Source organism: Kitasatospora sp. NPDC058048, from assembly GCF_042885555.1.
GTDB classification, from domain to species: Bacteria; Actinomycetota; Actinomycetes; order Streptomycetales; family Streptomycetaceae; genus Kitasatospora; species Kitasatospora lactacystinica.
Genome location: NZ_JBHVRT010000007.1, coordinates 169490 through 227160 on the forward strand (window position 1 = coordinate 169490; position 57671 = coordinate 227160).

The 57671-nt window shown below is 74.3% G+C and carries 27 protein-coding genes (2 of these 27 running past the window's edge); 10 read left to right on the forward strand and 17 right to left on the reverse strand.

What is annotated here, in order from left to right; genetic code table 11:
• The 7 genes from ACFVVA_RS10065 to ACFVVA_RS10095 all read left to right on the forward strand — a co-directional run.
• Positions 1-9011 carry the 3' portion of an SDR family NAD(P)-dependent oxidoreductase gene (locus ACFVVA_RS10065; protein WP_387687854.1) on the forward strand. The gene continues 2809 nt to the left of window position 1, outside the view, so only the last 9011 of its 11820 coding nucleotides appear in the window; the start codon falls outside the window, past its left edge; its stop codon occupies positions 9009-9011.
• A 109-nt stretch (positions 9012-9120) separates the two neighbouring features.
• On the forward strand, positions 9121-19314 hold the full coding sequence (locus ACFVVA_RS10070) for a type I polyketide synthase (RefSeq protein ID WP_387687856.1): 10194 nt from the start codon (positions 9121-9123) through the stop codon (positions 19312-19314).
• Positions 19315-19345: 31 nt separating this feature from the next.
• The gene (locus ACFVVA_RS10075) at positions 19346-25699 is read left to right on the forward strand and encodes a type I polyketide synthase (RefSeq protein WP_387687675.1); all 6354 of its coding nucleotides are present in this window, start codon (positions 19346-19348) and stop codon (positions 25697-25699) included.
• A 17-nt stretch (positions 25700-25716) separates the two neighbouring features.
• Complete coding sequence (locus tag ACFVVA_RS10080) at positions 25717-26586, forward strand: 3-hydroxyacyl-CoA dehydrogenase family protein (RefSeq protein ID WP_380542649.1); 870 nt, start codon at positions 25717-25719, stop codon at positions 26584-26586.
• Between the two features lie 35 nt (positions 26587-26621).
• Complete coding sequence (locus ACFVVA_RS10085; protein ID WP_359897831.1) at positions 26622-26903, forward strand: acyl carrier protein; 282 nt, start codon at positions 26622-26624, stop codon at positions 26901-26903.
• Entirely contained in the window at positions 26896-28011 is a 1116-nt protein-coding gene (locus tag ACFVVA_RS10090; protein ID WP_387687678.1) for an acyl-CoA dehydrogenase family protein, read from the forward strand. Before ACFVVA_RS10085 ends, ACFVVA_RS10090 begins: the two co-directional genes overlap by 8 nt.
• Positions 28012-28047: 36 nt before the next feature.
• Positions 28048-29148, forward strand: coding sequence for an HAD-IIIC family phosphatase (locus ACFVVA_RS10095; protein ID WP_387687681.1), 1101 nt, complete (start codon positions 28048-28050; stop codon positions 29146-29148).
• Between the two features lie 62 nt (positions 29149-29210).
• Here ACFVVA_RS10095 and ACFVVA_RS10100 read toward each other — a convergent pair whose 3' ends face one another.
• Both ACFVVA_RS10100 and ACFVVA_RS10105 read right to left on the reverse strand, forming a co-directional pair.
• Positions 29211-29873 carry a class I SAM-dependent methyltransferase gene (locus ACFVVA_RS10100; RefSeq protein ID WP_387687683.1) on the reverse strand — a complete coding sequence of 221 codons (663 nt, stop codon included), beginning with the start codon at positions 29871-29873 and terminating at the stop codon, positions 29211-29213.
• Positions 29874-29982: 109 nt separating this feature from the next.
• Entirely contained in the window at positions 29983-31866 is a 1884-nt protein-coding gene (locus tag ACFVVA_RS10105) for a BTAD domain-containing putative transcriptional regulator (RefSeq protein WP_387687685.1), read from the reverse strand.
• A gap of 706 nt (positions 31867-32572) precedes the next feature.
• Here ACFVVA_RS10105 and ACFVVA_RS10110 point away from each other — a divergent pair.
• From ACFVVA_RS10110 to ACFVVA_RS10120, 3 genes are all read left to right on the forward strand, one after another.
• On the forward strand, positions 32573-33334 hold the full coding sequence (locus ACFVVA_RS10110; protein ID WP_387687687.1) for a thioesterase II family protein: 762 nt from the start codon (positions 32573-32575) through the stop codon (positions 33332-33334).
• Between the two features lie 33 nt (positions 33335-33367).
• A complete protein-coding gene (locus ACFVVA_RS10115; protein WP_387687690.1) occupies positions 33368-33715 on the forward strand; it encodes a helix-turn-helix transcriptional regulator in 348 nt (115 codons plus the stop codon).
• Positions 33716-33987: 272 nt separating this feature from the next.
• Complete coding sequence (locus ACFVVA_RS10120; RefSeq protein WP_387687693.1) at positions 33988-34113, forward strand: hypothetical protein; 126 nt, start codon at positions 33988-33990, stop codon at positions 34111-34113.
• Between the two features lie 195 nt (positions 34114-34308).
• On the opposite strand, the gene ACFVVA_RS10125 is transcribed toward ACFVVA_RS10120, so the two are convergent.
• The 15 genes from ACFVVA_RS10125 to ACFVVA_RS10195 form a co-directional block, all read right to left on the reverse strand.
• On the reverse strand, positions 34309-34737 hold the full coding sequence (locus ACFVVA_RS10125; protein ID WP_387687696.1) for a VOC family protein: 429 nt from the start codon (positions 34735-34737) through the stop codon (positions 34309-34311).
• Positions 34738-35064: 327 nt separating this feature from the next.
• Complete coding sequence (locus ACFVVA_RS10130) at positions 35065-36249, reverse strand: macrolide family glycosyltransferase (protein WP_387687699.1); 1185 nt, start codon at positions 36247-36249, stop codon at positions 35065-35067.
• A gap of 93 nt (positions 36250-36342) precedes the next feature.
• Positions 36343-37635 carry a hypothetical protein gene (locus tag ACFVVA_RS10135; RefSeq protein ID WP_387687702.1) on the reverse strand — a complete coding sequence of 431 codons (1293 nt, stop codon included), beginning with the start codon at positions 37633-37635 and terminating at the stop codon, positions 36343-36345.
• Positions 37636-38343: 708 nt separating this feature from the next.
• Complete coding sequence (locus ACFVVA_RS10140) at positions 38344-39759, reverse strand: DUF6519 domain-containing protein (RefSeq protein ID WP_387687704.1); 1416 nt, start codon at positions 39757-39759, stop codon at positions 38344-38346.
• Positions 39760-39788: 29 nt separating this feature from the next.
• A complete protein-coding gene (locus ACFVVA_RS10145) occupies positions 39789-42008 on the reverse strand; it encodes a hypothetical protein (RefSeq protein WP_387687706.1) in 2220 nt (739 codons plus the stop codon).
• 64 nt (positions 42009-42072) lie between these two features.
• Positions 42073-45852 carry a putative baseplate assembly protein gene (locus ACFVVA_RS10150; RefSeq protein ID WP_387687708.1) on the reverse strand — a complete coding sequence of 1260 codons (3780 nt, stop codon included), beginning with the start codon at positions 45850-45852 and terminating at the stop codon, positions 42073-42075.
• Positions 45849-49058 (reverse strand): putative baseplate assembly protein, encoded by a 3210-nt coding sequence (locus ACFVVA_RS10155; protein ID WP_387687710.1) that lies wholly within the window; start codon positions 49056-49058, stop codon positions 45849-45851. The genes ACFVVA_RS10150 and ACFVVA_RS10155 overlap by 4 nt, the downstream gene beginning before the upstream one ends.
• On the reverse strand, positions 49055-49483 hold the full coding sequence (locus tag ACFVVA_RS10160; protein WP_387687713.1) for a GPW/gp25 family protein: 429 nt from the start codon (positions 49481-49483) through the stop codon (positions 49055-49057). The genes ACFVVA_RS10155 and ACFVVA_RS10160 overlap by 4 nt, the downstream gene beginning before the upstream one ends.
• On the reverse strand, positions 49480-49812 hold the full coding sequence (locus tag ACFVVA_RS10165; RefSeq protein WP_387687716.1) for a hypothetical protein: 333 nt from the start codon (positions 49810-49812) through the stop codon (positions 49480-49482). Before ACFVVA_RS10165 ends, ACFVVA_RS10160 begins: the two co-directional genes overlap by 4 nt.
• 13 nt (positions 49813-49825) lie before the next feature.
• Entirely contained in the window at positions 49826-50335 is a 510-nt protein-coding gene (locus tag ACFVVA_RS10170; RefSeq protein ID WP_360341224.1) for a phage baseplate assembly protein V, read from the reverse strand.
• A 22-nt stretch (positions 50336-50357) separates the two neighbouring features.
• Positions 50358-51515, reverse strand: coding sequence for a hypothetical protein (locus ACFVVA_RS10175; RefSeq protein ID WP_387687720.1), 1158 nt, complete (start codon positions 51513-51515; stop codon positions 50358-50360).
• Complete coding sequence (locus ACFVVA_RS10180) at positions 51508-51867, reverse strand: hypothetical protein (protein WP_387687722.1); 360 nt, start codon at positions 51865-51867, stop codon at positions 51508-51510. Before ACFVVA_RS10180 ends, ACFVVA_RS10175 begins: the two co-directional genes overlap by 8 nt.
• Positions 51867-52499 (reverse strand): hypothetical protein, encoded by a 633-nt coding sequence (locus ACFVVA_RS10185; RefSeq protein ID WP_387687858.1) that lies wholly within the window; start codon positions 52497-52499, stop codon positions 51867-51869. The genes ACFVVA_RS10180 and ACFVVA_RS10185 overlap by 1 nt, the downstream gene beginning before the upstream one ends.
• A 5-nt stretch (positions 52500-52504) precedes the next feature.
• Positions 52505-53089, reverse strand: coding sequence for a hypothetical protein (locus tag ACFVVA_RS10190; RefSeq protein WP_387687724.1), 585 nt, complete (start codon positions 53087-53089; stop codon positions 52505-52507).
• A gap of 20 nt (positions 53090-53109) precedes the next feature.
• Positions 53110-57671 carry the 3' portion of a DUF4157 domain-containing protein gene (locus ACFVVA_RS10195; protein WP_387687726.1) on the reverse strand. The gene runs 1672 nt beyond the window's last position, so the window shows 4562 of its 6234 coding nt (coding positions 1673-6234); the start codon falls outside the window, past its right edge; the stop codon is at positions 53110-53112.

Here is a 57671-nt window from a genome sequence, read left to right on the forward strand (position 1 = left end):
TGGGCGCCGTCGTGGTCCTCGCCGACAGCGACGGCCTGCTCCTCACCGGCCGCCTGTCGGCCCGCACCCACCCGTGGCTCGCCGACCACGCCGTCGGCGGCCGGGCACTGCTCCCGGGCACCGCCTTCCTGGAACTCGCCCTCCAGGCCGGAGCCCGCGTCGGCTGCCCCCGGGTCGAGGAGTTCACCCTCGAGGCGCCCCTGGTGCTGCCCGAACACGGCGGCACCGTGCTGCGCCTCACCGTGGGCGCCCCCGACTCCCTGGGCCGCCGCCCGCTCAGCCTGCACTCCCGGCCGGACGCACCCGCCGACGGCGACCTCGACGGCGCCCTCGACGACGAGTGGACCAGGCACGCCGAAGGCGTCCTGGCCCAGGACGGCGCGGAAGGCGCCGAGGCCGACGGGCCGATGCCCTGGCCGCCGCCCGGCGCCGAATCCCTCGCCCTCGACGGACTGTACGACCGCTTCGCGGCCGGCGGATTCGCCTACGGTCCCGCCTTCCAGGGCCTGCGCGCGGCCTGGCGGCGCGGCGACGAGCTGTTCGCGGAGGCCGTCGTGCCCGCTGGGCCCGCACCCGACGCCGCCCGCTTCGGCCTGCACCCGGCCCTGCTGGACGCGGCCCTGCACGCCACCGGCGTGCCCGGCACCCCCGGTGCGGACGCCCACCCCGAGGGACGGCTGCCGTTCTCCTGGAACGGCGTGACCCTGCACGCCGCCGGCGCCGACGCGATCCGCGTCCGGCTCGCCCCGGCCGGACCCGACACGGTGACGCTCGCCGTCGCCGACGCGACCGGCGCCCCCGTGGCGACCGTGGACGCGCTGGTCCTGCGGCCCGCGGGCACCGCCGGCCCCGGCACCGACCGCACCCCCCACGGCCGCCGCCACCAGGACCTCTACGCGACGGAGTGGGTCACCGCACCCCCGCGCGGCAGCGGCGCACCCGTCCACCGCACCGCGGACCTGGCCACGCTGGTGGCCGCCGTCGACGCCGGAGCCCCGGTGCCCGAGACGGTCCTGCTCGCCTGCGCGGAGCCCGTGGAGCCCGTGGAGCCCGCGGACGCGGCCGGACCGGCCGCGGCGGTCCGCGCGGCCGTCCACCAGGCCCTCGCCGACGTCCGGACCTGGCTCGCCGACGACCGCTTCGCCGGCTCGCGCCTGGTGTTCGCCACCCGGGGCGCGGTCAGCACCGGGGAGGGGGAGGACCTCCGCAACCCCGCGCACAGCGCGCTCTGGGGCCTGGTCCGCTCGGCCGGGTCCGAACACCCCGGGCGCTTCGCCCTGCTCGACCTCGACGCCGACGACGAGCACGGCACCTCCGCGGGCGTCGCCGCGGCCCTCGCCTCGGGAGAACCGCAGTCCGCGGTCCGCGGCGACGACGTCCGCACACCCCGCCTGGTCCGAGTCCTCAGGAACGACCCGGACCTCCCGGACGACGCGGCAAGGCCCCTCCCGGCCTTCGACCCGGACGGCACGGTCCTCATCACCGGCGGCACCGGCCTGCTCGGCTCCCACGTCGCCCGCCGCCTGGTCACCGGGCACGGGGTCCGGCACCTGCTGCTGCTCTCCCGCAGCGGCCCGGCCGCCGCCGGAGCCGAAAAACTGCGGGCCGAACTCGCCGCGCTGGGAGCCGAGACCGCCGTCGTCGCCTGCGACGCCGCCGACCGGACCGCCCTGGCCGCCGTACTCGCGGACCTGCCGGCCGCGCACCCGCTGACCGCCGTGGTCCACACCGCGGGCACCCTCGACGACGGCGTCGTCACCGCACTCACCCCCGAACGGGTGGACGCCGTGCTGCGCCCCAAGGTCGACGCCGCCCTCCACCTGCACGAACTGACCCGCGACCTCGACCTCACGCACTTCGTGCTCTTCTCCTCGGCCGCGGGCACCTTCGGCGGCCCCGGACAGGCCAACTACGCCGCCGCCAACGCCTTCCTCGACGCCCTGGCCACCCGGCGCCGGGCGGCAGGGCTGGCCGGCCAGTCCCTGGCCTGGACCCTGTGGGAGCAGCCCAGCGCCCTCACCGGACACCTCGACGAGGACGACGTACGACGCCTCGCCCGGTCCGGGATGCCGCCGCTCTCCACCGAGCGAGGACTCGCGCTCCTCGACACCGCCCTCACCGTGGACCGGGCCGCCCTGGTCCCGATGCGCCTCGACGCCGCGGCCCTGCGGTCCGCGGCGGCGGACGGCACCCTGCCGCCGCTGCTGCGCGGCCTGGTGCGCACACCGCCGCGCCGTGCGGCCACGGCCGCGGAGGCGACGGCCGACGACAACGCCCTGCGCCTGCGCCTCGCGGCGCTCGACGGCACCGGACGGACCCGGCTGCTCGTCGAACTCGTCCGCACCCACGCGGCAGCGGTCCTCGGCCACGCCTCCCCGGACACCCTCGACCCCGGACGGGCCTTCCGCGAACTGGGATTCGATTCACTGGCCTCGGTGAACCTGCGCAACCGCCTGAACGCCGCCACCGGCCTGCGGCTCCCCGCCAGCCTGGTGTTCGACCACCCGACCCCGGCGGCGCTCGCGGACTTCCTGCGCGCCGGACTCACGGACCCGGAGACGGCCACCGCCGTCCTGCCCGCCCTACCCGCGGGGCCGGCCGACCGGAACCGGGACGCGGACGACGACCGGATCGCGATCGTCGCCGCGGCCTGCCGCCTCCCCGGCGGCGTCCGCTCACCCGAGGACCTGTGGCGGATGCTGTCCGAGGGCCGCGACGGCGTCTCCGGGTTCCCCACCGACCGCGGCTGGGACGTCGAAGCCCTCTACGACCCCGATCCCGACCGCATCGGCACCTCCATCACCCGCGACGGCGGCTTCCTGTACGACGCCGCCGAGTTCGACGCGGAGTTCTTCGGCATCTCGCCGCGCGAGGCACTGGCCATGGACCCGCAGCAGCGGCTGCTGCTGGAGACCACCTGGGAACTCTTCGAACGCGCGGCCATCGACCCGGCCGCCCTGCGCGGCGCCCCCGTCGGCACGTACGTCGGCCTGATGCAGCAGGACTACGCCGCCCGGCTGCTGCCCTATATCCCCGAGGACGTCGAAGGATTCCTCGGCACCGGCAACTCGGGAAGCATCGTCTCCGGACGCCTGGCCTACTTCTTCGGCCTGGAAGGCCCCGCGGTCACCGTCGACACGGCGTGCTCGTCCTCGCTGGTGGCCCTGCACCTCGCGGTACGGGCGCTGCGGTCGGGCGAGTGCTCGCTGGCCCTGGCCGGCGGCGTCAACGTGATGTGCAGCCCCGAACTGTTCGTCGAGTTCAGCCGACAGGGCGGACTCGCCCCGGACGGCCGCTGCAAGTCCTTCGCCGCGGCGGCCGACGGGACCGCCTTCGGCGAGGGCGTCGGCATGCTGCTGGTGGAGAGGCTGTCGGACGCGCGGCGCAACGGGCACCCGGTGCTGGCGGTGATCCGTGGTTCGGCGGTGAATCAGGACGGTGCGAGCAATGGTCTGACGGCGCCGAACGGTCCGTCGCAGCAGAGGGTGATCCGGGCGGCGCTCGCGGACGCGGGCCTGCCGGCGTCCGCAGTTGATGTGGTGGAGGCGCACGGTACGGGGACGCGGCTGGGCGACCCGATCGAGGCGCAGGCACTGCTGGCGACGTACGGGCAGGACCGTCCGGCGGACCGTCCGGTGTGGATCGGCTCGCTGAAGTCCAACATCGGACACGCCTCGGCTGCCGCCGGTGTGGCGGGGGTCATCAAGTCGGTGCTCGCCCTGCGGCACGGCGTGATGCCCAGGACGCTGCACGTGGACGGCCCCACGCCCGAGGTGGACTGGTCGGCGGGAGCCGGGCGACTGCTGACGGAGGCCCGTGCGTGGGACGACACGGGCCGCCCGCGGCGGGCCGGCGTGTCCTCCTTCGGCGTCAGCGGCACCAACGCCCACGTCGTCCTCGAACAGGCCCCGGACGACCCGACGGCTTCCGCGGACACGCTCGTCGACCAGCCCGGGACACCGGAGACCGCACCCGCCGCCGTCCCCCTGCTCCTCTCGGCGCGCACTCCGGAGGCGCTGCGCGCCCAGGCCGCCGCGCTGTCGGCCCGGATCGGCGACGGTTCGGGCGTCCGCGCCGCGGACGTGGCCTTCTCCCTGGCCACGGGCCGCAGCGCGCTGGCACACCGTGCGGTGCTGGTGGGCACGGAGGAGAACCTCGCCGAGCACCTGACCGCGCTGTCGCAGGGTGCTGCGGTGTCCGGCGGCGGGTTGGTTTCCGGTCGTTCGGTGCTGGTGTTCCCGGGTCAGGGTTCGCAGTGGGTGGGGATGGCTGCGGAGCTGTTGGCCGGATCGGCTGTGTTCGCGGGGCGGATGGCGGAGTGCGAGCGGGCTCTGGCGCCTTACGTGGATTGGTCGTTGGGGGAGGCGCTGGGTTCGGAGGCGCTGCTGGCGCGGGTTGATGTGGTGCAGCCGGTGCTGTGGGCGGTGATGGTGTCGCTGGCGGAGGTGTGGCGTTCGTTCGGGGTGGTTCCGGACGCGGTGGTGGGCCACTCGCAGGGCGAGATCGCCGCGGCGGTGGTGGCGGGTGGTCTGAGCATCGATGACGGGGCGCGGGTGGTGGCGTTGCGTTCCCGTGCGGTGGGTGCGCTGGCGGGGCGTGGCGGGATGGCGTCGGTTCCCCTGCCGGTGGAGGCGGTGCGGGAGCGGATCACGGGCCGGTTGTCGGTGGCGGCGGTGAACGGTCCGTCGTCGACGGTGGTGTCGGGTGACGCGGACGCGGTGGCCGCACTGGTGGAAGAGCTTGTGGGGGAGGGGGTGCGGGCGCGTCTGATCGAGGTCGATTATGCGTCGCACTCCGCGCACGTGGAGGAGGTCCGCGAGCAGCTGCTCTCCGACCTGGACGGCATTGCACCCCTGTCCGGCACGGTGCCGTTCTTCTCGACGGTGACGGGTGGCTGGCTGGACACGGAGGTCCTGGACGCCGAGTACTGGTACCGGAATCTGCGGGAGACGGTGGAGTTCGGGCAGGCCACGGCGGCGTTGCTGGGGGAGGGTTTCCGGTTCTTCGTCGAGTCCAGTCCGCATGCGGTGCTGGGTGTGGCGGTGGGGGAGTCGGCGGAGGCCGCGGGTGTGGATGCGGTGGTGCTGGGGACCTTGCGTCGCGGGGAGGGTGGCCCGGCGCAGGTGCTGCGTGCGGTGGGTCGTGCGTGGGAGTGCGGGCTGGGGGTGGACTTCTCGGGTGCGTTCCCGGGGGCGCGGCGGGTGGACCTGCCGACGTACGCCTTCCAGCGCAGCCGCTACTGGCTCGACGTCCCGACCACGAGCTGGGACGTCGCCTCGGCGGGTCTCGCCACGACCGGGCACCCGCTGCTCGGTGCGGTGACGCAGGTCGCGGACTCCGACGAGCTGCTGCTCAGCGGCCGGATCTCGCTGCGTACCCACCCCTGGCTCGCCGATCACGCGGTGTCGGGCGTCGTCCTCCTCCCCGGCACGGCCTTTCTCGAACTCGCGCTGCGCGCCGGGGCCGAGGCGGACTGCCCGGTGGTCGAGGAACTCACCCTCGGATCGGCCCTCGTGCTCCCGGACGAGGGTGCCGTTCACCTGCAGCTCCGGGTCGCCGCGCCCGACGGCGACGGTCGGCGGAGGCTCAGCGTGTTCGCCCGCACGACCCGGGACGCCGACGCGCCCTGGACGGAGCACGCCAGCGGCACCCTGGTGCCCGGGCCCGCCGGGGATCCGGTCGGAGCTTCGGCCGGTCTGCTGAGCTGGCCGCCGTCCGGTGCCGAACCCGTGGACACCGGCGACCTCTACGAGCGCTTCGCCGAGGCCGGCTACCACTACGGCCCCGCCTTCCGCGGCATCCGTGCCGCGTGGCTCCGCGACGGCGAGGTGTTCGCCGAGGTGGTGCTGCCGGAGCCGCAGCACGCCGACGCCGCCGGGTGCGTGCTGCACCCCGCGCTGCTGGACGCGGCCCTCCAGATCGCCGCACTGCTGCCCGACCAGGACGGCGGGGCCCGGTTGCCCTTCAGCTGGAACGGTGTGACCGGCGGGATCACCGGGGCCACCACGCTGCGGGTGCGGCTCGTCGCCGGCGCGCCGGACTCCGTGACCCTGCACGCCCACGACCTGTCAGGACGGCAGGTGCTCGGCGTGGAGGGCCTGCTGCTGCGGCCCCCGGCCGCGGGCGGGCCGCTCTCCGCGAACGCCCACGCCGACCTGCTGTACCGCCTCGACTGGACCCCGGCCGCCGACCCGGCCGACAGTGCCGTGCCCACCTGGGCCGCCCTCGGCGGTGCCGTCCCCGGCGCGGCGACGTTGCCGGACCTCGACGCCCTGGGAGCCGCGCTCGAAGCGGGCGCCGCCCTCCCCGAGGTGATCGTGGCGGCCGTCGCCACCGCCGGCCTGCCCGACCCCGCCGACCGGGTCCGCGTCACCGCGCACCGGGGCCTGGCCCTGGTACAGCAGTGGCTGGCCGACGAGCGGTTCGCCGAGGCCAGGCTGGCCCTGCTCACCAGGGACGCGGTCCGTACCGGACCGCTCGACCGTCCCGTCGATCCCGCCCAGGCCGCCCTGTGGGGCCTGGTACGCAGCGCGCGGGCCGAGCACCCCGGGCGCTTCGTCCTCGTCGACGCGGCCGGGACCGGCGAGCCGGCGGACGCCCTGCCCACGGCGCTCGCCACCGGGGAACCCGAGCTGGCGTTGCGGACCGGCCCGCCGCTGCTGCCGCGGCTGGTCCGCGGCGGACGGCCGGACGGCACGCTGTCCCTGCCGGACGGCGCGGCCTGGCGGCTCACCACCGACGGCCGGGGCTCCGTGGAGGACATCGCGGCGGAGCCCGCGCCTGCGGCCCTCGCCCCGCTGGGCAAGGGCGAGGTGCGGATCGCGGTGCGCGCCGCCGGGCTGAACTTCCACGACGTCATCGCCGCGCTCGGCCTGGACCCCGACCCCGAACAGCAGGGCCTGGGCAGCGAGGGCGCCGGAACCGTCATCGAGGTCGGCCCGGGTGTCGACGACCTGGTGCCCGGGGACCGGGTGATGGGGATCTTCGGGGGCGCGTTCGGCCCGACCGCCGTCGCCGACCGCCGCACCGTCGCCCGGATACCCGCGGGCTGGTCCTTCGCCCGCGCCGCATCCGTGCCGGTGGTGTTCCTCACCGCCTACTACGGTCTGTTCGATCTCGGCGGACTGCGGCGCGGCGAATCGGTCCTGGTCCACGCCGCGGCCGGCGGTGTCGGCATGGCGGCGGTACAGCTCGCCCGGCACGCCGGTGCGCGGGTGTTCGCGACCGCCTCCCCCGCCAAGTGGGACGTCCTGAAGGCCGGCGGACTGGACACCGAGCACATCGCCTCGACCCGTACCACCGACTTCGCCGAGAAGTTCCTGACGGCCACCGGCGGGCGGGGCGTCGACGTCGTACTCGACAGCCTGGCGCGGGAGTTCGTCGATGCCGGTCTGCGGCTGCTGCCGAACGGCGGCCGCTTCGTGGAGATGGGCAAGACCGACGTCCGCGACCCCGGGACGGTCGCCCGGCAGCACCCCGGGGTGCGCTACCGGGCGTTCGATCTGATGGAGGCCGGTCCGGAGCGGATCGGCGAGATGCTCGCCGACGTCCTGGACCTGTTCGAGCAGGGGGTGCTGCGTCCCCTGCCCGTCACCGGCTGGGACGTCCGGCAGGCCCCGGCCGCCCTGCGCTCGCTCAGCCAGGCCCGGGGCGTCGGCAAGAACGTCCTGCTGCTGCCCGCTGCGCCGGACCCCGAAGGGACCGTCCTGGTCACCGGGGCCACCGGCACCCTGGGACGGCTCCTTGCCCGGCACCTGGTCGTCGCGCACGGAACCCGGCACCTGCTGCTGGCGGGCCGCCGGGGCGGATCCGCCGACGGAATGCCGGAGCTGGTGCGGGAACTGACCGGGCTCGGAGCCTCGGTGACCGTCGCCGCCTGCGACGTCGCCGACCGCGCCGCGCTCACCGCCCTGCTCGGGTCGGTGCCTGCCGCGCACCCGCTGACCGCCGTCGTCCACGCGGCCGGTGTCCTGGACGACGCCACGATCGCCGGGCTGACGCCGGACCGGCTCGACCGCGTCCTACGGCCCAAGGCGGACGCGGCGCTGGCCCTGCACGAACTCACCCGGGATCTCGACCTCGCGGCGCTGGTCCTGTTCTCCTCGGGCGCCGCCCAGTTCGGCGCGGCCGGGCAGGCGAACTACGCCGCAGCCAACGCGGTCCTCGACGCCCTCGCCGCCGAACGCCGGGCCGAGGGGCTGCCCGGCCTGTCCATCGGCTGGGGCCTGTGGGAGGAGCGCAGCGGGATGACCGCCGCGGTCACCGCGGGTCGGGGCGCCGGGGCGGGCGCGCTGACCTCGGCGGAGGGCCTCGCCCTGTTCGACGCGGCGCTGGACTCCCCGTACGCCTACCGGCTCGCGGCCAGGATCGCCCCGTCCGTGCTGCGGGCGGACGACCGGCTGCCCGCCGTGCTCCGCGGCCTGGCCCGCCCCGCCCGTACGGCCGCCGCCTCCGCCGCGGCACCGGCCCGCTCGATGGCGCAGCAGCTCGCCGAGCTGCCCGAGGCCGAGCTGCACCGGACCCTGCTCGACCTGGTGCGCGGCAACGCGGCGGCGGTGCTCGGCCACAGTTCGCCGAACCTGATCCGCCCGGCCCGCCCGTTCAAGGAGGTCGGCTTCGACTCCCTCACCGGGGTCGAACTGCGCAACCGGCTGGTGTCCTCGACCGGGCTGCGGCTGCCGGCCGCGCTGGTCTTCGACCACCCCACCCCGGAGGCACTGGCACGCCACCTCGCCGAGCGGGTCACCGCCGCCCGCCCGACCGGCGACGCGGCGGTCCGGGCCGGGCTCGACACCCTGGAGACCCTGCTCGACGCCCTGCCGCCGGACGGCGTCAGCGACGAACTCGCCGCCCGGATAAGGGAAGTGCTGTCCCGCCCGCTGCCCGGCGGGACACCGGCCGCCGCCGCCCGCCCCACGGGCGACGTGGACGACCTGGCCCCCGAGCTGATCGAGGCGGCCAGCGACGACGAGATGTTCGACTACATCGACCGGCAGCTGGGATCCGCATGACCAGGGCACCGTTCCGCGCACCCTGCGCACCCTGCGCGTCCCGCGCAGTCCGAGACGAGACCCGAGCGGCCCGAGACGAAAGCAGCGGTGTCCAGTGAGCGACCAGAGGATGCGTGACTACCTCAACCGGGTGACCATCGACCTTCGGGACACCCGGCAGCGGCTCCGGGAGGCCGAGGCCCGCACGAGCGAGCCGATCGCGATCGTGGCGATGAGCTGCCGCTTCCCCGGCGGTGTCCGCACCCCCGAGGACCTGTGGGAACTGCTCGCCGAAGGCCGCGACACCGTCGCGCCCGTCCCCGGCGACCGGGGCTGGGAGACCGCCTGGCCGTCCGGCGGCACCGTCCCCGGGCGGGGGGCGTTCCTGGACGGCGCGGCGGACTTCGACCCGGAGTTCTTCGGCATCTCGCCCCGCGAGGCGGTCGCGATGGACCCGCAGCAGCGGCTGCTGCTGATGGCGTCCTGGGAGGCCGTCGAGCAGGCCGGCATCGACCCGCTCTCCCTGCGGGGCAGCCGCACCGGGGTGTACGCCGCGGCCATCGACCAGGGGTACGCGACGCTGGGCTCCGGCGCCGCCGAAGCCGTCCAGGGGTTCCTGATGACGGGGAACTCGATGAGCGTGATGTCCGGGCGGGTGTCCTACGCGCTCGGCCTCGAAGGCCCCGCCGTCACCGTGGACACCGCCTGTTCGGCCTCGCTGGTGGCGCTGCACCTCGCGGCGCGCGCCCTGCGGGCCGGGGAGTGCTCGCTCGCCCTCGCCGGCGGGGTCAGCGTGATGGCGCTGCCGGCGGTGTTCGTCGAGTTCAGCCGGCAGGGCGCGATGTCCGCCGACGGCCGCTGCAAGCCGTTCGCGGCGGCCGCGGACGGCACCGGCTGGGGCGAGGGCGTGGGGATGCTGCTGCTGGAGCGGCTGTCGGACGCGCGCCGCAACGGCCACCCGGTGCTGGCCGTGCTGCGCGGTTCGGCGATCAACCAGGACGGTGCCAGCAACGGCCTGACCGCCCCCAACGGCCCCTCCCAGCAGCGGGTGATCCGGGCGGCGCTCGCGGATGCGGGGCTGACGGCGTCCGAGGTGGACGCGGTGGAGGCGCACGGCACCGGCACCACCCTCGGCGACCCGATCGAGGCCGACGCGCTGCTGGCCACCTACGGCCAGGACCGGCCCGCCGGGCGTCCGCTGTGGCTGGGGTCGCTGAAGTCCAACATCGGGCACACCCAGGCCGCCGCCGGGGTCGCCGGGGTCATCAAGACGGTGCTCGCGCTGCGGCACGGCGTCCTGCCCCGCACCCTGCACGTGGACGCGCCCACCCCGCACGCCGACTGGTCCTCGGGCGCCGTCGAACTCCTCACCGAGGCCCGCGAGTGGCCCGCCGTCGACCGGCCGCGCCGGGCCGGGGTGTCCTCGTTCGGCATGAGCGGCACCAATGCGCACGTCGTCCTCGAACAGGCACCGGAGCCGGAACCGGCCGACGGACCGGAAGCGGCGACCGACGGCCCGGACACCGCAGCCGGGGCGGGTACGCCCGGGGCCGTGCTGCCCTGGGTGCTGTCCGGCCGCACCGCGTCCGCGCTCGGGGACCAGGCGGCCCGGCTGCGCGCCCGGCTCGCCACGGACGCGCCCGCACGGGCGGCCGACATCGGGTTCTCGCTGGCGACCACCCGGTCCGCCTTCGAACACCGGGCCGTGGTGATCGGCGACGGGCGCCCCGCACTGCTGGACGGCCTCGCCGCCCTGTCCGGGCCGGGCACGGACCTCTCCACCGCCCCGGCCACGCCCGCCGACGTCGTCGCGGGCACCGGCCGGGTCGTCGAGGGCCGGACGGCCCTGGTGTTCCCCGGCCAGGGCTCCCAGTGGGCCGGCATGGCACTGGACCTGCTCGCCACCAGCCCCGCCTTCCGGGACCGCCTCGCCGCCTGCGACGCCGCCCTCTCCGCCCATGTCGACTGGCGGCTCCCCGCCGTCCTGGAGGGCGCGCCCGGGGCACCCTCCCTGGAACGGGTGGACGTGGTGCAGCCGGTGCTGTGGGCGGTGATGGTGTCACTGGCCGCGCACTGGGAGTCCTGGGGCGTCCGGCCCGACGCCGTGGTCGGGCACAGCCAGGGCGAGATCGCCGCCGCCGTGGTGGCGGGAGCGCTGAGCCTGGAGGACGGGGCGAAGGTCGTCGCCCTGCGCAGCCGGGCCATCCGGGCGCTGGCCGGACTCGGCGGCATGGTCGCGGTGTCCCTGCCCGAGGACCGGGTCCGCGCCGAGATCGCCCCCTGGGCCGAGAAGCTGTCGGTGGCCGCCGTCAACGGGCCCGCCGCCGTGGTGGTCTCGGGCGAGACCCGGGCCCTGGCCGAACTGATCGCCCACTGCGACGCACAGGGCGTACGGGCCCGGTCCGTACCCGTGGACTACGCCTCGCACTCGGCCCAGGTCGAAGGGATCAGGTCCGAGGTGCTGGCCGCGCTGGCCGGCGTACGCCCGCTCCCGGCCCGGATCCCGCTGTTCTCCACCGTCACCGGCGACCGGCTCGACACCACGGTCATGGACGCCGACTACTGGTACCGCAACCTCCGCGGGACCGTCCGCTTCGATGCCGCCGTCCGCTCCCTGGTCGAACAGGGCCACGAGGTCTTCGTCGAGGTGTCGCCGCACCCGGTGCTGACCATGGCCCTCCAGGACACCGCCGAGGCCACCGGCGCCGAGGAGCCGCCCGTGGTCGTCGGCACCCTGCGCCGCGACGACGGCGGACTGCGCCGGGCCCTGCGCTCGGCCGCCGAACTGTGGGTGGCCGGCGCGGCCGTCGACTGGTCCGCGGTGTACGCCGGCACCGGCGCCCGCCCGACCGCCCTGCCCGGATACCCCTTCCAGCTGCGGCACTACTGGCTGGAGCCGGAGGCGGCGCCCGGCACCGGACCGGCCGCCGCCGACCCGCACGACACGGCCTTCTGGCACATGGTCGACCACGACGCCCCGGCCGAGATCGCCGCCCACCTCGCCGTCGACGAGGACGCCCTCGCCCCCGTCCTGCCCGCCCTGCGAGGCTGGCGCAAACAGCGGCGCGACGAGAGCGTCATCGACTCCTGGCGCTACCGCATCGGCTGGCAGCCCCTGCCCGACCCGCCGGCCGCCACCCCCGCCGCCGGCACCTGGCTCGTCGTCCTGCCCGCCGGACACGACGACGACGCACGGGTACGCGGCCCGCTCCTCGCCCTCACCGAAGCGGGCGCCACCGTCGTCACGGCCGAACTCACCGCCGACGCCGTCCGCCGCACGGACCTCGCGGACACGCTCGCCACCGCCCTCGGCGACCGCGTCCCGACGGGCGTGCTGTCGCTGCTGGCCGCCGACGACCGGCCCCACCCCGACCACCCGGCCCTGCCCACCGGGACGGCACTCACCGTCGCCCTGGTGCAGGCCCTGGGCGACCTCGCCCTCACCGCACCCCTGTGGTGCGCCACCGCCGGGGCCGTGTCCACGGGCCCGGACGACCCGGTCACCGACCCCCGCCAGGCACTGGTCTGGGGCACCGGACTGGTGGCCGCGCTGGAACTGTCCGCCCGCTGGGGCGGACTCATCGACCTGCCGCCGGACCTCGACGCCCGCGCCAGGACCCGCCTCGCCGCCGTCCTGACGGCCCCCGGCACCGGCCCGGACGGCCCCGGCCGCGAGGACCAGCTCGCCCTGCGCCCCACCGGCCTGCTGGCCCGCCGCCTCCGGCGCGCCCCCCGGAACGACAGCCGCACGAAGCACTGGAAGCCCCGCGGCACCGTCCTGCTGACCGGCGGCACCGGAGCCGTCGGCCCGCACCTCGTCCGCTGGCTGGCCCGCAGCGGCGCCACCCACCTCGTCCTGCCCGGCCGCCGCGGCCCCCAGGCACCCGGCGCGGCCGAACTCGCCGCGGAACTGGCCGCCCTCGGCGTACGACTGACCCTGCCCGTCTGCGACCTGGCGGACCGTCAGGCCGTGGCGGAACTGCTCACCGGCCTGGACACGGCGGGCGACCCGGTCACCGCGGTCGTCCACGCGGCCGCGTTCGTCGCGCTCGCCCCCCTGGACGGCACACCGATGTCCGCGTTCGAACAGATCGTCGCCGCCAAGGCCGCCGGCGCCGAACACCTCGACGCCCTGCTCGACCGCGAACTCGACGCCTTCGTCCTGTTCTCCTCGATCGCCGGAGTCTGGGGCAGCGGCGACCACGGCGCCTACGCCGCGGCCAACGCCTACCTCGACGCCCTGGCCCAGCACCGCCGGGCCCGCGGCCTCACCGCCACCACCGTCGACTGGGGCATCTGGCAGGCCGAGAACCCCTTCCAGGACCGCATCGCCGGAGCGGACGCCGACCTGTTCAACCTGGAGCAGCACGGCCTGCCCCGGATCGCCCCCGACCTCGCGGTCCACGCCCTGCAACAGGCACTCGACGACGACGAGACCGTACTCGCCGTCGCCGACGTCGACTGGGAGCAGTTCGCCGCCGTCTTCACCTCCACCCGCCGCAGCCCGCTGCTCACCGGCATCCCCGAAGCCCGCCGCGCCCTGGAAGCCGCGACCGGCGACACGGAGGCACCCGCCGCCGCGCTGCTGCGCCAACGGCTCGCCGCCCTCGCCGAATCCGAACAGCACCGCCTGCTGCTCGACCTGGTCCGCACCCACGCGGCAGCCGTCCTCGGCCATCCCTCGGTGGACGCGATCCGGCCCGGCAGGGCCTTCCAGGACATGGGCTTCGCCTCCCTCACCGCGGTCGAACTCCGCAACCGGCTCAACACCGCCACCGGACTGCGGCTGCCGTCCACGCTGATCTTCGACCACCCGTCGTCCACCGCGCTCGCCCGGGAGATCCGCGCCGAACTGCTCGGCCGGCAGGCCACCGACCCGGACCCGGCCGCCCCGGACGCCGCCGCGCACCCGCCCGCGCCCGACGACGAGCCGATCGCGATCGTGTCCATGGCCTGCCGCTTCCCCGGCGGCATCGGCACCCCCGAAGACCTGTGGCGCCTGCTCGCCGACGGCGGCGACGCCGTCTCGGACTTCCCCACCGACCGCGGCTGGGACATCGAAGCCCTCTACGACCCCGACCCCGACCGCCCCGGCACCTCGACCACCCGGCGGGGCGGCTTCCTGCACGACGCCGCCGACTTCGACGCGGAGTTCTTCGGCATCTCGCCGCGCGAAGCCCTGGCCATGGACCCCCAGCAGCGGCTGCTCCTGGAAACCACCTGGGAGGCGATCGAACGCGCCGCCATCGACCCGGCCGCCCTGCGCGGCAGCCGCACCGGAGTGTTCACCGGCGTCAACTACGCCGACTACGCGGCCGTCGTCGCCCAGTCGGAGGAAGGAGAGGGCCACCTGCTCACCGGCAGCGCACCCAGCGTCGTATCCGGCCGGGTCGCCTACACCCTGGGCCTCGAAGGCCCCGCCGTGACCATCGACACGGCCTGCTCCTCCTCACTCGTCGCCATGCACTACGCCGGCCGGGCCCTGCGCGGCGGCGACTGCTCCCTCGCCCTGGTCGGCGGCGTCGCCCTGATGGCGACCCCCGGCGCCCTGATCAGCTTCTCCCGGCAACGGGGACTCGCCGAGGACGGCCGCTGCAAGGCCTTCTCGGACGACGCGGACGGCATGGGCATGGGCGAAGGCGTCGGTGTCCTGCTGCTGGAGCGGCTGTCGGACGCCCGCCGCAACGGACACCCGGTACTGGCGGTGGTACGCGGCTCCGCCGTCAACCAGGACGGCGCCAGCAACGGACTCTCCGCCCCCAACGGTCCGTCGCAGCAGCGGGTGATCCGGGCGGCGCTCGCGGACGCGGGCCTGTCGGCCTCCGAGGTGGACGTGGTGGAGGCGCACGGCACCGGCACCACCCTCGGCGACCCCATCGAGGCGCAGGCCCTGCTGGCCACCTACGGCCAGGACCGGCCCGCCGACCGGCCCCTGCTGGTCGGCTCCCTCAAGTCCAACCTCGGCCACGCCCAGGCGGCATCGGGTGTGGCGGGGGTCATCAAGACGGTGCTGTCCATGCAGCACGGGCAGGTGCCCCGCACCCTGCACGTCAGCAGGCCCTCCGGCCACGTCGACTGGACGCGCGGAGCGCTGGCCCTCGCGACCGAGCAGCAGCCCTGGCCGTCCCACGGCCGCCCCTTCCGGGCCGGAGTGTCCTCCTTCGGCCTGAGCGGCACCAACGTCCACACCATCCTCGAACACACCCCCCTGGAGGACGACGGCCCGCCGGCCGAGCGCACCCCCCTGCCGGCGGTGCCCTGGCTGCTGTCGGCGAAGAGCCCGCAGGCACTGCGCCTCCAGGCCGACCGGCTGCGCCGCCACCTGGACGGCAACCCCGGGGTCGACCCGCGCGACACCGGATCCGCCCTGCACGCGCGCACCGCCTTCGAGTACCGGAAGGCACTGGTCGGGGACCGGGACCAACTCCACACCCTGCTGGGCCGGATGGCCGACGACGACTCGGGAGCGTGGGACGGCGGTCGCCCGGTCGACGGTCGTTCGGTGCTGGTGTTCCCGGGTCAGGGTTCGCAGTGGGTGGGGATGGCCGCGGAGCTGTTGGCCGGATCGGCTGTGTTCGCGGGGCGGATAGCGGAGTGCGGGCGGGCTCTGGCGCCTTATGTGGATTGGTCGTTGGGGGAGGCGCTGGGTTCGGAGGCGCTGTTGGCGCGGGTGGACGTGGTGCAGCCGGTGCTGTGGGCGGTGATGGTGTCGCTGGCGGAGGTGTGGCGTTCGTTCGGGGTGGTTCCGGACGCGGTGGTGGGCCACTCTCAGGGCGAGATCGCGGCGGCGGTGGTGGCGGGTGGTCTGAGTCTGGAGGACGGGGCGCGGGTGGTGGCGTTGCGTTCCCGTGCGGTGGGTGCGTTGGCGGGCCGTGGCGGGATGGCGTCGGTTCCCCTGCCGGTGGAGGCGGTGCGGGAGCGGATCACGGGCCGGTTGTCGGTGGCGGCGGTGAACGGTCCGTCGTCGACGGTGGTGTCGGGTGACGCGGACGCGGTGGCCGCGCTGGTGGAAGAGCTCGTGGGGGAGGGGGTGCGGGCGCGTCTGATCGAGGTCGACTATGCGTCGCACTCCGCGCACGTGGAGGAGGTCCGTGAGCGCCTGCTCTCCGATCTGGACGGGATCGCCCCGGTCTCGGGTTCTGTGCCGTTCTTCTCGACGGTGACGGGTGGCTGGCTGGACACGGAGGTCCTGGACGCCGAGTACTGGTACCGCAACCTGCGGGAGACGGTGGAGTTCGGGCGGGCCACGGCGGCGTTGTTGGGGGAGGGTTTCCGGTTCTTCGTCGAGTCCAGTCCGCATGCGGTGCTGGGTGTGGCGGTGGGGGAGTCGGTGGAGGCCGCGGGTGTGGAGGCCGTGGTGCTGGGGACCTTGCGTCGCGGGGAGGGCGGTCCGGCGCAGGTGTTGCGTGCGGTGGGTCGTGCGTGGGAGTGCGGGCTGGGAGTGGACTTCTCGGGTGCGTTCCCGGGAGCGCGGCGGGTCGAGCTGCCGACGTACGCCTTCCAGCGCAGCCGCTACTGGCCCGAGCCGGCGCCCACCGCGGCGGCCGATGTGGGCGCGGCCGGGCTCGATCCGGCCGGCCACCCCGTCCTCGGAGCGGCCATCGAACTGGCCGACACGGGTGAACTGCTGCTCACGGGCCGGATCTCGCTGCGTACCCACCCCTGGCTCGCCGACCATGCGGTGGCCGGTACGGTCCTGCTGCCCGGCGCGGCCTTCGCGGAACTCGCGGTACGCGCCGCGGACGAGGCCGGCTGCCACACGGTGGAGGAACTGACGCTCCAGTCACCGCTGTTGATACCCGCCGACACCGCCGTCCGCCTGCAGGTTCGGGTCGGCGCCACGGACGCGCACGGCAGCCGCTCACTGGACCTGTTCTCCTGCCGCGAGGACGCGGCGACCCCGCACTGGACCGCGCACGCGACCGGCAGGCTCACCGCCGACGCCACGACCCGCGAGCCGTCGTCCTCGGCCGTACCGGACGACGCCGGCTCCTGGCCCCCGCCCGGCGCCGTCCCGATCTCCGTCGACGGCCTGTACGAGCGGTTCCGTGCCTCCGGTTACGGCTACGGACCCGCCTTCCGCGGGCTCACCGCTGCCTGGCGCCGGGGTGACGAGATCTTCACCGAGGTACGTCTGCCCGAGGACCAGCACCGGTCCGCCTCCGCCTTCGGCGTGCACCCCGCCCTCCTGGACGCCGCCCTCCAGGGGCTGTTCCTGCGGGCTCGGCCGGACACCGAATCGGGCGCCGACCGGCCGTCCGCCGGATTGCCGTTCTCCTGGAGCGGAGTCGGGCTGCACGCCTCCGGAGCCACCGCGCTCAGGGTACGGCTCGGCTTCCGGCCGGACGGATCGGTATCGATCGACGCGACCGACCCGAACGGCCTCCCGGTCGCGTCGGTCGAGGCGCTCGCCGTCCGCCCGATCGACCTCGACACCCTCCGCCCGGGCGGCGGCCCGGAATCCCTCTACCGGGTGCGGTGGTCGGCGGTGCCCGCCACCGCACCCGCCGACCCCCTCGGACACTGGGCTGTCCTCGGCGGCCGGGAACTCTTCCCGGACAGCCATCCGGACCTGGCCGCGCTCGGTGCCGCGCTGGACGGGGGAGCGCCGTCGCCCGCCGCCGTGCTGGCCTGGTGCGACCACACCCCGGACCTTTCGTCCCCGCCCGACGCCGCATCCGTGCACACCGCACTGGACGACGCCCTGCGGCTCGTCCAGGACTGGCTGGCCGACCCGCGGTGGGACGACGGCACCCGGCTCGTGCTCGTCACCCGGGGTGCGGTCTCCACGGCAGCCGGCGAGGAGGTCACCGACCTCACCGGCGCCGCGGTCCGCGGCCTCGTCCGCTCCGCCCAGTCCGAGCACCCGGACCGCTTCCTGCTGATCGACACCGACGACCCGGCCGCCGTGGCCGGCCTGCTGCCCCGGGCACTGGCCGGAACGGAACCCCAACTGGCGATACGCGGCGGAGAGCTCCTCGCCGCCCGCCTCACCAGGGCCACCGTCGCCACGGACCCGAACCCGGGCCCGGACGCGCTCTCGGGCTCGGACCCGGACACACCGTCCGGTATCGCCGCGGCCGGGGGAACCGTCCTCGTCACCGGGGCCGGCGGCGCGCTCGGCGGCCTGGTGGCACAGCACCTCGTGACCGCGCACGGCGTACGGAACCTGCTGCTCGTCGGCAGGCGCGGCACGGACGCCCCGGGCCTGGCCGACCTCGCCGCCGACCTGCGCGGCCTCGGCGCCCGGGTGGACGTGGAGGCCTGTGACGTCGCCGACCGGGACGCGCTCGCCGCGCTGCTCGCCGGCATCCCCGCCGACCGCCCGCTGAGCGCGGTCGTCCACGCGGCCGGCGTCCTGGACGACGGGACGATCGAGTCGCTGACCCCGGGGCGGATGCGCTATGTCCTGCGCCCCAAGGTCGACGCGGCCCTCAACCTGCACAACCTCACCCGTGACCTCGCGCTGTCGGCCTTCGTCCTGTTCTCCTCCGCGTCCGCCACGGTCGGCAACGCCGGGCAGGGCAACTACGCGGCCGCCAACGCCTTCCTCGACGCGCTCGCCCAGCACCGCCGTGCCCTGAAACTGCCCGCCCAGTCGCTCGCCTGGGGCCTGTGGGCGCGCCGCAGCACCATGACCGGCACGCTCACCGCCGCCGACCTGCGGCGGATGTCCCGGGGAGGCACCGCGGCCATCGGCAGCGAAGAGGGCCTGGCCCTGTTCGACGCGGCGCTCACCCTGGACGAACCGCTGCTCGTCCCGGTCAAGATCGACCTCGGCCGGCTCCGGACGGCAGCCCGGACCGGACCCGTCCCGGCCCTGCTCGCCGCCCTGGTCCCCGGTACCGCACGCCGCCCCGCCTCCGGGGCGGACGCCGCCGAAGCGGACTCGCTGCGCCGCCGGCTGGCCGGCCTCACCCCGGAGGAACGCGTCGCCACCCTGCTCGACCTGGTACGGAGCCGGGTCGCCGACATCCTCGGCCACGGCGGACCCGAGGCCGTCGACCCGGACCAGGCGTTCAAGGACCTCGGCTTCGACTCGCTCACCTCCGTCGAACTCCGCAACCGGCTCGGCGCCGCCACCGGCCGCCGGCTGCCCGCCACCCTGGTCTTCGACCACCCCACCCCGGCCGCCGTCGCCGCCCACCTCACCGGGCGCCTGGTACCCGACGGGCCGGGCGACCCCGCCGGCACCGGGAAGGCCGCCGGGGCGCACCGCGCCGACCGGCCGGAGACACCGGACACGCCGGCTCCCGCCGCCGACATCAACGCCATGGCCGTCGACGAACTCGTCCGGATGGCCCTGGGCGGCGAACGTGACTGACCGACAGCCGCAGAAGGAGACGCCCAACCCCATGCCCACCGACACGGACCAGGTGGTCGCCGCCCTGCGCGCCTCGCTGGTGGACAACCAGCGCCTGCGGCAGGAGAACCGACGGCTCCGCGACGACTCCGCCGAGCCCATCGCCATCGTGGCGATGAGCTGCCGCTACCCCGGCGGCGTACGCACCCCGGAAGACCTGTGGGAGCTGCTGGTCAAGGAACGCGACGCGGTCTCGCCGTTCCCCACCGACCGCGGCTGGGACGTCGAGGGCGGCTTCGACGCCGACCCCGACGCCCCCGGCACCTTCTACGTCAGGGAAGGCGGCTTCCTCCACGACGCGACCGGCTTCGACCCCGGCTTCTTCGGCATCTCGCCGCGCGAGGCCCTGGCCATGGACCCGCAGCAGCGGCTGCTGCTGGAAGCGTCCTGGGAAGCGGTGGAACGCGCGGGCATCGACCCGGCGACCCTGCGCGGCAGCCGCACCGGCGTCTACACCGGAGTGATCTACAGCGAATACGGGTCCCGGCTCGGCCGGGTGCCCGACGAAGTGGAAGGCTTCCTCGGCACCGGCACCATCCCCAGCGTCGCCTCCGGCCGGATCGCCTACACCCTGGGCCTGGAAGGCCCGGCGGTCACCCTGGACACCGCCTGCTCGTCCTCCCTGGTCGCCGTCCACCTCGCCTGCCAGGGGCTGCGCTCCGGCGACACCACCCTCGCCCTGGCCGGTGGGGTGACCGTGATGTCCACCCCCGGCCTGTACGTCGGATTCAGCCGCCAGCGCGGCCTGGCACCCGACGGACGCAGCAAGTCCTTCTCGTCCGCGGCGGACGGAGCCGGGTTCGGGGAGGGCCTGGGCCTGCTCCTGCTGGAACGGCTCTCGGACGCCCGGCGCGCGGGGCACCCCGTCCTGGCCGTCATCCGCGGCTCGGCCGTCAACCAGGACGGCGCCAGCAACGGGCTGACCGCCCCGAACGGGCCCGCGCAGCAGCGCGTCATCAACGGGGCGCTCGCCCGTGCCGGACTCGACCCGTCCGAGGTCGACATGGTGGAGGCGCACGGCACCGGCACCGTCCTCGGCGACCCCATCGAGGCGCAGGCGCTCATGGCCACGTACGGGCAGGACCGGCCCGCCGGGCGGCCGTTGCGGCTGGGCTCGCTGAAGTCCAACCTGTCCCACACCCAGGCCGCCGCGGGCGTCGGCGGGGTGATCAAGTCGGTGCTCGCGATGCGGCACGGCGTGATGCCGCGCACCCTGCACGTCGACCGTCCCTCGCCCCAGATCGACTGGACCGAGGGGGCCGTCTCCCTGCTCACCGAGGCCGCCCCCTGGCCGGAGACGGGACGTCCGCGCCGGGCCGGGGTGTCCTCCTTCGGCGCCAGCGGCACCAACGCCCACGTCATCCTCGAACAGGCCCCGGCCGACCCGGCAGCCTCCGACGGGCCCGCCACGCCGGAACCGGTGCCCGCCGCCGTCCCCTGGATCCTGTCGGCGCGTACTCCGGATGCGCTGCGCGCCCAGGCGACGGCGCTGTACGAGCGGGTGGTGGCGGAACCGGGCCTGAGCGTGACGGACGTCGGCCACTCGCTGGCGGCGGGGCGTTCGCGGTTCGCGGAGCGCGCGGTGGTGGTGGGGGCGGACCGGGGCGAACTGCTGGCCGGTGTCGCCGCCCTGTCGCGGGGCGTGCGTGCGGCGGGCGTGACCGTCGGCAGCGGGCTGCCCCCGGGCCGTTCGGTGCTGGTGTTCCCGGGTCAGGGTTCGCAGTGGGTGGGGATGGCCGCGGAGCTGCTGGCCGAATCGGCTGTGTTCGCGGAACGGATGGCCGAGTGCGAGCGGGCTCTGGCGCCTTACGTGGACTGGTCGTTGGCGGAGGCGCTGGGTTCGGAGGCCCTGCTGGCGCGGGTGGACGTGGTGCAGCCGGTGCTCTGGTCGGTGATGGTGTCGCTGGCGGAGGTGTGGCGCGCGTTCGGCGTCGTTCCGGACGCGGTGGTGGGCCACTCCCAGGGCGAGATCGCCGCCGCGGTGGTGGCGGGTGGTCTGAGCCTGGAGGACGGGGCGCGGGTGGTCGCGTTGCGTTCCCGTGCCGTGGGTGCTCTGGCGGGCCGTGGCGGGATGGCGTCGGTGCCCCTGCCGGTGGACGTGGCACGGGAGCGCATCGCCCCGTGGGCGGGCCGGCTCTCGGTGGCGGCGGTGAACGGCCCGTCGTCGGTGGCGGTGTCGGGCGACGCCGACGCGGTCACGGCCCTGGTGGAGGAACTCCTGGAGGAAGGGGTGTGGGCGACTCGCATCGAAACCGACTTCGCGTCGCACTCCTCGCACGTGGAGGAGATCCGCGAGCGCCTGCTCTCCGACCTGGACGGGATCACCCCCCTCGCGGGTGCGGTGCCGTACTACTCCAGCGCGACCGGCGGCCTGCTGGACACGAAGTCCCTGGGCGCCGAGTACTGGTACCGCAACATCCGGCAGACCGTCGAGTTCGAGCGGGCGACCCGCTCGCTCCTCGCGGCCGGGCACCGCGTCTTCATCGAGTCCGGCCCCCAGCCCGCCCTGATGTACGCGATCGAGGACACGGCCGCCGACGCGGGCGCCCCGGAGACGCTGGTGCTCGACACCCTGCGGCGCGGGGCCGGAGGGCTCCGCCGACTCCAGCTCGCGCTCGCCGAGGCACACGTCCGGGGCCTGCGCGTCGACTGGGAGCGACTCTTCGCGGGAACCGGTGCCCAGCGGGTGGACCTGCCCACCTACGCCTTCCAACGACGCCGCTACTGGCTGGACGCCCTGCCGGCCGACCGGGACCAGGCGGCCACCGGCCAGTCCGCCGCGGACCACCCGCTGCTCGGCGCCGCGGTCGAACTGCCCGACGACGCGGGCACCCTCTTCACCGGCCGGCTCTCCTCGGCCACCCAACCCTGGCTCGCCGACCACGCCGTGGCCGGAGCCGTGATCCTGCCCGGCGCGGCCCTCGTGGAGCTGGCCGCGCACGTGGGCCGCCGCTTCGGCTGCGCCCTCGTGGAGGAGCTGACCCTCGCCGCCCCGCTGCTGCTGCCCGACGATCAGGCCGTGCAACTGCGCGTACGGGTGGGCGCCGAAGACGGCACGGGACGGCGCCCGGTGGAGTTCCACTCCCGGCCCGAGGCCGCCCCCGGCTCCGCCGACCGGCCCTGGACCCGGCACGCGACCGGCGCGGTCGGACCCCGGGACCCCTCGGCCGACCGGGACGACACGACCGAACCGGCCGGCACCTGGCCCCCGCCCGACGCGGTCCCCCTCGACGTGGACGAACTGTACGGGCTGCTCGAAACCCGGGGCGTCGCCTACGGCCCGGCGTTCCGGGGCCTGCGCGCCGCATGGCGCACCGCGGAGGCGATCCACGCCGAAGTGGCCCTGCCCGACGGCCTCCCCGCCGGCGGAGCGGGCGGCTTCGGCGTGCACCCGGCCCTCCTGGACGCGGCCCTCCAGACGACCGGTCTGCGCGAAGGCGCCGCGACCGCGGAGCCCGCCGACGGCGTCCCCCTGCCGTTCTCCTGGCAGCGCGTCGCGATCGAAACCTCCGACGCGCCGGTCCTGCGCGTCCGGCTGCGCCCCGACGGCCCGGACGCCGTCACCGCGCGGATCACCGATCCCTCGGGGCGCACGGTGGCGACGGTCGGCTCGCTCACCCTGCGCACGGCGTCCACCGCCGCACTGCGGGCGTCCTCCGGCTCCGTCTTCCACGTCGGCTGGACGCCGGTCACGGCCGGGCCCGGCCCGCGCCCGGTCACCCGCTGGGGCCTCCTCGGCCCGCGGGACGAGCGGCTGCTGCCGGCCGCCTTCCCCACCGAACCCCCGTCCGCGACACCCGACGCGATGCTGCTGACCTGCCCCCCGTCCGCCGACACCGTGACCGCGGACGCCCCCGCCCGGGACGCGGACCCCGCGGCGGTGCACGCGGTCGCGTCCGGGGTCCTGGACCGCGTCCAGGCCCACCTGGCCGACGACACCACGGCCCGGACACCCCTGGTGGTGCTCACCCGGGGTGCGACCGGCCCGTTCGGCGCGCAGTCGCAGTCGCAGTCGCAGTCGCAGTCGCAGTCGCAGCCGCAGCCGGCGGACCTCGGCGCGGCGGCCGTGTGGGGCATGCTCAGGGCCGCTCAGCTCGAACACCCCGACCGGTTCGTGCTGCTGGACGTCGAAGGGCCGGAGCCGGACGGTCTCGGCGACGCGCTCGCCGACCTGCTCGCCACGGGCGAACCACAGGCGGCCCTGCGCGGCGGCATCCTGTACGCGCCCCGACTGGTACGGCCGCCGGCCGGCACCGCCACCACGGCCACCGCCCCCGCCACCGCCCCCGCGACCGGCTCCCGGCCGGTCGGCGCGTTCGGGCCGGCCGAGGGGACGGTCCTGCTGAGCGGCGGCGGAGCTCTCGCGGCCGTCCTGGCGCGCCATCTGGTCGCCGCGCACGGGGTACGCCACCTCCTCGTGCTGAGCCGCCGCGGCGCCGGCGCCCCCGGCATGCCGGAGCTGACGGCGGAGCTGGCCGAGGCCGGAGCCGAACTGACCGCCCTCGGCTGTGATGTGTCGGACCGTCAGGCTCTGGCCGCCGCCCTGGCAGGCATCCCCGAACGCCATCCGCTGTGCGCCGTGGTCCACACCGCCGGAGTGCTCGACGACGGTCTGCTGGACGGGCTGACGGGGGAGCGGATGACCGCCGTCCTGCGGCCCAAGCTCGACTCCGCCCACCACCTCGACCGGCTGACGCGCGGAGCGGACCTCGCCGCGTTCGTCGTCTTCTCCTCCGCCGCGGGCGTGCTGGGCAGCCCCGGCCAGGCGTCCTACTCGGCCGCCAACGCCGCGCTCGACGCCCTCGCCGCGGAACGCCGACGGCTCGGGCTCCCCGGCCTGTCCCTCGCCTGGGGGCCCTGGGAGCGGGTGAGCGGAATGACGGCGGAGCTCGGCGGCGCCGAACGGCAGCGCATCGACCGGCGCGGCGCCCGCGGACTCTCCGACCAGGAGGCCATGGCCCTGCTGGACACCGTGAGCGCCCCGGACGCCGCCCCGCCGGGAGACGGGAGCCCCGTCGTCCTGGCCCACCTCGACCTCACCGTGCGCGGCGACGGCCCGGTGCACCCGATGCTGCGCTCCCTGGTCCGGCGCAGCCCGACCGCGACGACCGGGGCGAAGGGGACGCCGACCGCCGCCGCAGCGCTGCGGCACCGGCTCGACGCCGCCGCCGACGAACAGGGACGCGAGCTGGTCCTGCGCGAACTCGTCCTCGCCGAGGCCGCCGAAGTCCTCGGCCACACCGACTCCGGGGCGCTGTCCGCGACGGTGCCCTTCCTCTCCGTCGGATTCGACTCGTTGACCGCGGTCGAACTCCGCAACCGGCTGGCCGCCGCCACCGGACTGCGGCTACGGCCCTCCGCCGTCTTCGACAGCGGCACCCCCGCCGCGCTCGCGGCGCGCCTCGCGGCCGAGGCCCGGGCGGAGGACACCCCCCGGCCCGGAACGGCACCCGCAGCCGGAACCGGAGCAGCCGCGCCCGACGCCGACACCGCCGACACCGACCCGGTCAGCGTGCTGTTCCGCCAGGCCTGCGCACTCGGCCGGATCGACGAGGGCATCGCCCTGCTCAAGAACGCCTCCGCCCTGCGCCCGGCCTTCCACAGCGGCAGTGACCTCGCGGCCACCGGCACCGGCCCGCGGCTGCTGCGCCTGAACGAGCGCGCCGACGCCCCCGTACTCGTCTGCTTCGGCTCCATCGTCGCGCTCGGCGGCGCCCATCAGTACGCCCGCTTCGCCGCCCGCTTCCGGGACCGCTACGCCGTCGCCGCCCTCGACGCCCCCGGATTCGTCCCCGAGGAGGAACTGCCCGCCGACATGTCGGCCCTGCTGGACTTCCAGGCGACGACACTGCTCCGGGAACTGCCCGGACGGACGCTCGTGCTGGCCGGCTCCTCCTCCGGCGGCACGCTCGCCCACGGCGTGGCCGCCGCGCTGGAACAGCGCGGCGAGGGCCCGGCGGCCGTGGTGCTCCTGGACACCTACCTCTCCGACAACCAGGGCATCACCCAGTTCAACGACGTCCTGCTGGGCGGCATGTTCGCCCGCGAGGACCGGGCGGCCCCGATGGACGGGGCCCGGCTGACCGCGATGGGCGGCTACTTCCGTCTGCTCGACGACTGGAAGCCCCCGGCGGTCCGCGCCCCGCTGCTGCTGGTCCGCGCCTCCACCCCGCTCGGCCGCCCGTCCGCCGAAGCCGGCGACTGGCGCTCGACCTGGGCCGGCGCCGACACCGTCGTCGACGTCCCCGGAGACCACTTCTCGATCATGGAACAGCATGTCGCGACCACCGGCGACGCCGTCGCCGACTGGCTCGACAGCACCCTCCGCACCCCCGGTGCCCGGTGAAAACGAAGGAGAACCCGTTGACCACAGCCCCGTACGACGATTCCCCCCCGCGACAGGCCCTCACCGTGCTGGGAGCCGGGGTGATGGGCGTCGGAATCACCGTCCTCGCCCTCGGACACGGCCTGCCGGTCCACCTGGTCGACATCGACCGGGAACGGCTCGACCGGGCCGCGGACCTGATCGACGGCGAACTCCGGCTGGCCGAACTGATGGGTGCCCTGCCCGACGGGACGCCCCTCGGCGCCCTGGCCACCGGCACCTCGCTCAAGGCCGCCGCCGGAGCCACCGCCGTCGTCGAGGCGGTCACCGAGAACGCCGCGATCAAGGCCGCCGTCCTGTCCGAGGTCTCCGGACTGGTCCGGCCCGGAACCCTGCTGATCACCAACACCTCCTCCATCCCCGTCGACGAACTGGCCGGGGCCCTGGAACGGCCGGAGGAACTGGTCGGCACCCACTTCATGAACCCGCCCTACCTGATCGGAACCACCGAAGTGGTCCGCGGCGCCAGGACCGGGGACGCCGCGATGGCCGCCGTGGCGGCCCTGCTCACGGCGCTGCGGCGGCGGGCGGTGGTCGTCCGGGACGCACCCGGCTTCGTGACCAGCCGCATCCTGCACCCGATGATCAACGACGCGGCCCGGGTCGTGGGCGAGGGCACGGCGAGCGCCGAGGACGTCGACGCCCTGATGCAGGGCTGCCTGGGACACCCCACCGGCCCGCTGCGCACCGCGGACCTGATCGGCATCGACAACCTCGTCGACTCCCTCACCGTGCTCCACGAACGGACCGGCGACGACGGCTGCCGCCCCACCGAACTGCTGCTCCGGCTGGTCCGCGAGGGCCGGCTGGGCCGCAAGTCCGGGCGCGGCTTCTACGACTACACCTGATCACCCCGACCGATCACCCCGAAGAGGAGACGGCCATGACCGCAGCGAACACGCCCAACACCCACGACCTGGAGAAGGAACTGCTGGGATTCCTGGAAGGACGCACCGGAACCGCCTGGGACGCCGACACCGACCTGTTCGGCGCCGGCGGCCTGTCGTCCCTCTTCGCCATGCAGGTGGTGGTGCACCTGGAGAAGACCTACGCCATCGCCGTCCGCGGCGCGGACCTGCGGCTGGACAACTTCCGCACCGTACGGCGGATGGCGGAGCTGGTGGACCGCCTCCGGGTGCCCGCCGCCGGGGGCCAGCATGGGTGAGGACCTGAGCAGCGCGATGACCTCCGTCACCCTGCGGGTCGGCGACCTGGCGGGGGAGTGGGACCGGACCGGCCTCATCCCGCCGGACCTGCTCCGCGAACTGGGCGCCGAGGGCCGACTGTGCGCCGAAGTCCCGGAGCAGTACGGCGGCTGGGGGCTCGGCAGCATGCACAGCGGCGCGTACACCGCCCACGTGGGAGGCCTGTGCAGCTCGCTGCGCAGCGTGATGACCTCCCAGGGCATGGCGGCCTGGACCATCCAGCGCCTGGGCACCGCCGAGCAGGCGGCCGCCCACCTTCCCCGGCTGACCGGCGGCGCACTGGCGGCGGTCGGCTTCAGCGAGCCCGGCGCCGGCAGCGACCTCGCGGCGATGACGACGACCGTCCGCCGCGACGGTGACGCGGTCGTCGTCGACGGACACAAGAAGTGGGTGACCGCCGCCCACTACGCCGACCTGCTGGTCATCGTCGGCCGCTACGAGGACGGCGCGGCGGCCGTGGTGGTGCCCGCCGACACGCCCGGCGTCCGGATCGAGCGGATCGACGACCCGCTCGGCTGCCGCGCGGCCGGACACGCCGACGTCCACCTCGACGGGGTGCGGCTGCCGGCCGACAGCGTCCTGGGCGGTCACGGACTGCCGCCCGCCCTGCTGGTGACGACCGCGCTGGCCTACGGACGGATGTCCGTCGCCTGGGGGTGCGTGGGCATCCTGCGGGCCTGTCTGGCGGCGGCCACCGCGCACGCCGCCGGACGGGAGCAGTTCGGCAGACCGCTCGCGGAGCACCAGCTCGTCGCCGGACACCTCGCCGACCTCTACACGGCCGAGCAGGTGGCCGCGCGGGTCTGCGAGCACGCCAGCCGCTGCTGGGACGAAGGGTCGCCGGACCAGGTGGTGGCGACCGTACTGGCCAAGCACGTCGCCGCGACCCAGGCCGCCCGGGGCGCGGCGACGGCCGTCCAGGTACTGGCCTCGGCCGGGTCCCGGGACGGGCACGCGGTGGCCCGGGCGTACCGGGACGCCAAGCTGATGGAGATCATCGAGGGCAGCAACGAGCTGTGCCGGCTGATGCTGGCACAGCACGCGCTCTCCGCTCCGGGGGCACCGTGATGCGGGCCCGCAGCCGACGAGACGAGGAAGGACGACATGGCTGATACCGTCAAGTGCCTGGTCTGGGACCTGGACGACACCCTCTGGCAGGGCACCCTGCTGGAGGACGGCGAGGTGCACCTGCCGGACGAGGTGCGCAAGGTGGTGATCGAGCTCGACTCCCGCGGCATCCTCCAGTCCGTCGCCAGCCGCAACGACCACGAGCACGCCTGGGCCCGGTTGGAGGCGTTCGGCCTGGCCGAGTACTTCGTCCTGCCGGAGATCGGGTGGGGCGCCAAGTCCGAGTCGGTGCGCCGGATCGCCGACCGGCTGAACTTCGCGCTCACGGCCATCGCCTTCGTCGACGACCGGCCCGCCGAACGCGCCGAAGTGGCCTTCCACCTGCCCGACGTGCGGTGCTACCCGGCCGAGCAGGTCCTCGCTCTCCCCGAACTCGCCGAGTTCACCCCCGCGACCAGCACCGTCGACTCCCGGCGGCGGCGCCAGATGTACCAGGCGGGCTTCCTCCGCGAGGCCGAGCGGGCGGCCGCGCCCGGCCCCGACGAGGAGTTCCTGCGCTCCCTGGACCTGCGGATGCGCATCGGCCGGGCCACCGGCGAGGAGCTGTCCCGGGTCGAGGAACTCACCCTGCGCACCAGCCAGATGAACGCGACCGGGGTCCACTACCCGGACGCGGTGCTGCGCGGCCTGATCACCGACCCCCGGCACGAGGTCCTGGTGGTCACCCTCACCGACCGGTTCGGCCCGCACGGCGCGGTCGGCGTCCTGCTGCTGGAGCGGCACCCGGGCCTGTGGCACCTCAAGCTGCTCGCCACCTCCTGCCGGGTCGTCGCCTACGGCGCCGGTGCGACCCTGCTGAACTGGCTGGCCGACGCCGCCGCCCGGTCCGGAGTCCATCTGGTCGCGGACTTCCGGGCGACCGAACGCAACCGGATGATGGAGATCGCCTACCGGTTCGCGGGCTTCGAGGGCCTGGACGAAGCCCCGTGCCCGTGCGCCGCCGTCCTCGCGCCGGCTCCGGAGGACACCGGACTCCAGCGCCTGCACCTGGTTCCCGGCCCGCGCGTGGTGTCCACCGTCATGAGCGTGGACGCACCCGACCTGAAGGTGCCGGAAGGGGGCCCGGGAACGTCGTGACCGCCGCGGGGCCCGGCGCTCCCGGGCCGGAGCCCGGTGCGCCGGGCCCCGGCCCGCGGTCCTCAGCGCTTGCGGACGAGTGTGATCCCGTCGGCCATCACCAGCAGCGACAGCTCCACCCGGGGGTCCTCGAGCAGCAGCTGGTTCAGAGCCCGGACCCCGGCGGTCTCCGGGTCCACGGCGGCCGGATCGGCGACCCGGCCGAAGAAGAGGGTGTTGTCGACCACGATCAGACCGCCGGCGCGCAGCAGCGCCAGCGAACTCTCGTAGTAGCGGACGTAGTTGCTCTTGTCCGCGTCGATGAACACCAGGTCGAAGCTCTCCGGCCCGCGCTCCGCCAGCAGCGCGTCCAGGGTCGCGGTGGCATCGCCGATCCGCAGGTCGATCCGCGAGTCGACCCCGTCCCGCTTCCAGAAGTCGGCGCCGATGGCCGGCCACCGGTCGTCGATGTCGCAGGACACCAGCACCCCGTCGGCCGGGAGGGCGCGGGCCATGCACAGGGTGCTGTAGCCGGTGAAGGTGCCGATCTCCAGCACCGCCCGCGCCCCCGTCAACCCGACCAACAGGGCCAGCAGTTGGCCCTCCTCCGCCATCACCTGCATGGCGGTCCCGCCCGGCAGGTCCGCGGTGGCCTCCCGCAGCTCCCTGAGCAGATCGTCGTCACGGAGGGAGACCTCCCGGACGTAGGCGAGCAGGTCGTGGGTGGCTTCTGTCTGGTGGGCCATGGCGCGGAGGTCCTCTCGGAGGAGATCGGATTGAAGGAGATCGGGTCGAAAAGTATCGGGGGAAGGGGGACTGGGCCGCCGGGTGCCCGTCGCCGGGCCGTCGGGACGGTCACCCGGCGCGCATGTACGGGTGACCGTGCTGCCGTACGGCGACCGCCTGCGCCCGCTCGCGGGCGTACGCCCGCAGCAGCGCGTCCAGCCGGTAGCGGCCCCCCGCCGGCGCACCCAGCAGATTCGCCTCGACCAGGGCGTCCAGGGCCTCCTCGGCCTGCGCCTCGGAGCAGCCGAACATCACCGCGACCCTACTGCTGGAGACCGAAGACGCTCCGGCAGTCCCCAGCGCGGTGAACACCTCGGCCGGGTCGACCGCGGCCGGAGCCGTCCGCCGGAGCCCGGCGTGCTCGGCGTCGAGGCAGGGCCGGACACCGAGGTCGCCCGCGCACAGTTCGTCCAGCAGCTGCGGGGCCTCCGTGAGCCGTTGGGCGAAGCGGCCGATGCTCCAGTGCGGGCGCTCCAGCAGCCGGGTCCCCGCGATCCGGATCGCCAGCGGCAGGCCCGCGCAGACCGTCAGCACCGAACGGGCCGACCGCGGTTCGGCACCCACCCTGGCCGGGCCGACGATGCTGCCCAGCAGCTCCAGCGACCCGGCCTCGTCCAGCGGGCCGAGCAGAATGGGGCACGCCCCCTCCAGATCGGCCAGCCGCCGTCGGCTGGTCACCAGCAGCCTGCTGCCCCCGCTACCCGGTATCAGTGGCCGCACCTGCGCGGTGCTGGAGGCGTTGTCGAGTACCACCAGCAGACGGCGGCCCGCGGTGAGCGAGCGGTAGAGGCTCTCCCGTTCCGGCTCCTCCTCGGGTATCTCGTCCCGGGGCACACCGAGGTCCGCCAGGAACCGCGGCAGCACCGCCCGGGCGGTCAGCGGCCGCGCGGCTCCGCCGAGATCCGCGTAGAGCTGGCCGTGCACCGAGGAACCGCGCACGGCGTGCGCCGCTTGCAGGGCCAGCGCGCTCTTGCCGACACCGCCCCGGCCGGTCACCACCGCCGTCGCCACCATGCCCGCGGGCATCGTGCCGGTCGTGAGGAAGTGCTGCAGCCGCGCCAGCGCACCGGAGCGGGCCGACAGCGGCAGCGGCACCGAGGGCAGCTGCGCCGGGCTCGGCCAGCAGGACCATTCCCGGGCAGCGGCCGGCGCCGGCGCGACGGCCGCCTCCGGGGCCTTTTCGGGCTGCTCCAGCGGGTCGGGCGCGCGGGGCCGGTCGTGGGCCGAGAGGATGTGCCGGTGGACCTCGCGCAGATCGGTGCTCGGCTCGGCGCCGAGCTGCTCGACGAGCAGTGCCCGGGTGCGCTGGTAGAGGTCCAGGGCCTCCGACTGCCGTCCCGAGCGGCCCAGCGCCAGCATCAGCTTGCCCACCAGGGCCTCCCGTAAGGGGTGCTTCCGCACCAGCCGTACCAGCTCCGGCACGACCTCGGCGTGCCGCAGCAGCGCCAGCTCCGCGTCGAACCGCAGCTCCAGGGTCTGCAGGCGAAGCTCCTGGAGGTAGCGGCCCTCCACATCGCGCAGCGTCTGCGACGGGATGTCAGCCAGCGGCTCCTCGCGCCACAGGGCGAGCGCCTCGGCCAGCTCGGCGGAGGAACCTTCCAGGTCTCCGCGCTCGGCCAACTCCGCCGCGCGCCGGCGGTGGGCCGTGAACTGCCCGAGATCGCTCTCGTGCTCGCCGAGTTCGAGCACGTAGCCGGGCGCCCGGGTGAGGATCCGGGCGGAGGCGTGCTCGCCCAGCGACTGCCGCAGGCGCATCACATAGGTGCGGACGGTCGCGGCGGCACTCGGCGGCGGGGCGCCGTCCCAGACGTACTCGGCGATCCGGTCGACCGAGATCACCCGGTTGGCGTTGAGGAGGAGCGCTGCCAGGACCACGCGCTGCCTCGGCGCCGACACGTGCACCTCACGCGCGTTCAGCCGGACGGAAAGCGGACCCAGCAACAGGAAGTTCAACGGAGTCCTCTTCATCGCACGACCGGTGGGCAAGACTGCCTCCAGCGTCTTGGGTGGCTGTGTACGGGTCAACGCGGTCCTGTCGTATCTAGATGTATTCCTAGAGTGCGGCTCTTGCGCTCATGTCGGGTTTACGCTGCGCGGCACCATCACGGCGGTCGGGACCAGGCCCGCCCACCACGGCCCACCGGCCGGTGAAACCGATCGCTGCCGCACCGCCGTCGACCGGGGGTGACGCGCGCCGCCGGCGCGGCCTGGAACATCCCCTCCGGCAGCGGACCCTCCGGTTCCGCGTCGATGCCGCGGAGGTCACCGACGGCGTGCAGCCCTGCCATGAGGTGCCCTCGCCTCCTCGGTCGGATCCGCGGTGCGCGGTCCGGCCGGACCGTTGCTGCCGAGTCGGAGCCAGGTAAATCCCACAGGATTGCTCCGCACCGCAACGTTCTCACCATTCACCAGGAGAGATGGCCGGAATTGAACCCGGACAGGAACGGCCGGGCGCGATCAGGCGCGTACTTGCTGACATTCCGAGGGGTATGGCAGGGTGTCATATGCGGTGTCCGTGACTCGCTCGCCGGCCGCCGTCGATCGGGACTCCCCGTATTAGCGCGCACCAGGCAGCCTGCCGGTGCGGATGCTGTCCCACTCGATCACCACACCCCGCCCGTCGGCACTGCGCGGATTTCGAAGGGAATGAAAGGCCGCTATGACCTCCCTCTCTTTGGACAGCGACCTGTGGTGCCGTCGCTTCCACCCCTCGCCCATGGCCACGCGCCGACTGGTCTGCTTTCCGCACGCCGGCGGCTCGGCGAGTTTCTACCTCCCGGTATCCGCCGCACTGTGCGGCCCGGTCGACCTCCTGGCCGTGCAGTACCCCGGCAGGCAGGACCGCCGGAAGGAAGCCGGGGGCCGGGACCTGCACCGCATGGCCGACGAAGTGTCCGAAGCGCTGCGCCGCTGGGACGACCTCCCCCTGACTCTCTTCGGGCACAGCATGGGCGCGCTCGTCGCTTTCGAGGTGGCCCGGCGGATCGAGCGCACGGGCGGCCGGATCGACCACCTCTTCGTCTCCGGCCGCAAGGGGCCGTCCGCGGACCGGCCCGAGCACACCCACCCACTCGACGACGAGGGCATCGTGGCCGAGGCCAAAGCCATGGGCGGCACCGACGCACGGCTCCTGGAGGACGAGGAACTGCTGCAGATGGTGCTGCCCGCGCTGCGCGGCGACTACCAGGCCCTGCGGGCCTACCGGGTCGACCGTGACGCCGCGGTCACCTGCCCGGTCACCGCCGTGGTGGGGGACCAGGACCCCTGGACGCCGGTCCCCGAGGCCGGGCGCTGGCGCGACCGCACGATGGGTGCCTTCGACCTCAAGGTCTTCCCCGGCGGGCACTTCTACCTCAGCAGCCGGGCGAACGAGGTGACCGGCATGCTCCGCGACCACCTCGCCGGCACGCTGCGCACCTGAGAGCACGGACGACAGGGAAGGGGGGACCGAGAAGTGACACTGTCAGCGACCTCTGAGGAGATCAAGCCCGCGCAGCGGCCGGCGCGGTCCGAGTCCGCCGCCCGTCCGGCGGACGGGGGCCCTGCCCGCGGCGCGGGCGTCCGGCGGCTGACCGACGTGGACGTCCGCATCCTGGAAGGCGTCGCGGTCGGCATCTCGACCGCCCGGCTGGCGGCATCGCTCTATCTGAGCCCGCAGGGCATCGAGTACCGCATCGGGCTGATGATGCGCCATTTCCAGGCCGCGAACCGGCCCGCTCTGGTCTCCCGGGCGCACTCCCTCGGAGTGTTGAGCGTCGGGACATGGCCACCTCGCGTTCTCCCGGAATTCCTTGAGTCCTAGAAGAGGGCGGGGCGCACTGTTCCCTGATCTCCCCCCGTGAGTTTCCTGTCGGAGGCGGGTCGAAAAAGTTCATTCCGAAGGCGGGGAATGCACTCCGCCGGTATGCTGGCAGATATTTTCCCAGATCCGGATACCGTATGGATATCGTGCCGCAAGACGGGTTCCCGATCCGGTCGAACGCCGGATTCTGCGGCATTGTGCTGTCGGTCCCACGTCTGCTGCACGACGCCTGGGCCGCACCGCCGTCCCCTCCTTTCACATTGTTCACAGGAGTGGTCACGAGTTCGGGGTACCTGTTCGGCGGCGGCGTCGGGACCGAGCCGCGCGGCCCGGAGCTCCACCGGACCTACGAGGTCGTGCGGGGCCGGCACGAGCAGGGCTCCGGGACACCGGGCTGACGGTCGGAGAGCTCCCGGAGGAAGGCCTCCCGACCGCCCGGGAGGAGCGCCGGAGCCCGGCACCCGGAGGCCCCGACGGAGCGGCTGCCGGCGAGGAACTCCCCGAAACGGCTCTGCCCGGATCGCCCGCACACCGCCCCTCGGATGCCTGACGGCCCATCAAGAGCTGTCGGCGCGGCACGCCTTGGCCTCTCCTCAGTCGATGCAGAACTCATTGCCCTCGATGTCCTGCATCGGGATGCACGCGTCGTTGCCGTCGTACAGCGTCCGCACGTGTACCGCGCCGAGCGGGACCAGCCGTGCGCATTCGGCCTCCAGCGCGGCCAGCCGCTCCGCACCCACCAGCCCGGTACCGACCCGCACGTCGAGATGCAGCCGGTTCTTGGCGGCCTTGCCCTCGGGAACGCGCTGGAAGTACAACCGCGGCCCCACGCCCGACGGATCGACGCAGGCGAACCACGCGTCCCGCCGCTCGGCCGGCTGCGCGCTCCTGTAGTCCTCCCACGTGGCGAACCCCTCCGGTGGCGGCGGCACGACATACCCGAGCACCTCGCACCAGAAACGGGCGAGGCGCTCGGGTTCCGCACAGTCGAAGGTGACCTGGAACTGCTTGATCGATGACATCGGCCCACCCTATGGCCTGTCTTCAAACCCCCGCCTGCGGGGCGACGCCGGGGCACGCACCTCGCCGCGTTGTCGTCGGTCGCCAATGGCCCCCAGCCTGGCGGCCGGGAGGTGCCCCCACCGCAGTGGCTCCGCCCCCAGCCTTCGGCCGGGAGGTGCCCCCACCTCCGCCTTGCGATGCACGCACCCCAACGCCGCCCCGCCCGCCCTCCGGGCGGACGACGGGAGTTTGAAGACAGGCCATAGTGGCGCGCACCGCCCACCGGGCCCCCTGGCGGCCGTCGATCGTTCCGCTTCTCGTCGGGGACGCCGGGCCCTGCGGTGGGATCAGATCGTGCGCTTCAGGTAGGCCTCGATCTCGTCGGCGGCGCGGGTGGCACCGCCCGCTTCCCGGGTGAGCCGCTGCGCCTCGGCGCCCCGCTCCCGCACGGCCGCGTCGGCGGCCACCTCGGTGATCGCGGCCCGCAGCAGGCTCACGTCGGCCTCCGCCGGCAGCAGTTCCCGGCCGAGGCCCAGCTCGGCCACCCGCGCGGTGTTGGCCGCGACGTCCGGCCAGGACGGCACTGCGAGCATCGGGCAGCCGGCGTCCAGGGACTCCAGCACGCCGCCCATGCCGCCGTGGGTGATCACCAGCCGGGCGTGCCGGAGCACCGCCAGGTGCGAGACCCAGCGGTGGACCTCGACGTTGTCCGGCAGCGGACCGAGGTCGGCCGGGTCCATCCCTTCGCCGACCGAGACGACGGCGTGCCAGGGCAGCTCGGCGAAGGCGTCCACGCACAGCCGGAAGAACTCCGGATGCTTGTTGTGCACGGTCCCCATCGAGACCAGCGCCACCGGCAGGCCGCTCGCCGGGGGCTGCCACTCCCCCAGGAAGGAGCGGTCCGCGAGGCACGGTCCGACGAAGGCGAAGCGCTCGTCGAAGCTCTCGCCGTGCGGCTGGAAGAACCGCGGCACGTGGACGAGGTTGAGGGCCTCGGTGCGCATCATGAACTCGTGCGCCGGCTCGTCGATGCCGTGCGAGGCCAGCAACTCGGCCATCCGCCCGCCGAATTCGACCAGCACCTCCTCGGTGAGCGGGACCGCGCCGTCCGCCTCCATCATCTGCTGCACGAAGGAGTAGGTGTCGTTGGAGGCGAAGAACGGCGTCGACTGGACGGCCGGGAGCCCCCAGGTGTGGGCCAGTACCCGGCCGGCCTGGAAGGCCACGGCGTCGTAGACCACCGCATCGGGCCTGGCGTCGCCGAACCACTCCTGGACCGCGCGCAGGATGGCGATGTTCTCGTCCAGGAAGATCAGCGGGGTGCGCCCGTTCTCGGGACCGCCCACGCTGTCCAGCGGCTGGGTGGAGTCGTAGCGCAGGTGTTCGGCGCCGACCTCGGCCAGGGCCTGGGCGAAGTCGTCGACGGCCGCGTAGGTGACCCGGTGCCCGCGGCGTACCAGTTCACCGACGACCGCCAGGGTGGGGAAGACATGGCCGTGGGCCGGGATGTTGACCATCAGGATGTGGCTCACTGCTACTCCTTCGGTATCGGGAGGAGGAACGAGGGAAGAGGGAAGCAAGAAGCGCGATGTGGGAGGGGGAAGGGGCGCGGCAGGCCGCGCGGCTCAGCTGGGGTCCTGGTCCGGGCCGGCCTCGGGCTGCGGCTCGGACTGCAGCTCGGCGGCCCACTGGGCGCCCGCGATCTCCTCGGCGCTCAGCTGCCGGCGCGGGATCCAGGCGGGGACGGTGCCCTCCTCGTTGCGGCCTTTGTCGAGGATCGCCAGGTTGTGGTAGAAGTGCGCGCCGGCCAGCGTCCGGTCGGTCCCGCTCGGGCGGTGCGCGGTCGGCGGCTCGTGCTCCTCGTGGTTGAGGCCGTCGAGCAGCTGCTTGAGGAAGCCCATGCTGGTGGTCGGGTCGTCGAGCCGCTCCGAACTGCCGCCGTAGCCCGGCCAGTAGGAGGTCTGCAGGTCCTCGATCACATAGAGCCCGCCCGGGACCACGTGCGGGAAGAGCGCGCCGAAGGCGGCGATGACGTCCGGGCAGTAGTGGCTGCCGTCGTCGATGACGATGTCGATCGGCCCGATCCGCTCGGCCAGCGCGGTGAGGAAGGCCGGGTCCGCCTGGTCGCCCTGGACGGTGTGGATCCGCTGCTCGCGCAGCGCCGTCTTGTCGTAGACGTCGACCCCGTAGACGAGGCCCCGCCGGAAGAAGCGCTTCCACATCCGCAGCGAGCCACCGCCCGCCGCCGGGTCGGCGTAGCCGCCGATCCCCAGCTCCAGGATGGTGAGCGGCCGGTCCCGCAGCGGGGCGAAGTGCCGGGCGTAGTGCTCGGTGTAGTAGTGCAGCCCCCACTTGTCCGAACCGTGGCGCAGCGACAACTCGGCCAGGTCGAGCGGCTGTTCCGCCAAGCCGCGGAGCAGCTGCTGGACGACCGGGAAGCCCGCCAGCGCGGGCATCAGCCGAGCCGGGTCCTCGATGCCGTGCCAAGTGATCCGGGGCGTGCGGTGGCCTGCGGTGTGCCGGGCGCCGAAGACGGCGCGGGCCAGGTCGAGCAGGTCCAGCTCGACGGTGGCGCTGGGCTCGTCGGCCGGCCCGGTGCGGTGCTCGGCCTTGGGGCCGGTCAGCAGGTGGTGCCGGAGCACCTGGCCGTCGAAGGCGAGCTCGAACTGCACCACCGCCGCCGCGGCGGCGAGTTGCTCGCTCAGGTCGGCCCGGCTGAGCAGTTCGTCCACCAGGTCGGCGGCCGTCTGCTCGGCGCCCGCCGACCTGATCACCGCCGCAAGCTGCTCCTCGGGCCCGTCCGCCGCCAGGATCAGGGCGCGGATCCGGCGCAGGTCGGTCTCGTGCGGGTCCGAGTCGTGGTCCGACGGGCTGTTCACGTGCCGGCCGTTCTCGTGCTGTCCGGTGAAGGCGGTCATGCGTGAGCCTTTCCACGAGGGAGTCGAGAGGAAGGGGAACGGAGTGGGGCTTCTTCCAGGCCGGGGTGACGCCGTCGGTCATCGCCGGCGGCGGGATCTCCACCCGACCGGGGAAGAGGGCGTTGTCCGCCACGATCGGACCGCCGGGCACCGAGTTCACGGCGGGACGCCGCTGCCACTCTCAGCTACTGGATCGACACGTCGTGAATCTAGGTGCGCATCCCTCCCGCCACAAGCACGACCTGGGGCCACCGGGCGCCGAGTGCGGGAAACGAGCCAGAATCGGGGCACCGCTGTTCCGCATGTTTGGACCCGTCACCCCGGTGTCGTTCGTGGCAGCGGCGGAGTCGGTGATCGTCGGGCGACCGGGCCCCGGCCCCGGATCCACCGGCCCCGCGGCCGGCCCCGGGCGGCACCGTCCCGCCGGCCGGGTCGGCCCGCAAGCACACGAGGGGCGGTTCCACCCCCATGACCAGTGACCGAGCCGCCCGGGTCCGGCCCGGCCCCGAGGCCGGAGCGCCGTAGGTTCGGCCCCCGAGTCCGCACTGTGGATCGTGGCCGAGTACGACGCCGCCGGGAACGAGAAGGGCGCGATCCCGCGGATGCCGGTGATCTCGATGCAGTCGTCGTCCCGGCCGGGCTGTGTGCCGGGCCGGGAGCCGGTGGAGCGGTCGGCCGCCCCGGACCCGATCCCCCCGGCTGCAGGCCCTACTGCGGGGTGGGGGCGGTCAGCGGGGCGAAGGTCTGTCGGAGGTCGACGACCGTGGTCGGGCCCTTCACCCAGGCGAGCGGGGCATGGTGCACCCGGACCCCGGCCGGTTCCCGGAGCAGCGCCTCACCGGCCGTGTTCTGCGGCCACTCCACCGAGCCGGTGGCGGTCCGTGCGGGGACGAGCCAGTAGTCGCCCCGGGTGTACGCGCCGCCCGGTCGGAAGTACACCTGGACGCCGTCCTCCAGGTCGAGCCAGGCGCCCTCCTTGAGCTGCAGGGCGCCGCCGGCCAGCGGCAGGGCGTCCCGGCCGCGGGGGGCCCGGTGGTCCCAGCGGCGCAGGAAGGGGTGGCGCTCGGCCAGCCGCCCGACCTCCGGTACCGGTTCGGCGGACAGCCGCACCCGGCGCCCGGGCAGGTCGGTCTCCTCCACCTGGAGCAGGTTCGCTGCCTCGCTGCGGCTGACGTACGCGCTGTCCGCGACCTCGACCCAGTCTCCGACCGAGAGGCTGAGCTTGTCGTCGTCGCCCAGCGTGGTGAGGTCGACCCAGACGCCCTCGATCGAGGCGATCGGCAGGACGACCGAGCCGTTCTCCCGGGACCACTTGAACGTGGCGCAGCCCTCCGCCGAGCCGCCGTGGTGGACCTCCACCCGGTACAGCTGGTTCTCCGGGCCCCGGTAGCCGGCCTCGGGGTGGGCCAGGCACGGGTCCTCGCTCGCCCGCTCCGGCCGCCTGGCGCGCGCGGCCAGCAGTCCGCCCGGCCGCTCGTGCGCCTCGGCCCACGCGTCGAAGGCCTCCCGCACCCGGGACGCCCCGCCGTCCGGAACGCTCAACTCCGAGGCGGGCAGGGCGAGTACCTGCCAGACGAGCTTGGCCCGGGCCGCCGTGTCGGGCATCGCCGCACCGAGCGCGACCTCGCGGATCTCCGGGTCCTCGACGGCGGTGACGCTGCGCTCCCAGACCTTCAGGTAGACCAGGAACGGGAACTCGCCGGGCAGCCGGTCGCCGTCGCGCTCCTGGTCCCGGTAGGCGTCCGGCTGGTCCCAGTACGTCCAGCCGGCGGGCGCCTCCCGGGCGTCGCCGCCGTTGCCCTGGCCGCCGTCGTCGGGCACGGCGATGCCGGGCTCGGGCCGGTCGGCCTCGCACAGGATGCCGTCCACGTAGTAGCGGCCGCCGCCGATGGTGAGGTCGTCCACGTCGTGGTTGCCCGGCACGTAGCCGATCGCGAATCCGGCCGCCCCGGCCGGTCCGCCGCGGCGGCCGATCAGGTCGGCGGCGAGCGCGCGCAGCTGGTACCGCTCGATCGCGGCCTGTTCGTTGGCGTCGGCGTCGAGCTGGACCCGGCCCTGCTGGGTCAGCACCGCGGAGTAGTGCTTGCCGGGCCGGAAGGTCAGGCGCGAGAAGTCTGCGTGCACGGTTTGCCTCTCGGAGTCATCGGGGCGGGTCAGGAGACGAAGAAGATCCCGGCGTCGGTGCCGGCCGGGGTGTACTCGGCCAGCCGCGCCCGCAGGTTGTCCTCGCGCTGGGGCTGGAACAGGTCGTGGAAGGCGCCGAGTTCGGAGCGGTCCTCGGCACCGCGGGTGATCTCCGGCGCGCACCCGGCGGCCAACTGCCCGTAGCCGGGCGTGCCGTAGCGGAGGCTGGTGAACAGCGGGCGGACCCGCTCGGCCTCCAGCTCGCGCAGCCGGGCGGCCTGCGCCGGGTCCAGTTCGCCGCGCTCGACCAGTTCGGTCACCGCCGAGCGCACCAGGTCGGGCTGGCACTCGTACCGGCGCGGGGTGCGCGAGCACGGCGGGACGTAGCAGAACCGCAGGCAGCCGAGCGAGCGGCGGGCCACCCGCAGCCGCCCGGTGAACACGCAGTCCTCGGCGATCGGCACAGCGTGGGTGTGCACCTCGCCGACCACCGTGGAGCGGTGGGCGTGCAGCAGCGCGTGGGCGTGCTCGCAGTCGGGCCCGGAGAGCGCCGGGCGCTCGGGCCCGGTGGCGTCCAGGATGCTGTCGGCGAGGTGGATCTCCAGCGGGTCGGTGTCCACCTCGTCGCCGACGACCTGGATCGTGCCCAGGATGCTGCTCTCGATCGTCACGCAGGCGGTGGTGTGGTCCAGCACCAGGCTGGGTTCCTGCGGCGAGTGCGGTTCGCAGTGCGGCTCCAGCGACCAGCCCGGCACCAGGGTGCAGTGCCGCAGGGTGACGGAGGCCAGCGGTCCGGTGACGTTGACCCCGCGACCGGTGATCAGCAGTCCGTCCAGGACCAGCCGCCCGCCCGGGCAGATGCCCCGCACGTTGAGCGCGTCCGGCCGGTTGCTGTACCAGTCGAGCAGCCGGATCACCGGCCGGTTGCCCTCGGCGGCGCGCAGTTCGAGGTGGTCGTTCTCCGCCAGGTCGAAGTCCAGCTGCTCCTGGTAGGCGCCGCTGTGGGTGATCTCGATGACGGCGGCGCCGCCCGCGCTGCCGTCCTCCTGGTCGGCACGCCACTGCTGGTAGGCGTCGTTGATCCGTTCGTACGGCTCGCCGGGGCCGACCCGGTAGAGCGTCCGGTGCCGGGCCTCCGGGCGGTCGCGCGGGTACTCCCCACCGCCGGTGTCGCCGCCGAACGCGTAGTGGTAGTCGACCCAGACGCCGCGGCGCGGGGCGGAGCGGGCGCCGAAGGCGATCCGGCCGAGCAGCGGGTCGATGGCGACCTGGCCGCGCTTGGGCCGGTACGTCCAGTCGCTCAGGTCGGCCACCGTGATCTCGGCGGGCGGGACCGGCTCCTGGGCGCCGTCGCGCCAGATGGCGAAGCTCTTGCCGGGCCCGTAGTAGTCGGCCGGGCGCTCGGCGAGCTGCCGGCGCCGGATCGGGGCCGGCACGTTGTCGATCGCCGCGAGATGGGTGGTCGACGGCTCCGGCTCGGGTTTGGTGATCAGCTGGGTGTCGTTGCCGAGGACCGAGAAGGTGAAGAGGTTCCTGGCCCGGTCGATGCAGTACGCGGGCGCCCGGGTGACCGGGTACGGCTTCAGCCGCCAGACGTACAGGGCGACACCGGCCGGCGTGCGGCCGCCCTGGCGGCGGGTGGATGCGGCCCGGCGGACGTCGGTGGTGTGCGCCTGTCCGTCGAAGGGCCCGCCGAGCAGGTCCAGTTCGGCGCCGCGCCGCACGTCGACCAGCCGGCCCCGGCCCAGCCTCTGACGGTCGGCCGCCTCCTCGTCGGGGCGCAGCAGCCGTACCGGCTGGGTGCCGCCGAGCAGCCGGGAGAGCTCGACCGCCCGGGCCGGCCAGTCGGCGACCGAGGCGGACAGCTCCTCCAGCAGGGCGAGCGTGCCCTTGCGCCGGCGGTAGGCGACGGTGTTCGCGACGTCGTTCCGCGGCGCCAGCCGGGCGGCGAGCCGGTCTCGGGCCGCGGCCCGCTCCGGGGAGGCCCCGCCGTGCAGGCCGGTGGCGAGCACCTCCTCGTAGCCGGGCAGGATCCGGTAGCCGACCAGGTCGCCGAGGTAGGCGACGGCCCAGTCGGCGGCGGTCTCCACGAACCAGTCCTGGTAGCCCTGTTCGATGCCGCTGCGCACGACGTCGACCTGCTCGGCGACGACGGCCAGCAGGGCGCGCAGCGGCTCGCCCGCGTCGGTGTCCCTCAGCCGGTGCCACTGCGGCAGCAGTTCCAGCAGTCCGTCCGGGTCGCGATTCATCGGACGCACCTCTCGACGATTCGCTCTCCCTCGGCCTCCGGCCGGGGGGACCCCCGTCGCTCACTCATGCGCGGATCTCCTTGAGGATCAACGTGTCGGGAAGATTCGGTGACAGCAGGGCGAGTTGGGCCGGACGGATGCCGCGGAACACCGTCACCGCGCGGCCGGCCGGCAGCGGGCGAGTGTCGGTGACGGACGGGTTGAGGCGCAGCAGCTCCGCGACGGAGACGCCGTTGCGGGCGGCGATGTCGGTGAGGGTCTCCCCGTCGGGGTCCCGCACCCGGTAGCGCTGTTCGTCGAAGCGGGCGAGCCGGGCCGGGACGATCGGCTGGGGCTGGGCGAGCTGCTCGGACAGGTGTTCCAGGCCCTCCGGGGTGAGGCTGCCGGGCACACCGGTGAAGGCGTCGACGTCGACCCGGTCCACGCCGGGGACGGTCTGGGCGACGGCGAGCACTTCGGACAGGTGGGCGCTCTGGCCGAGTTGGCGCCCGGCGTAGCCGAGGCGGTCGAGCAGGGCGCGGCGCAGCACCGGTTCGACCAGGTCCCAGGAGTGGTCCGGGTCGACCTTGACGCTCAGGGCGAGGACCAGCAGGACGAGTTCGCGCAGCGCGACCTCGACCGGAAGCCTCGGGTCCCCGTAGGCGGTGAGTGAGGAGTGCAGGGTGCGGATCAGGTCGGAGTCCGGGGTGAGCGGGATGTCGTCCACCCCGGCGACCGTGACGTGGACGAGCTCCCGCCGGCCGTCCGAGAGCCGGGTGGCGCCGGCGCGCCCGATGCCGGCCCGGGAGCGGGTGAAGTCCTCGTAGTCGGGCACCGAGACGAGCCGGTCGAGTGCCGTGACGGCGAGCGGGATGTTGCGCCTGGCCAGATCCGGGCCGTCCGGGCCGGCGCCGCCGGTGGCGGGCAGCGGGTTGACGACGGCGGAGACGCCGAGCGGACGGGTGGTGAGCTGGGTGATCCGGCCGACGCCGACGTTTCCCGACTCGCCGATGCCGATCCGGTAGCGGGCGCGGACGTTCTCCTGGCCGGTGGGCAGGCGCGAACCGTGCACGCCGTCGCCGAAGGTGACGGTGGTGCGGCCGTCGGCGGCGGTCGAGGTGACGTAGACCCGTTCGTCGGCGCCGCGCCCGGCGAGGCTGTCGACCTCGTGCCAGCGCACCCCGTCGACCCGGATCTCCAGGGTGCTGCGCGCGCCCCCGGGGGTGTCGGCGGCCAGCCAGGTGAGCGGTGACTGCCAGAGCGTGAAGCGCTGGCCGGGGGCCCCGGCGTCGCCGCTGCCGACGGCCTCGTCGCGGGTGGCCCCCTGGGTGGCGCGGACCACGTTGCCGAGGACCTGGACGGTGTCGCGCCGGTAGCGGTAGGCGAGCGGGGCACTGAGCGTGATCGCGGTGCGGACGGTGTCCCCGGGCAGGCGCGGGTCGACGCTCTGCCCGACACCGGCGATCATGGCGAGTTCGGTGCCCCGGACCCCGGTGGTGTTCGGGATGTCGGTCCGCTCGCCGCCGACCGCGATCCACCGGCCGGGGGTCAGCCCGTCGTAGAGCCGGGCGAGTTCGATCCGGTCGCCGTGGACGTCCTCGGTGACGGGCTCGTCGGCGAGCCGCAGGGACTCGCCGCGGGCGTAGACGGTGGTGTCCCGGATGTCCGAGAGCTGGGTGTCCTTCTCGTCCAACCACGGTTGTTGGAGGGACAGTTCGGTCACCTTGCCGGTGATGCCGAAGTCGGCGCGGGAGATCACGCGCACGTCGGTCACCCGGGTGATGACCTCGGCGAGGTCGCGGCTGCCCGGGATGCCGCCGTCGATCCCCTTGCGCGGGCGCTGGATGACCACCCAACTGCCGGGCGCGATCTGGTCGTAGACGGCGTCGAGGGTGAGGACGGTGCCGGAGACCGGCTGCAGCTTGGTGGTGAACACCACCTCGACCGCGGGCGGCGACTCGTCGGTGGCGGTGTAGCGGTGGACCCGGACGTTCAGCTCGCCGGACTCGCCGGTCTTCTCCTGGCCCGGTTCGAGCTGGTAGTCGAGCGCGGAGCCGGGCCCGCCGTCCACCTTCACGTGGACGCGGCCGTCGGCCTGCGGGCGGGACACGAAGACGGTGCGCTCGGGCAGTTCGGCCAGGAACTCGGCGCTGACCCCGGCCTCCTGGTCGGGAGCGGGCACCGCGGCGCGCACGGCGGCGGCGTGCGGGTTCGGTGCCGGTGCGGGCGGCTCGACGGTGACCACCTTGACCTGTCCGGGGCCGAGGGTGAAGGTGTGGTCCCATGGCAGCGAGAAGCCGTCGTGCGTCAGGCTGCCGGCCTCGACGTACGTGAAGTCGGCGGTCCTCGGGACGGTGCCGGCGGTGTCGAAGCCGATCCGGACGCCGATCAGCGTGCTGCCGGCGAGCGGCCAGTCCACGTAGCGGTCGATCCGGCCGTCGTTGCCGTAGACGGGCTTGAGCGGCGCGGTGGCGCCGAACGGGGTGGCGACCACCCGCATCGCCTGGATCTCGTGCACGGCGAGCGGCGCCGTCAGGTCGACCCGCCGCCAGGCCGGGTAGAGGCCGTCGCGCAGCCGGGGGTCGAGCGCGGACAGCAGTTGCACGCCGAGGTCCGATCCGGGCGCGAACAGGCGCTGCGGGTCGCGGGTGAGGTCCCGGGCGCTCAGCGGGGGCCGGACGGGAGCGGTGCGCAGCGCCGCCAGCACCGAGCCGAGTCCGCGGACGGCCGGGTCGGCGGTGCCGGTGCCGGGAGGATTCGGTCCGGGCTTGTCGGGGACCTGCGGCGGCTCCAGCTGGTGGGCGCGGTCGCGCAGGCCGGACAGTTCCTCGCCGAGGCGTCCGAACCAGTCGGCCACCGGCTGCCGGGAGTGCGCCAGTTCGGCGGCCTCCGCCGCCCGGGCGATCACCGGGGTGAGCCGCTCGGCGAAGTCGGCCGGGGTGCTCAGCGGGCCGGACGGCCGGTCGAGGTCGGCGCGCAGCGGGGTCAGCACCTGGTCGTCGAAGTCCCGGATGATCCGGCTGTGCCCGGGCCTGGGGTTCGGGGCGTCCTCGGAGACGGTGATCCAGTCCGACAGTTCGGCGCGCAGGTCCTTGAGGGTGCGCAGGTCCCGGGGCAGCCCGATCACCGTGACGTCGTTCTCGCGGTCGAGCCGTACCTCGGGCACCAGCCGCATCACCCGGTGGACCGGGTCGGCGGCCTTGTCGGCGCTGAAGACGAACAGCAGCCGGTCGCCGGGCCTGATGTTGTTGGCGGTCCCGGCGGCGAACAGCTCGGCCCGCCCGCCGGGGTTCAGCTGTCCGGGTGTCAGCTGGTACGGGCGGCGGCGCAGCACGGCCAGCTCGTTCCAGGCCGAGCGGGCGGCGAGGTCCTCCGCGGTCTCGAAGGACTGCGGGTCCTCGCCGGGGCCGGGGACGCTCTGGCTGCGGGCGCCGCGCGGGACGACCACGGTCGGGTCCTCGGCGGCCCGCGGGTCGTGGTCGAGGGTGTAGGCGAGGTAGGTGTCGGCGGCCACGCCGGGCCGGGGCCGGTGCCCGACGAGGCGGCCGAGCAGGGTGAGCGACTCTCCCTCGACGGCGGTGCGCAGGTAGCCCTCGTTGGCGATCCGCTCCGAGTAGAAGGTGAGCACGTCGGCGAGCACGGCCCAGGAGTCCAGCAGCGCGATCGCCGGGTCGTCCGGGGTGCGGACGGTCAGGTCGCGCAGCGCCGGGTAGGCGGGGCCGGACAGCCGGGCGAGCAGGCTGTCGAGGAACTCCCCGTAGCGGCCGACCCGGTAGCCGATGGCGTCCAGCCCGGGCGGGTTGAACAGCGGCGCCGGGGTCGCGGTGGCGGTGCCCGAGCAGCCGCAGGTGCACTGGCCGTTCATCGGCCGCCTCCGATCACGATCGAGAGCCGGCCGTTCTCCGGCCGGTCGGGGTCGTTGTCGCAGCCGGCGATCTCCAGCGCGCCGAGCCGCAGCAGCCCGTCGGCCAGCTCTCCGTCGTCCCGCCCGAACTGCCGCCGCAGCCGGGTGACCTGGGCGCTGACCACGCCCGGCACGGCGGCGGCGACGGCCACCAGCCGGGAGACCCGGACCGGCTCGCCGAAGCCCAGCGCGTCCGGGTGGAAGAAGCCGAGCCGGCCGTCCGGCAGGGCGCGGCTGCCCAGTACCCGGCGCAACTCGGCCAGCACGTGGCCGCGTTGGTAGCCGGGGGCGGCGCAGACCCGCAGTTCGAGGTCGAGCGGCACCACCAGGGCGGGGCGGACGACCAGGTCGTGGCCGATCCGGCGGTACGCCTCCAGACCGTCGCCGACCGCCGCCAGCAGGGCGGTGTCCGCGGTGGCCCGCCCGTACGGTTCGACGGCGACGTGGACCTCCTGGACGCTGCCCGTCCAGCGGAGTTCGGCGGCGGCCCGCCGGACGCCCGGCAGGGCTGCGGCCAACTCCGCGTAGTCGGCGGCGGTGACAGCGCGCAGCCGGGTGCGGCTCAGCGCGAGCGGGGCCGACTGCCGTACCTGGTCGAGCGGTTCGGGATCGGTGCCGCCGCTCGCGGGCATCGGGTTGCGGACCCGGAGTTGCGCGTCCTGCGGCGGCGTGACGGTGCTGCGCCCCCTTGGGTGGGGCGGCTGGTCCCGGCAGACCACCAGGTGGTTGATGGCCTCCGCGCCGACGTTGCCGGCCGTGCCGTTGCCGATCCGGTAGGCGACCCGCAACTCCGCGCCGGGCCGGGGCGGCCGACCGTGCCGCCCGTCGCCGAAGCGCAGCGCGAGGCGGCCGTCGTCCTCCGGCTCGCCGACGAAGTGCCGGTCGCGCCGGCCGTCGGAGAGCAGGTCCCGGCGGGGCGTCCATTCCTGGCCCTCGGCGGTGGCCCGGACGGCCGGCAGTGCGGCACGGGGGTCCTGGGCGGTGATCCCGGACGCCGGGCCGGCCAGAGCGGGGGAGTCGGGGTCGAGCCCGGAGGCGTACCGGCCGCCCCAGCTCTGGGCCACCTCCCAGACGCCGGGCCGCCGGAGCACCCCGCCGGCGCGGGTCCGGGCGGTGAGCACGTCGAGGCGGCGAAGCTTGGCGGCGAGCAGGCGGGTGCGGCGGGCCAGCAGTTCGCGCAGCCCGGCGGCGGGCCGGTCCGCGAGGTGCAGCTCGTGCACCACCTGGGCCCCGAACAGCAGGGCCAGTTCGGCGAGGTCGGCGCGGGAGAGGGGGTGGCCGCAGTCCGCCCGGTGCCACAGTTCCTCCAGCCGCTGCCGGACCCGTTCGGGGATGCCGGCGAGCAGGACGGCCTGCCGGGCACAGACGTGTGCCCGGTCCGGGTAGGCGGCCGCCTGGGTGACCGGCGCGTAGCGCAGCACCGGGCGGAAGGGCTGCGGCAGGACGGGGTAGCGGGTCTGGTCGAGCAGCGTCTCCAGCGTCGCCGCCTGGGCGTCGGCGGTGGGTGGCTCGACCACGGCGCCCTGGCCGTCCTCGCCCTCCGCGCTCGCGCCCGGCGCGAGCTGGATGCTCAGCCCGGCCCGCCGGACCGCCGCCTCGCCGAGCAGCGCGTACAGCTCGCGGACCTGTCGCGGGCCGAGCTGGCGACCGGTCCTGGTCCGGTCGAGCAGTTCGTGGATCGCCTCCGCCGCGGGGCTGCCCCCGGCGCGGTCCGCGCAGCCGGACCCGCCCGGCCCGCAGGGCGCCACCCGGACCGGATCCGGCGGCACCGCGAAGGTCTCCGGGGCTCCGCCGCAGAAGGTGAGCGAGCGGCCGTGGTCGACCAGGACGACGTTGCCGCGGGCGACGCTCACGTCGGGGATCGGGCCGCAGTCGCTCCCGCCGTGCGAGGACAGGCAGACCGGGAAGGCGAGCGCGTCCTCCGGCGCCCACTCGACCTCGACCACGGGCTGCTCGTACAGCTCGTCGACCAGGTGGGTGACCGAGGTGAGCCGGACGGCCTGGCGGTGCGCGGGGTCGGCGTCGGCGGCGGCGCCGGTACGTGGGCCGAGCACCTCCTCGACGACCAGCAGGTCGCCGGGGCGCAGCGCCAGGTGCCGGGTGCGGTCCTCGGGCCGGTCGGCCTCGTGCCAGTCGTCGCGCAGCGTGGCGGAGGTCGAGCCCTTCGGCAGGACGCAGTCCTGGTCGCCCCAGGTCCAGAACCGGATGGTGTTGTGCGCGGGGTGCAGCACCAGGTCCGTTCCGCCGAGCGGCTCGAACACCTCGACCGCCGCGGTCCGGGTGAGCGCGTCCAGCTGCTCGTCGGGGATCACCGTGGACAGTTCCGGGCGTTCCTGCGGGCCGAGCCGGCTGACGTCGACGGCGGCGAAGCGGAAGGTGCCGGGGTGGAGGGCGAGCGGGCGGTCGGTCGCCAGGGTGACGAACGCCCGGGCGTTGCAGCCGTCGTGCACGGCGTAGTCGATCAGCCGGACGTGCCGGCGCACCGACACCCGGCGGCGGGCCGTGTCGAGGTACGCCTCGGTGGCCACCGCGTCCTGCTGGTAGGAGAGTTGGTCGGCGGTGTAGGCGAGCAGCTCGACCAGGGTGATGCCGAGGTCGGGCAGGTGCCGCTCGGTCCGGCCGGGGGTGGTCAGGCTCATCCGGTCCAGCACGAGCCGCCGCAGGCTCTCGTAGTCGCGGGCGGTGTAGTCGATGACCGGGGCCGGCCGGACGGCGGGCGGGCAGTCCTCCTCGGTGCGGCAGTCATAGGGGGAGGGGCAGTCGGCACCGAAGGAGAACCCGGTGCTCGCGTACCTCGGGTCGAAGCCCGGGTACGGGCGGGTGCCCGGCCGGCCGTAGGCGTCCGCCTGGACCACGGTCAGCCGGTAGCGGGAGGTGTCGCCGGTGCGGTCGAGGGTGACGTGCATCCGGTCGTCCAGCTCCGGGTCGTCCGCGCGTTCGAGGTCGACCGCGAGGGCGCGCAGGCCGGTGATCCGCCGGCCGCCGTCGATGCGGATGTTCTCCGGGCCCAGCTCCTGCGGCGCCCGGCCGAGGAAGGTCACGCTCAGCGTGCGCCCGTCGTCCTCCAGCTCGGTGCCGTCCAGGCCCAGCAGGTGCGCCGCGCGCACGTCGGCGCGCCGCAGTTCCGCCCCGCACTGTGCCGTCGGACGTTCGGGCCACCCGGTCATGCCGCCACCCCGCCCTCGAAGACGTCCTGCCGCTGGGTACCGGTCCGGCGCACGACGTACGCCAGCTCGACCCGCACCACGTTGTCCTCGCTCTCCACGTCGAGTGCGGCGACCTCGATGACGTCGCCGAGCCACCGTTGCAGCGCCGCCTGGACGGACAGTTGCAGGGTGGCCGCCAGCTCCGGGCTGTTCGGTGCGAAGACCAGGTCGAGCAGCCCGCAGCCGAAGTCCGGGTGCATGACCCGCTCACCCGGGCTGGTGAACAGCAACTGCTCGATCAGGTCGCGCACATGGTCGTCGTACGCCGCCTCGGCGGTGCGCCCGCGGCTGTCGATCCGGAACGGGAACGCGATGTCCGTCCGGGCCGGGCCGGGCGGCGGAGCCGTCGGCCGGGCGCCGGGCCCGGGGTGCTGTGCGGTGTTCATACCCCCACCGCCCGCTGCTGGACGACGGTCACGACCGGCGGCCCCTGCGGGACCTGCTCGGCGCTCTGGCACAGCCCGACGGCGGACTGCGGCAGCGCGGGGGAGCCGTTCACCCGGATCCGGGCGGACGGCACCACCCAGCGGATCGTGACGCAGGGCTGGGGCTTGCCGGCCACGTTGAACGGGCAGCCGGTCACGGTGTACAGGTCGGCCGTGCCGGTGACGGCCTGACCGGCGACCAGCACCCGGGCCTGGCTGGGCAGGGCCGTCGCCTGGGCGCCGTGCGGGCAGGTCACCGTCGCATTGACGTGCAGCAGATTTCCGGGCACGAGTCTCTCCCCGTCAGGTCACGCTCAGGGCGTCCTGGTTGATGGAAACGGTAGCGCCGACGAGCGAGATCGAGGCGCCCTGGCCGTTGCTGATCCGGATGCCCGAGTCGTTGATCACGATCGAGGCCCCGCTCGGTGTGCGGAGGGTGATCCCCGTGGTCGGGTCGTCGGACAGTACGATCACCCGCCGCCCGGTGGTCTCCAGCACCTGGTTCGGCACGCCCGGCGGGCCGGTCGTCGCCTCCACCGGCACCTCGGAGGCGGAGCCGTACCAGCAGCCCGTCCAGATCGGATAGCTCTGGTCGCCCTGCTCGAACTCCATCCACACGCCCGCCCCCACCGGCGGGACGGCGTAGTGCCCCATGCCCGGACCGGCCACCGGGAAGCAGGGCATCGCCCAGGTCGACGCGACCTCGCCCAGTACGTCGGGCACCTGGGCCTGGATGCGGCCGATCCCGAGCGGGTCGGCGTTGTTCACCACCGTCCCCCGGAACTTGCCGAGGTAGCGGGTCGGTTCGGCCATGCGGGCAACTCCTGCTGCAGCGTCAGGGGATGACGGTCGGCTGGAGGGCGATCAGGCCCTCGCGGGTCAGTGTGAAGTTCTGGGTGTACGAGCCGCGCTTGAGGTTGTGGGTGACGCTCTTGACGAAGTACAGGCCGTCGTAGGTGAGTCCGGCGCCGCGGACTCCGACCAGCTCGCGCGGCCGCAGTACGTGGCCGTACCGGACGACGTCGAGCTGGCCGGAGCCCGAGACGGCGTCCGCCGACTGCATCGCCCTGGCGATGGTCTCGGCGACGGCCTGGGAGCTGTCCTTCTTGGCGGTGTCCGCGATGACCTTCTTCTTCAGTGCCGGCGCGGGCCTGAGCGCGAGCGGCGGACGCAGGATGCTGACCTCCGGCACCGGCAGGACGGCGGACACTTTGGTCGCCGGGAGCTGGACGCGGGCCTCCGGCTCCTCGCGGGCGGTCCCGTCGAATGCGAAGGTGAGCTGGTCGACGTTCGACAGCGCGTCCATGTTCACGTTCAGCGCGTGCTGCGGCACACCGAGCCGGATCTCCGGCCCCCAGTAGCCGCGGCTCATCCCGGGGGCCGGGCCGGGGTCGAGGTAGAACACGTAGCCGTTGGCCTTCGCCAGCTCGTTGACGTACCCGAGGTCGGTGCCCTTCTGGAAGTCGATCCGCCGGGTCGGCATCGGCGTCTGCGGCACCAGCTCGGGGATGACCAGCGGCACGATGCCGTACTGCCCGTACTTGGCGATGATCGCGGCCACCCGGGCCGCCGGGGACATCGCGGGGAACGGCACGCCGGCCTGCTCCTCCAGGTCCATCAGCACCGTCAGGTCCTCGCCGGTGACGGTGAGCGTGGACTGGCCGGGTTGGTTGCTGATGCCGACCTCCTGGCGGATGATCACACCGTCCATCAGTACGGTCGGGGTGCCCGTGACGGTCACCATCAGGACGACCCTGATCTTCGGGTCGAAGAAGCCGCCCGGCAGCAGCGCGGTGTTGATCAGACCGTGCTTCGACAGGTCGAAGGCCAGCTGGAAACCGCTGCGCTGCCCGGAGGCCACCGTGACCTGCACCGACAGCAGCGCGTCGGTCACCGGCTGCGGCACCGGCACCGGGAGCTGCGGGCCCATCAGCAGGCTCAGGTGGATCGACCCGATCGGCCCGCCCCCCGTGACGGCCGAGGCGTCAGCCATTCCCCACCCCCGGCCCGGGCACCGCGCCGGGCAGCGCGATGGTGATCCGCCGGCCCGGCGTCGCGGTCAGCTCCCGCGGATCGAGGACCGGATTGGCGTCGGCGATCCGCCACCACTGGTCGGCGCTGCCGAGGTAGCGGTAGGCCAGCAGGTCGGGGCGGTCGCCGGCGCTGACGGTGTGCTCGGCGAGTGCGGTCAGGCCGTCCGCGCCGGGCAGCAACCGCCGTTTGAGGTACGGGACCTGCCGTCCGTCCGGCTCGGTGTGCAGGGCGACCGGGATGCCGTGGTACCGGCTGGTCAGCGGGTACGGCGAGGGCGCGGGCAGCGCGTTCAGCGGGTTGTCGGCGGTCATCAGAACCCCCCTCCGAGGCCGAGCGCGCTCAGCCGGCCACCGGCCGCCGTGCCGACCAGCCGCTCCTTCTGCGCCAGGTGCGCGAGGTACAGCTCCGCCCCGCGGTGTCCGGTCGGCAGATCACTGACGGTCAGGACGCGCAGGCCGATCGCGACGGCGGCCCTGATCGGATTCAGCTCGATGTCGAACGCCTCCTCGGTGATGGTGAGTTCGGTCAGCCGCACCGGCAGGATCCGCTTCCCACCCCAGGTGAAGAGGGTCAGCGGGGCCTCGATCGGGGTGATCTCCAGCGTGCCGAGCGCGGCCAGCGCCTGATTGCTCCGCAGCTGCGCACTGGTCGGCTGCACCAGCAGCTCCAAGGTGGCCAACTGCGGATGGATCCCGTTCGGCGCCGGCACCTCCAACTGGTCGGTGGCGTCCAGCTCGGCGGTGAACTTCCAGGTCTCGACGGCGGGCCCCTTGAGCCGCAGAGCCTCCGTCCGGTCCCCGGTCCCGTCGGCTCCTGCCACCTGCGGGGCGAGCGACCGCTCCAGGCTGTCGGGGTTGAACTGCAGCACGACGATCCGCTGCGGCGTCCCGCGCTGCGCATCGACGATGACCAGCCCGGCCCTGATGGGCTTCGGGGCGTCCATGTACGTCACGTCGCTCCCATCTCCTCGAGCACGGACCGGGCGATGTCGGCCACCTCTTCGTCCTGCTCCTCGTCCAGCAGTTCCTCCAGCAACGGTGCGTAGGCGGGCCACGGCTCGTACGTGATCGCCCACACCGCGTTCTTCCGGACCTCCGGCCGATCGCTGCGCAGAGCCCGGCGGACGCTCCGGAAGAATTCCTCGTCGAATTCCACCGGTGCACCCAGCCCCAGGCGCAGCACCTCCGCCGCGTAGGTGTCCGAATCCGCCTCGGGGTCGGCACTCCGGACGAGTTCGGGGAGCCGCCAGGTGTTCAGCGTGGACTCCGCGAGTTCCACCGTGCTCCGGATGACCTTCTCGTCCGAACCGGTGATCATCACATAGAAGAAACCGGAGAGGAGATCCTCGCAGTAGGTGAGGGCGATGGCCGGGCCGACGTACCAGGAGATCTGGCGGGGCGTCCATTCCTCGTGGTCCGCGGGAATGTCGATGCGCCGCGGCCAGCCGATCAGCGCGGCCAGTTCCTCCACGGCGGATTCGTCGGCGTCGTCCCGCAGGACCAGCCGTCGGCTTCGGTCGAAAATCTCAGTCATCGGTCGATCACCTCGGGGAGCTACTTCAGTCCGTACAAGTGGAAAAGCTTTTCGCGGATCCGGCCCTTGAGTTGTTCGAGAGTGGTGATCTCGCTTCCTTTCTCGGTCTTGATGTCAAGGGACTTGATCCACATCTGGATCACCAGGATTTCACGGTTGGCCAGCCCCTGGACATTCTTTCCGTTGAAGGCCTTCTCGCTCGTGTCCGCACCCGATTCACGCTCCTTCGCGCGCTGCCGGTCGAGCGTCCTGGCCTGCTCCATGGCACCTCCCCCCTCCATCGGGAGGTACTTCAGCGCCTCGGCGACGGGCATCGCCTCGCCTCGGTGGACCCGCAGGCCGGGGAGGCTGGTCTTCGGGTCGGCGGTCGGGGCGACCCCGGAGACCCGGCTGCCCTCGGCGGCCATCTGCAGCAGCATCCCCGAGTGGATGATCGACCGCTCGTTCCGGTGGACCTCCTTGCCCATGATCAGGCTGCCGAGGAACGCGGCGTCGCGCCCCACCTGGCCGTCGACCCGGCCGCCGGCGGCCATCGTCCGGACCCCCTCGACCACCTCGCGGTTGTGGCCGGGGTCGTTGAGGATCCGTTCGGCGATGCCCTCCTTGAACGTGCCGGCACGGTTCTTGCGGCCCCGGTAGCGCAGATGCTCCTCGGCCTGGCCGTTCTCGTGCTGCCGCTTGATCACGGCCCGCTGGAGGCGCTGGGCGCTCTCGACCGTCCGGAGGCTCTCCTGCTCCTCCTTGTCGGCACCGGCCGCGATCCGCTTCTGCTGGGCGTTCCGCATCTTGTTGGTCTCGCGCAGCACGGTGTGCGTGACGGCGGCCGGGGTCCGGTCGGGCCCGTCCTCGAACTCGAACACGTCGTGTGCGCTCTCGTTCGTGTACTCGAAGCCCGCCATGCTCGGGCCCTGATGGTTCATGAACCGGGCCATCGAGGCGAAGCCGACTCCCTGCGGGACTCCGAACCGCCGTTGGTCCGCCGCGGAATCGTCGTCCTTCCGGTAGATCTGATTCGTACCGTTGGCGGTCCGGGGGTGGTTCAGGATCTCGGCGGACAGCTCGTCGAGCATCGCCAGCAGGTCCCGCTCGTCCAGGGTGAGCGCGTCGGTGAGCTTCACCTGAGGATTGAGGGTGGCCGTGATGGCGAAGGTCCTGTCGCCCTCGATGCCCAGGCTCGACAGCCGGTACCACACGCGCATCGCGGCGAGCAGCGCCCGCAGCACCGGGCCCCTGACGCCTCGGTGGAGCAGGCGCTGGATCCGTGGCCGGATGCGGGCGGCGATCAGGTCAAGGCGGTTCTGCTTCGCCTGGGGTGAGTTCTCGTGGGCGCGGCGCTGGGCGCGCTGCTGCCCGCGCTTTTGGTGCCAGGTGCGGAGGCGGTCGCGCTGCTTTCGGTAGGCGTCGCGGATCCTGTGCGCGCCGTTGGTGAGGGCGCGGCCGAGCTTGCTGTTGAGGACCTTGCGGCCGAGGGCGCGGGCGGCCGTCCGCACCCGGTTGAGGGCGGCCTTGACGGTCTGGCGGGAGGCGTTGAGGGCGCGGCCGACGGGGGAGGCGGGGCGGCGGCGGGTGCTGGGCTTCGGGTGGGTGACCTCGCGGCGGGGGCGTCCGGTGGCGGTCGACGGGTGGCGCTCCGCGTGCCGGACGGTCTGCCGGGCGGGGCCCGTCCGCGCGGGGCGGGTGCGGCCGGGGGAGGGTCGCCGGCGCAGCGACCGGGTGGCCCGGCGCAGGCTCGCCCGGGCCTTGTCGACGGCCCGTCCGGCCGCCTTGCGGGCGCCCTTGCCGGCCCTGGCCAGGCCCTTGAGGATCTTCTGCGCGATCCCCTTGAGCTTGGTGCCGACCGCCTTGCCGGCCCCCTTGAGCTTGCTGAGCAGGAAGTTGGAGATGAAGTCCAGCAGCGCGACCACGCCCGCCGCGACCGCGTCGGCGAACAGGCAGGCCGCCGACCCGGACTTGACCGCCTTGAGGAAGGTGACGAACTTCCCGATCGCGGCGACGATCTTGCTGATGGTGTTCCATGCCGCCACCAGCCCCTGGACGATCGCCATGATCGCGCCCGCCGCCGGCACGATCAGCGACACCAGCTTCTCGACGACGATCGAGATGATCATCCCGGGCAGCGCCGCCACGATCGCCTGCCAGGCCATCCGCCCGATCTGGGCCATCGAGATGCAGCCCTTGACCAGGACGTTGACGATGGTGGAGGTCAGGCCGACGACCGACTCCACCTTCTCGTTGAACCACGTCCGCACCGCGCTCTTGATCGCACTCCACAGGTAGTGCTGGATGCCGTCGATCGCGGCGCTGCCGAGTTTCTTCAGCCAGCCGCCCGGGTCGGAGGCGATGTCGCCGATCAGGACCGCGAACTCGCCGAAGACCGCGATGGCCTTCTGCACGAAGTCGATGGCGTCCATGACGGTCCTGCGGACCGCCTCGATCGCGGCCTTCAGCCGCGCCTCCAGGGCGTCCAGCAGCGCGTTCAGCCCGGCCGCCAGCAGGTCGAGCAGTTTGTTGACGGCGTTCTTGAGCCTGTCCGCCCACTCGTTGACCTTGGCGACGGCCTTGTCGCGCCACTCCTCGATCTTCTTGCGGAACCTGTCCCGCAGTTCGGGGAAGGCCGCCAGCAGCACGTCGCAGATCTTGATCAGCGCGTCCGCGAGCTTGTTGATCAGGTCGACGGCGAACTTCCGCGCCTGGTCGATCGCCCAGTTCGCGAACTTCCGGAAGCCGTCGATGATGTCGTTGATCAGGCCGCGGAAGAAGTCGAAGACCTTGGTGACCGCCTCGACCAGCGCGTCGAAGGCCGCCTTGACCTTGGACTTGACCCAGCCCCACCAGCCCTCGGACTCCTCCTTCTTGCGGTCCTTCTCCTTCTGCGCCTTCTCCTCGGCCTCCTTCCGCTTGTCCTGGATCTTCTGGTTGTCCTGCTGCTGACGGTCCTGGACGCCCTGGTCGGCCTCGGCGCGCTTCCTGCCGATCTGTCCGAGCTTGTCCTGGTGCTCCGCGGCGGAGTCCTGGTCGGCGGTGGAGACCTTCTGGTCCTGCTCGGTGCGCCACTGCTCGCGCTCGGCCCGGACCCTCTCCGCGGCCCCGCCCCGCTCGCCGGCCTGGGCCTCGGCGTTGTCGGCCACCGCCTGGTCGATCTCGGCCTGGTTCTGCCGCCGCGCCTCGGCCTCGCCCTGCTTCTGCTCGGCCCGGGCGGAGCCCAGTCGACCCTGTCCCTGGCCGACCGCGGCCTGGATCTGCGGGCCGCGCTCCTGCTGGGCGACGATGCCGATGCCCGGCTTGGTGCCGGCCGCGCCGCGCGCACCGGCGCCCCCGCGCCTGCCGCGGCCACCCGGAACAGCGGCGGTGAGGGTCTCCTTCGGCACGTCCGGGTAGATCCGGTCCTCGCCCATCGGCTTGCCGGCGTCCTCCCGGCCGACGCCGAGGATCCTGGTCGAGCTCTCCTTGAGCTTCGTGGCCTGCCGATCGGTGCGCGCCGGGTCGCTCTCCCCGGTCAGTTCGACCTCGGGCGCCGGGCCGACGGTGGTGTTCAGCGCCGGGTCGGTCGAGGGCACGCCGTCGACCGCGACCTGGGCCTGCTGGACCTCCTGCGGCGACACCTGGTTGCCCGGGTCGTCGGCGACGTGCGGCGGGGCGACCCGGTCCCCGGGGTTGCGGCCCTCGACCTTCTTCTCCTCGGCCTTCTGCTGCTCGCCGTCCGCCCCCTGCGGGCCGACCCGCTCCAGCCGCTCCGTCACCGCCTCGGCCGGCGGCGCGGCCTCGGGCGTGCCGGACTGGGTCCGCGGGGCTCCGGACGGGCGCTGGACGGTCGGCGGGGCGGCCTGCAACCGGGCGTGCTGCTCGCCGACCGTACGGTCCACCGAACCGTCCACGCCGTCCAGGGAGGTGGCCATCTGATCGGGCGGCAGGCTCGCGGCGGTGGCGAGCGCGCTCTGCGGGTCCTGGCCGGAGAGGTCGGGCGGGGCCGGCTTCTCCTCCTGTTGCTCCTGCTTGGCCGGGCCGCCCCCGCCGCCCCCGCCGCCCCCGGCGGCACAGGCACCGCCGGCACCGCCGGCACCGTCCGGCTCCGCCTCGGTGGTGGGCTGCTGCGGGCCCGCGCAGGCGCCGCCGCCGGACTCCAGGGAGGCGTCCGGGGCGGGCCGGTCGGCGAGTCCGGCGGGTGCATCGGCCTGCTCGGCCGCCGGACCGGCCGCGGCGGCGTCCGGCGTGGCGGCGGGGGCGGCATCGAGCTCCGCCCCGGGCGCGCCGTCCGGGACGTCGGCGGGCCCGCCCGGGCCCTCGCCGCCGACCGGCCCCGACCCGCCGGGGGCGCCGGTGCGCTCCGGTACGCCCGGTTCGGCCGCCGGGTCGTCGGCCTCCCGGGTCTGTTCGACGGGGGCTTCCGGCTCCTGCCGCAGCTCCGGATCGGGCTCCGGGGCAGCGGGTTCGGTGGCTTCGGCGGCCCGGGCCGGACCCTGGGTCGGATCGGGGCCGACCTCCTGCTCGACCGGCCGTTCCGGCTGGAGGTCGCGGCTGCCGCGGTCCTCGGTCTCCGCGGCGGGGGCCGGGGAGGTGGCGGCCTCAGGCCGGCCCGGATCGG

What these genes read in the sequence shown, in the direction of transcription:
- ACFVVA_RS10090 (WP_387687678.1), top strand. Translation starts at nt 26,896, where the DNA reads ATGGGTGAGGACCTGAGCAGCGCGATGACCTCCGTCACCCTGCGGGTC.
- ACFVVA_RS10150 (WP_387687708.1), bottom strand. Translation starts at nt 45,852, where the DNA reads ATGAACGGCCAGTGCACCTGCGGCTGCTCGGGCACCGCCACCGCGACC.
- ACFVVA_RS10145 (WP_387687706.1), bottom strand. Translation starts at nt 42,008, where the DNA reads ATGAATCGCGACCCGGACGGACTGCTGGAACTGCTGCCGCAGTGGCAC.
- ACFVVA_RS10085 (WP_359897831.1), top strand. Translation starts at nt 26,622, where the DNA reads ATGACCGCAGCGAACACGCCCAACACCCACGACCTGGAGAAGGAACTG.
- ACFVVA_RS10070 (WP_387687856.1), top strand. Translation starts at nt 9,121, where the DNA reads ATGCGTGACTACCTCAACCGGGTGACCATCGACCTTCGGGACACCCGG.
- ACFVVA_RS10125 (WP_387687696.1), bottom strand. Translation starts at nt 34,737, where the DNA reads ATGTCATCGATCAAGCAGTTCCAGGTCACCTTCGACTGTGCGGAACCC.
- ACFVVA_RS10100 (WP_387687683.1), bottom strand. Translation starts at nt 29,873, where the DNA reads ATGGCCCACCAGACAGAAGCCACCCACGACCTGCTCGCCTACGTCCGG.
- ACFVVA_RS10170 (WP_360341224.1), bottom strand. Translation starts at nt 50,335, where the DNA reads ATGGCCGAACCGACCCGCTACCTCGGCAAGTTCCGGGGGACGGTGGTG.
- ACFVVA_RS10110 (WP_387687687.1), top strand. Translation starts at nt 32,573, where the DNA reads ATGACCTCCCTCTCTTTGGACAGCGACCTGTGGTGCCGTCGCTTCCAC.
- ACFVVA_RS10135 (WP_387687702.1), bottom strand. Translation starts at nt 37,635, where the DNA reads ATGACCGCCTTCACCGGACAGCACGAGAACGGCCGGCACGTGAACAGC.
- ACFVVA_RS10095 (WP_387687681.1), top strand. Translation starts at nt 28,048, where the DNA reads ATGGCTGATACCGTCAAGTGCCTGGTCTGGGACCTGGACGACACCCTC.
- ACFVVA_RS10180 (WP_387687722.1), bottom strand. Translation starts at nt 51,867, where the DNA reads ATGACCGCCGACAACCCGCTGAACGCGCTGCCCGCGCCCTCGCCGTAC.
- ACFVVA_RS10075 (WP_387687675.1), top strand. Translation starts at nt 19,346, where the DNA reads ATGCCCACCGACACGGACCAGGTGGTCGCCGCCCTGCGCGCCTCGCTG.
- ACFVVA_RS10160 (WP_387687713.1), bottom strand. Translation starts at nt 49,483, where the DNA reads ATGAACACCGCACAGCACCCCGGGCCCGGCGCCCGGCCGACGGCTCCG.
- ACFVVA_RS10155 (WP_387687710.1), bottom strand. Translation starts at nt 49,058, where the DNA reads ATGACCGGGTGGCCCGAACGTCCGACGGCACAGTGCGGGGCGGAACTG.
- ACFVVA_RS10175 (WP_387687720.1), bottom strand. Translation starts at nt 51,515, where the DNA reads ATGGCTGACGCCTCGGCCGTCACGGGGGGCGGGCCGATCGGGTCGATC.
- ACFVVA_RS10185 (WP_387687858.1), bottom strand. Translation starts at nt 52,499, where the DNA reads ATGGACGCCCCGAAGCCCATCAGGGCCGGGCTGGTCATCGTCGATGCG.
- ACFVVA_RS10190 (WP_387687724.1), bottom strand. Translation starts at nt 53,089, where the DNA reads ATGACTGAGATTTTCGACCGAAGCCGACGGCTGGTCCTGCGGGACGAC.